The 42,659-nt window shown below is 67.7% G+C and carries 41 protein-coding genes, 1 tRNA gene and 1 pseudogene; 24 read left to right on the plus strand and 19 right to left on the minus strand.

Going from position 1 to position 42,659, the window contains the following annotated elements; genetic code table 11:
• Nucleotides 1-392 precede the first annotated feature (392 nt).
• Entirely contained in the window at nt 393-539 is a 147-nt protein-coding gene (locus tag AAFU51_17685) for a hypothetical protein (protein MEO1573086.1), read from the plus strand.
• A gap of 140 nt (nt 540-679) precedes the next feature.
• Here AAFU51_17685 and AAFU51_17690 read toward each other — a convergent pair whose 3' ends face one another.
• Nucleotides 680-1,699 (minus strand): hypothetical protein, encoded by a 1,020-nt coding sequence (locus AAFU51_17690; GenBank protein ID MEO1573087.1) that lies wholly within the window; start codon nt 1,697-1,699, stop codon nt 680-682.
• Between the two features lie 247 nt (nt 1,700-1,946).
• Nucleotides 1,947-2,630: a TIGR00730 family Rossman fold protein gene (locus tag AAFU51_17695; GenBank protein MEO1573088.1), complete on the minus strand. Its 684-nt coding sequence runs from the start codon at nt 2,628-2,630 to the stop codon at nt 1,947-1,949.
• A gap of 405 nt (nt 2,631-3,035) precedes the next feature.
• On the opposite strand from AAFU51_17695, the gene mgtE reads away from it, so the two are divergent.
• Complete coding sequence (gene mgtE, locus AAFU51_17700) at nt 3,036-4,418, plus strand: magnesium transporter (protein ID MEO1573089.1); 1,383 nt, start codon at nt 3,036-3,038, stop codon at nt 4,416-4,418.
• 52 nt (nt 4,419-4,470) lie between these two features.
• On the opposite strand, the gene AAFU51_17705 is transcribed toward mgtE, so the two are convergent.
• Nucleotides 4,471-4,707, minus strand: coding sequence for a hypothetical protein (locus AAFU51_17705; GenBank protein ID MEO1573090.1), 237 nt, complete (start codon nt 4,705-4,707; stop codon nt 4,471-4,473).
• A gap of 181 nt (nt 4,708-4,888) precedes the next feature.
• Between AAFU51_17705 and AAFU51_17710 the strand changes: the two genes are divergently transcribed.
• From AAFU51_17710 to AAFU51_17730, 5 genes are all read left to right on the plus strand, one after another.
• Nucleotides 4,889-5,731, plus strand: coding sequence for an energy transducer TonB (locus AAFU51_17710; GenBank protein ID MEO1573091.1), 843 nt, complete (start codon nt 4,889-4,891; stop codon nt 5,729-5,731).
• A gap of 48 nt (nt 5,732-5,779) precedes the next feature.
• A complete protein-coding gene (locus tag AAFU51_17715; GenBank protein ID MEO1573092.1) occupies nt 5,780-6,274 on the plus strand; it encodes a Rab family GTPase in 495 nt (164 codons plus the stop codon).
• Nucleotides 6,275-6,323: 49 nt separating this feature from the next.
• Complete coding sequence (locus tag AAFU51_17720; protein ID MEO1573093.1) at nt 6,324-7,532, plus strand: HAMP domain-containing sensor histidine kinase; 1,209 nt, start codon at nt 6,324-6,326, stop codon at nt 7,530-7,532.
• Nucleotides 7,533-7,850: 318 nt separating this feature from the next.
• On the plus strand, nt 7,851-9,395 hold the full coding sequence (locus AAFU51_17725; GenBank protein MEO1573094.1) for a sigma-54 dependent transcriptional regulator: 1,545 nt from the start codon (nt 7,851-7,853) through the stop codon (nt 9,393-9,395).
• Between the two features lie 134 nt (nt 9,396-9,529).
• Nucleotides 9,530-10,264: a hypothetical protein gene (locus AAFU51_17730; GenBank protein ID MEO1573095.1), complete on the plus strand. Its 735-nt coding sequence runs from the start codon at nt 9,530-9,532 to the stop codon at nt 10,262-10,264.
• Nucleotides 10,265-10,301: 37 nt separating this feature from the next.
• On the opposite strand, the gene AAFU51_17735 is transcribed toward AAFU51_17730, so the two are convergent.
• The 4 genes from AAFU51_17735 to AAFU51_17750 form a co-directional block, all read right to left on the minus strand.
• On the minus strand, nt 10,302-12,869 hold the full coding sequence (locus tag AAFU51_17735; GenBank protein ID MEO1573096.1) for a serine/threonine-protein kinase: 2,568 nt from the start codon (nt 12,867-12,869) through the stop codon (nt 10,302-10,304).
• A 104-nt stretch (nt 12,870-12,973) separates the two neighbouring features.
• A tRNA-Glu gene (locus tag AAFU51_17740) sits at nt 12,974-13,046 on the minus strand.
• A 90-nt stretch (nt 13,047-13,136) separates the two neighbouring features.
• Nucleotides 13,137-13,700 carry an isoprenylcysteine carboxylmethyltransferase family protein gene (locus AAFU51_17745; protein ID MEO1573097.1) on the minus strand — a complete coding sequence of 188 codons (564 nt, stop codon included), beginning with the start codon at nt 13,698-13,700 and terminating at the stop codon, nt 13,137-13,139.
• Nucleotides 13,697-14,176: a GNAT family N-acetyltransferase gene (locus AAFU51_17750; GenBank protein ID MEO1573098.1), complete on the minus strand. Its 480-nt coding sequence runs from the start codon at nt 14,174-14,176 to the stop codon at nt 13,697-13,699. Before AAFU51_17750 ends, AAFU51_17745 begins: the two co-directional genes overlap by 4 nt.
• Before the next feature lie 197 nt (nt 14,177-14,373).
• Here AAFU51_17750 and AAFU51_17755 point away from each other — a divergent pair, with 197 nt between their 5' ends.
• The 7 genes from AAFU51_17755 (at nt 14,374) to AAFU51_17785 (ending at nt 21,649) form a co-directional block, all read left to right on the plus strand.
• Complete coding sequence (locus tag AAFU51_17755) at nt 14,374-15,033, plus strand: PhoU domain-containing protein (GenBank protein MEO1573099.1); 660 nt, start codon at nt 14,374-14,376, stop codon at nt 15,031-15,033.
• Nucleotides 15,034-15,154: 121 nt separating this feature from the next.
• Entirely contained in the window at nt 15,155-16,306 is a 1,152-nt protein-coding gene (locus AAFU51_17760; protein MEO1573100.1) for a Na/Pi symporter, read from the plus strand.
• A gap of 203 nt (nt 16,307-16,509) precedes the next feature.
• Entirely contained in the window at nt 16,510-17,964 is a 1,455-nt protein-coding gene (gene ccoG / locus AAFU51_17765; protein MEO1573101.1) for a cytochrome c oxidase accessory protein CcoG, read from the plus strand.
• 92 nt (nt 17,965-18,056) lie between these two features.
• Nucleotides 18,057-18,263, plus strand: coding sequence for a hypothetical protein (locus AAFU51_17770; GenBank protein MEO1573102.1), 207 nt, complete (start codon nt 18,057-18,059; stop codon nt 18,261-18,263).
• Entirely contained in the window at nt 18,260-20,875 is a 2,616-nt protein-coding gene (locus AAFU51_17775; GenBank protein ID MEO1573103.1) for a heavy metal translocating P-type ATPase, read from the plus strand. The genes AAFU51_17770 and AAFU51_17775 overlap by 4 nt, the downstream gene beginning before the upstream one ends.
• Nucleotides 20,872-21,027 (plus strand): cbb3-type cytochrome oxidase assembly protein CcoS, encoded by a 156-nt coding sequence (gene ccoS / locus AAFU51_17780; GenBank protein MEO1573104.1) that lies wholly within the window; start codon nt 20,872-20,874, stop codon nt 21,025-21,027. Before AAFU51_17775 ends, ccoS begins: the two co-directional genes overlap by 4 nt.
• Nucleotides 21,028-21,067: 40 nt before the next feature.
• A complete protein-coding gene (locus AAFU51_17785) occupies nt 21,068-21,649 on the plus strand; it encodes a hypothetical protein (GenBank protein MEO1573105.1) in 582 nt (193 codons plus the stop codon).
• Nucleotides 21,650-21,694: 45 nt separating this feature from the next.
• Here AAFU51_17785 and AAFU51_17790 read toward each other — a convergent pair whose 3' ends face one another.
• Nucleotides 21,695-21,970 (minus strand): polyhydroxyalkanoic acid system family protein, encoded by a 276-nt coding sequence (locus tag AAFU51_17790; protein ID MEO1573106.1) that lies wholly within the window; start codon nt 21,968-21,970, stop codon nt 21,695-21,697.
• 234 nt (nt 21,971-22,204) lie between these two features.
• Here AAFU51_17790 and AAFU51_17795 point away from each other — a divergent pair, with 234 nt between their 5' ends.
• The 4 genes from AAFU51_17795 (at nt 22,205) to AAFU51_17810 (ending at nt 25,499) form a co-directional block, all read left to right on the plus strand.
• The gene (locus AAFU51_17795; protein ID MEO1573107.1) at nt 22,205-22,786 is read left to right on the plus strand and encodes a polyhydroxyalkanoate synthesis regulator DNA-binding domain-containing protein; all 582 of its coding nucleotides are present in this window, start codon (nt 22,205-22,207) and stop codon (nt 22,784-22,786) included.
• Nucleotides 22,787-22,833: 47 nt separating this feature from the next.
• A complete protein-coding gene (locus AAFU51_17800) occupies nt 22,834-23,382 on the plus strand; it encodes a phasin family protein (GenBank protein MEO1573108.1) in 549 nt (182 codons plus the stop codon).
• 116 nt (nt 23,383-23,498) lie between these two features.
• A complete protein-coding gene (locus tag AAFU51_17805; GenBank protein MEO1573109.1) occupies nt 23,499-24,095 on the plus strand; it encodes a phasin family protein in 597 nt (198 codons plus the stop codon).
• Nucleotides 24,096-24,233: 138 nt separating this feature from the next.
• Nucleotides 24,234-25,499, plus strand: a complete 1,266-nt coding sequence (locus tag AAFU51_17810; GenBank protein MEO1573110.1) for a patatin-like phospholipase family protein — start codon at nt 24,234-24,236, stop codon at nt 25,497-25,499.
• A 24-nt stretch (nt 25,500-25,523) separates the two neighbouring features.
• On the opposite strand, the gene AAFU51_17815 is transcribed toward AAFU51_17810, so the two are convergent.
• From AAFU51_17815 to AAFU51_17855, 9 genes are all read right to left on the minus strand, one after another.
• On the minus strand, nt 25,524-25,754 hold the full coding sequence (locus AAFU51_17815; GenBank protein MEO1573111.1) for a hypothetical protein: 231 nt from the start codon (nt 25,752-25,754) through the stop codon (nt 25,524-25,526).
• Between the two features lie 121 nt (nt 25,755-25,875).
• A complete protein-coding gene (locus AAFU51_17820; GenBank protein MEO1573112.1) occupies nt 25,876-26,523 on the minus strand; it encodes a sigma-70 family RNA polymerase sigma factor in 648 nt (215 codons plus the stop codon).
• An 89-nt stretch (nt 26,524-26,612) separates the two neighbouring features.
• Nucleotides 26,613-27,155, minus strand: coding sequence for a spore maturation protein (locus AAFU51_17825; protein ID MEO1573113.1), 543 nt, complete (start codon nt 27,153-27,155; stop codon nt 26,613-26,615).
• Nucleotides 27,156-28,178, minus strand: coding sequence for a nucleoside recognition domain-containing protein (locus AAFU51_17830; protein ID MEO1573114.1), 1,023 nt, complete (start codon nt 28,176-28,178; stop codon nt 27,156-27,158).
• 38 nt (nt 28,179-28,216) lie between these two features.
• The gene (locus tag AAFU51_17835) at nt 28,217-29,158 is read right to left on the minus strand and encodes a fasciclin domain-containing protein (protein ID MEO1573115.1); all 942 of its coding nucleotides are present in this window, start codon (nt 29,156-29,158) and stop codon (nt 28,217-28,219) included.
• A gap of 176 nt (nt 29,159-29,334) precedes the next feature.
• Nucleotides 29,335-31,101, minus strand: a complete 1,767-nt coding sequence (locus AAFU51_17840) for a fasciclin domain-containing protein (protein ID MEO1573116.1) — start codon at nt 31,099-31,101, stop codon at nt 29,335-29,337.
• Nucleotides 31,102-31,278: 177 nt separating this feature from the next.
• Complete coding sequence (locus AAFU51_17845) at nt 31,279-34,107, minus strand: TonB-dependent receptor (GenBank protein MEO1573117.1); 2,829 nt, start codon at nt 34,105-34,107, stop codon at nt 31,279-31,281.
• A gap of 115 nt (nt 34,108-34,222) precedes the next feature.
• Entirely contained in the window at nt 34,223-35,254 is a 1,032-nt protein-coding gene (locus AAFU51_17850; protein MEO1573118.1) for a FecR domain-containing protein, read from the minus strand.
• Complete coding sequence (locus tag AAFU51_17855) at nt 35,251-35,799, minus strand: sigma-70 family RNA polymerase sigma factor (GenBank protein MEO1573119.1); 549 nt, start codon at nt 35,797-35,799, stop codon at nt 35,251-35,253. Before AAFU51_17855 ends, AAFU51_17850 begins: the two co-directional genes overlap by 4 nt.
• A 421-nt stretch (nt 35,800-36,220) precedes the next feature.
• Between AAFU51_17855 and AAFU51_17860 the strand changes: the two genes are divergently transcribed.
• The 3 genes from AAFU51_17860 to AAFU51_17870 all read left to right on the plus strand — a co-directional run bounded on the left by AAFU51_17860 (nt 36,221) and on the right by AAFU51_17870 (nt 37,686).
• Entirely contained in the window at nt 36,221-36,820 is a 600-nt protein-coding gene (locus AAFU51_17860; protein ID MEO1573120.1) for a lysophospholipid acyltransferase family protein, read from the plus strand.
• Nucleotides 36,820-37,338: a GAF domain-containing protein gene (locus AAFU51_17865; protein MEO1573121.1), complete on the plus strand. Its 519-nt coding sequence runs from the start codon at nt 36,820-36,822 to the stop codon at nt 37,336-37,338. The genes AAFU51_17860 and AAFU51_17865 overlap by 1 nt, the downstream gene beginning before the upstream one ends.
• A 102-nt stretch (nt 37,339-37,440) precedes the next feature.
• Complete coding sequence (locus AAFU51_17870; protein ID MEO1573122.1) at nt 37,441-37,686, plus strand: GlsB/YeaQ/YmgE family stress response membrane protein; 246 nt, start codon at nt 37,441-37,443, stop codon at nt 37,684-37,686.
• Between the two features lie 19 nt (nt 37,687-37,705).
• On the opposite strand, the gene hisI is transcribed toward AAFU51_17870, so the two are convergent.
• A complete protein-coding gene (gene hisI / locus AAFU51_17875; protein MEO1573123.1) occupies nt 37,706-38,125 on the minus strand; it encodes a phosphoribosyl-AMP cyclohydrolase in 420 nt (139 codons plus the stop codon).
• Between the two features lie 423 nt (nt 38,126-38,548).
• On the opposite strand from hisI, the gene AAFU51_17880 reads away from it, so the two are divergent.
• The 3 genes from AAFU51_17880 to AAFU51_17890 all read left to right on the plus strand — a co-directional run bounded on the left by AAFU51_17880 (nt 38,549) and on the right by AAFU51_17890 (nt 42,028).
• Nucleotides 38,549-39,085 (plus strand): hypothetical protein, encoded by a 537-nt coding sequence (locus tag AAFU51_17880; GenBank protein MEO1573124.1) that lies wholly within the window; start codon nt 38,549-38,551, stop codon nt 39,083-39,085.
• A 57-nt stretch (nt 39,086-39,142) separates the two neighbouring features.
• Nucleotides 39,143-39,895 carry a hypothetical protein gene (locus AAFU51_17885; GenBank protein ID MEO1573125.1) on the plus strand — a complete coding sequence of 251 codons (753 nt, stop codon included), beginning with the start codon at nt 39,143-39,145 and terminating at the stop codon, nt 39,893-39,895.
• A gap of 66 nt (nt 39,896-39,961) precedes the next feature.
• A complete protein-coding gene (locus AAFU51_17890) occupies nt 39,962-42,028 on the plus strand; it encodes a hypothetical protein (GenBank protein MEO1573126.1) in 2,067 nt (688 codons plus the stop codon).
• Between the two features lie 51 nt (nt 42,029-42,079).
• On the opposite strand, the pseudogene AAFU51_17895 reads toward AAFU51_17890, so the two are convergent.
• A pseudogene (locus AAFU51_17895) lies at nt 42,080-42,218 on the minus strand (acyl-CoA dehydrogenase family protein).
• Nucleotides 42,219-42,659: the final 441 nt, after the last annotated feature.

Here is a 42,659-nt window from a genome sequence, read left to right on the forward strand (position 1 = left end):
TTGCGGGAGACACCTAGTTGCGGGAGACACCTAGTTGCGGGAGACACCTAGTTGCGGGAGACACCTAGTTGCGGGAGGGACTGACTTCACGGACCCGAATGCAGGGGGCGCGCCATTCAACGCGACCGATCAAGGATTTAGCTACCGTGCTTCTCAGCTCTTGAAGTTTCAACGCCTCGTGCTGATTTCCGATGCTGCTATCGACATTGATAATGTCACGAACCGGTAGTTTTTGCAACGGCTACAGCTAAGGAGCTTGGGCCGGCGGAGGCGCATCCGTCTCTCTACCTTCGGCGTGGAGGAGGCGATGCGCGGACCGGATCGGAACCGATTCCTAGGCATGGGCTATGTTCGCGCTGTCCGCCCCCGCCTCACCTCAGCCTGACCATTCCATGATGCTGCTTTCTGTGCTCCTCCTCCTCAAAGACCCGCCCTACCCGACGGGCACCGGCCTTGAATGGCTGCCCATCGCGAGCGTGCTGGTCGCCGTGCTGTTCCTCATTGCCGTGATCTGGATGGGGAGCCGCCACACGGTGTAGGAGTAGTCGCCTTACGGCCGTACGCTCACCGCCGACCGCCGTCGGCACGTGCATAAAGAAACCGCCGCCTCGGGACATCCGAAGGCGGCGGTTTCGCGTTTCAGCGGGTCGCGTCAGCGTCGGGGCCTAAGCATCGGGGCTTAGTTGCCCGAGACCTCGGCGATGTAGTCGAGCTGCTGCTGGGCGGCACCGACGATGCGGTCCATGCCTGCGCGGCGGGCGTAGGCGAGGGCCTGCTCCAAGTTCGACTGAGCGGGGCCGAAGCTCTCGCTCTGCACCTGGGCGGCACCGAGGCGGTAGTAGGCACCAGCGTAGAGCTTGTTGAGCGTTTCGTTGTCCTCGCCGAGCAGCGGGGTGGCCTCGTCGAGGGTGGCGATGCCAGCGCTGTAGTCCTTGTCTTTGATCTGCGCATTGGCCGCGCGGAGGTAGGTCATGCCGAGCATCTGGCCCGCCATGCTGTTCACGCTCGACTCGCCAGCCGCCTCGGTCGTGGCGATGAGTTCGCTGAGCGAGGTCTGCGCGCCTTCCATGTCGCCCGACTTCATCATCACCTGGGCACGGACGAGCTGGAAGTTGTACTCCTCTGGCGCGAGCTCGATGGCCGTGTTGAGCTGGGCCATGCCGTTCTCGAAGTCGCCCCCGTCGGCGTAGGCGTCGCCGGCGAAGTAGCGGAGGGTTGCCTCGTTGCCAGCGTTGTCCAGCCCCGAGGTGAGGTCGGCGGCTAGCACGAACTGCTCGGCAGCGCTCATGTAGGCCGTGGCTGCGGCAGCCTCGTCCTCGCCAGCGGCCTCGGCGGCGGCCTTGTAGGCATCGCCGGCGCTCTTGTAGGAGGCTACCGCGCTCTCCGTGGCGGAAGCCGCGAAGGGAACGAGTTCGTCGTCGCCCGACTCCGCCGCGATGTCGCGCGCTTCCAGGTAGAGGCTGGCGGCCTCAAGGTAGCCTTCGGGCGTGTCTGCCTCAGCGACGGCCTGCGCCTCTTCGAGCTTTTGGGTGTAGGCCGTGCGGGCGTCGGCGGCACCTTCGGCAGGGGCGGCCTCATCGGCCATCTCAGCGGACTCCGTCATCTCGGCCGCGTCGGCCATGGGGGTCTCCTCCGTGGACTGCGCAACGGCAGGCACAGCGACGAGAGCGAACAGGAGCAGGAGAGCTAGTCGGGACATGTAAGGAGCTATTTGTTAGCGATCTGGAGTGAGAAGCGGTGGTCAAACGGAGCGCACCGGGCAGGGATCCGGCCAACGATGTGCCACGTCAGGGGGAAAGGGGGTACCCCGGTGCCCTAAGACGCGATGCGGGGCAGCGAGGTAACACGCACTCCGGGTTCTGAACGGGCCAACGGGACGTATTCGTGCAACCAACCAAAAAGACACCGAGGTCGGATGAAGGTTGCACAAAGAACCGATGCGGCCCTTAAAAATTGGGGGCGACGCCCTCGGCCTGGCAAAACTGAACAATCCGGGCGACAGCTTCGGCGGGATCGTCCGTCAGGGTGAACAGGTCGAGATCCTTGGGCGAAATGTTGCCCGCACCGAGCATGTGGGTGCGCAGCCAGTCGAGGAGGCCCGACCAATAGTCCACGCCCATTAGGATAACCGGGAAGCGGGCCTCCTTGTGCGTCTGGATGAGCGTGAGCGCCTCGAACAACTCGTCCATGGTGCCGAAGCCTCCCGGCATCACCACGATGCCCTGGGCGTACTTCACGAGGAGCGTCTTGCGTACGAAGAAGAAGTCGAAGGAGAGCGTCTTGTCGTGGTCGATGTAAGGATTGGACCCCTGCTCGAACGGGAGGATGATGTTGAGGCCTACCGACACGCCTCCGGCTTCGTGGGCGCCGCGGTTGGCCGCCTCCATGATGCCCGGCCCGCCGCCTGTGACCGTCGCATAGCCCTCGTTGGCTAGCTCGCGCCCGAGCGCCCGTGCCATCTCGTAGTGAGGCTGGCCTTCCTTGGTTCGCGCCGAACCGAAGACGGTCACGCTGGGGCCGGTCTCGGCGAGGGTCGAGAAGCCCTCCACAAACTCGCTCATGATGCGGAAGACGAGCCACGAGTCTCGGTTCTGCGAGCGCGTCCAGTTCTCCTGGTCGCGAGGGGTCATGGGGCGTTGGGCGCGGAAGGGCGTGGGCTGGGGTGATTCCATGGAAAGGTGGGATAGGTTGGGGGGAGATCGGCGCGCGCGAGCGCCCCAGGAAAATACCAGGCACAAAAAACGGAGACCCGAATGGGCCTCCGCTTTGGGGTGGGGCTAGGGGATGCGATCAGAGGGCGACTGGCAAGACGCTGGGAATGGCATCAGTGACGCAACCCCGGCAGGATACAGCCGCGGCCGGACTGTCGCCACGCTTTTCCTCGCGGTTGGCCCCCGGACGGGAAATTTGGAACGAGTCTACATTCACAAGACGGCATTCACGGAGCGGGGCTGCTCGTCACGAACCCATCCTCGTGCCTCGCATTCAATCTGGCTCCCTTCCCGCCTCGTCCGCTGACCGCTCTTCGCCTGCCCATGCCCGATACGGCCGATCTCACCTACGCGCCTCTCGATGTCGACGAGGAACTCGTCGAGAACGTGCGCGCGCTCATCGAGGATGGGCAGGCGGCCATGGTGCGCACACTGGCCGTGGATTTGCACCCGGCTGACCTCGCTCAGCTGATGAGCCACCTGCCACCTGAGCAGAGCCAGACGCTCCTCGGATGGCTCCCCACCGAGCGTGGTGGCCTCGTTCTCCCCGAGTTGGAGTCGGCCTACCGCGCCGACCTTCTCGACGAGGTGTCGCCCGCTGAACTGGTGGCGCTCATCGACGAGATCGATACGGACGATGCGGCGGACGTGATCGCGGACCTGCCCGCCGACGTCTTCGCGCGCGTGCTGCCGCAGCTCGAAGATCGGGCCGAGGTGGAGCACCTCCTCGGCTACGACGAGGAGACGGCCGGTGGCCTCATGGAGGTCGACTATGTGGTCGTCAACGAGGACGCCACGGTCGCCGAGGCCACGGAGGCGGTGCGCGCCTGCGCAGAGGAGGTCGACCAGGTCTACGCCGTCTATGTCGTAGATGCGCGGCGGCGGCTCCAGGGGATCGTCCCGCTCAAGCGGCTCCTGCTCGCCCGCGAGGGGCGGCCGGTGCGCGACCTCATGATCACCGACATCGTCACGACCGAGCCCGACGAAGACCAGGAAGAGGTCGCGCGGCTCATGGAGCGCTACGACCTGATCGCGCTGCCCGTCGTTTCCACAGACGGCGTGCTGCTGGGGCGCATCACCATCGACGATATCGTGGACGTGATCCGCGACGAGGCAGAGGAAGACCTCCAGCGCGCCAGCGGCATCGCGGGCGACGAGGAACTCTCGGCGTCGGTGCTCCAAATCACGCGGGGCCGGCTCGGCTGGCTGCTGCTCGGTCTCGTAGGCGCGTTCCTCTCGGGGCTCGTCATCAAGGGGTTCGAGGGCAGCCTGGAGCGCGCGACCGTGCTTGCGGTGTTCATCCCGGTCGTGATGGCGATGGCGGGCAACGCCGGCATCCAGTCGGCCGCGATCGCCGTGCAGGGCCTCGCCTCGGGCGACCTATGGGGCTCGGACCTGCTCCGCCGCCTCGGCAAAGAACTTGTCGTGGCGACGCTCAACGGGGTCGTGCTGGCTGTCGTGCTCGGGGTTGCCGTGCTGGTGCTGCCGGGCTTCGTCGAAGGGGCAGGGGGGGCGCTCGCCGCGACGGTGTCGCTCTCGCTCTTCCTCGTGGTCATCATCGCCACGTGCATTGGCGCGACGGTGCCGCTCCTGCTGGCGAAGGCGGGCATCGACCCCGCGCTGGCCATGGGGCCGTTCATCACCGTCTCGAACGACATTCTCGGGCTGGCCGTCTACTTCGCCATCGCCTCGGTGCTCTTTCTGTAGGGTCGCTCTTTCTGTAGGGTCGCTCTTTCTGTAGGGTCGCCTCCGGGCCTCCTCAGTTGGGCGAGAGCGACTGCGTGAGCGCGTGCACGTCCGGCCCGATGTGGTAGCGCACGTTGCGGCGCTGCAACTCGCGGTCGATGTCGCGCGGGCGGAGGTCGAGCGGCGGCAGGGGCACGGCTAGCAGGGCGACGAGGCGGCGGCCCGGCCACGCCGCGACCTGCCGCAAGGCCTGGAGCGGATGATGGAGCGGACGGAAGTGGCGAAGCGCCGTAGCGAACCGAGGAAGCATGGTAGGAAGGGTAGAGACCATAATCCAGATAACAGTGTTAAGTCCCGTAGGGTTCTCGAACCTCCTACAAACATCGAGGGTGCTACCTTTTTGCCCCACGACCGCCGTGCCGTTGTCCGTTCTCTCGACGGCACCGTGGTGTCTCGTCTCCTCCTTCGCTCAATCCGCTCGTCCCGTGTCTATGCGTCTCCTGTCTCTGGTTCGTCTTGCCTGCGCGCTCCCTCTCGTGATGGTCGGGTGCGCGTCTACAAACGGTGGCGCGGACACCGAAGACCAAGGCGGGCGCTTCCAGGGCTATCCCGTCTATCTCGAAGCGGTCTACGAGGCCGCGCCGGACGACCTCGCGGAGATGGCGGACGCCGTCCTGTTCAACAAAGCCATCGTCGTGGCTGACACGCTTGCGACCGAGACGCCGAGCGACCGGCTGCTCGTCCAGATCGTGCCCCACGCCGACGGCTCACTCGTGCGCTTCGGCGAGTTTGTCGACCGCCCGTCGTATTTCCATGCGGCCGGCATCGCCGCGCGGCTGGGGAAGGCCTACGCGGACGTGCTCGTTGGGCTAGGCGGGGAGTACCGTGAGGACACGCCGTTCACGGCGTCCGGGCCCGCGCGCATCGTGCCGCAAGCGACAGGACTCGCCTGCCCCGAGGGCGTCCGCGACGAAGGCGGCAGCCTGGCCGACAACGGCAACACGGTCATCGCCGTCCCCGAGACGTCGCCCTCGCTGCTCCCCACGCGCGAGATGGCGATTCAGCAGTTCTACACTGAATTGCTCGACTATCCGCTCGCGCTGCGCGGTGCGAAGGTGCAGGGCACGGTCTTCTCCCGGTTCATCCTCGGCGAGGACGGCGTTCCCACGTGCGGCGAGATCCTGATCGGGCTGCCCGGCGGCCTGAACGAAAACGTGCTGACGGCAATCGGCGCGCTGCGCTTCGAGCCGGGAAAGGTGGCCAACGACACCGTCGAGGTGCTCTACGTGTGGCCGGTCCCCTTCAACGCGGCGCCACCGCAGCAGCGCCGGTAGGAACGCCCGGCGCCACGCGCAGGCCCACGGTGCGGCGTAGCTTGCGGCATGATCCGCAAAAAACTCTGCCTGCTCGGAACGTCAGCGGTTGGCAAGACCAGCCTCGCGCGCCGTTTCGTCCGGGGCATCTTCTCAGACGAGTACCTCACCACGCTGGGTGTCAAGATCGACAAGAAGGCCGTGCTGCTTGGCGAGGTGCGGGTTGAACTCTTGGTGTGGGATCTCAACGGCGAGGACTCCTTCCAGAAGCTGCAAATGTCCTACCTGCGCGGGTCGGCAGGCTACCTGCTGGTGGCGGATGGTACGCGCCCCACCACGCTCGACTATGCCCTCGATCTGCACGAGCGGGCACAGAGGGTCACCGGGGCCGTACCCTACTTGATGCTGCTCAACAAGGCCGACCTCGTCACCGAGTGGTCACTCGACGACGCGCGCATGGCCTCCCTGGAAGCGGCCGGACACGAGGTGCGGCGCACCAGCGCGAAGAGCGCCGAGGGCGTGGAGGCGGCGTTCCACGACCTCGCCGCGCGCATGCTCGGCTAGCACTACCACGCGGGCCCATGCTTGCTGCGACCCCGTGCTCGCTGCGACGATGCGCCCTGTCCTCCTTCAGCCTCGGCGCGTCTACAGCCGCCCCGCCATGTTTCAGGAATCGCTACCCCTCCGACCGCTTCCCCGCGCCCTACCTGCGAGCCTGGACCTGGCGCTTCTGGAGCGGTCCGACGGCCAGTTCATTCGCGTGGGCCTGCCGCCGGAGTGGTTCGATGTCTTCTTCGGCGATCCTGGACGTCCAGACAGCGGCCTCGACTTGGCGTCAAGGTCTTTGTTTCTGGAGAACTTCCTGCTAGACGCCGAGGCGCACTGGGCGGCGGGCTCGGCCCAACCGCTCCGGTCGGGTCCGTGGACGGAGACGGCCCCGGACGGTCGCGAGCGGCCGCTCGAAGCGATGGCGCTCACGCTCGACGGCCGGGCACTGCTGCTGATCGGACCGCCGGCGCTCGACTTCGCGGGCATGCAGCAGGTCTTCCAGTCGGCCCGTCAGGAAGCGCTTGACCGCCAGCGGATCCAGCGGGAGATCGAGCGCCGCGAGGTGCTGCTGCACTGCATCGTCCACGACCTCGGCAACCCGCTCGGGAGCGTGCGCGGCGCGCTCCAGCTCCTCGACGACGACCTCAAGGCCGGCGCGACCGAGGCGGAGGCGACGCAACAACTCCTCACCATCGCGCTGCGGCAGGCCGACCGCATGCGCGAGATGATCCGCTCTATTCTGGACGTGTTCCGCGCGGAGGTGGATGCGTTCAACCCTGCCGCAGACCGCACGGGCCTGGCGTGCGACGCAGCGCTCGTCGTACGTCGCGTCGTCGAGGCGCTGGAGCCACGAGCGCGGACGCGGCAGCAGGCGCTCGCCATGGTGGGAGCAGACGAAGCCTGTCCTGTCGTGGCCGAGGAGAACCGTCTCGAACGGGTCGTCTACAACCTGCTGGACAACGCCCTGCGCTACACGCCCACCGATGCAGGAGTCACCGTGACCCTACGCCGCGACGCCGAGGCCGTGTGGCTCACCGTCGACGATGCGGGTCCGGGTGTGCCAGAGAGCATCCGCCCGTTCCTCTTCCAGGCGTTCAGCCAGGTCGGCGGTCGGCCTGGCAAAGCAGGACTTGGCCTCTACTTTTGTCGCATCGCGGTGAAGGCGTGGGGCGGCGATGTGGGGGTGCTCGACGCTCCGGGTGGCGGCGCGCGGTTCCAAGTGCGGTTGGACAGGCCCGCACAGGCGATCCCTCTCGCTGGATCTAGTCGATAGATCGGAACTACGCTCGGCGAGTGCAAGGCAATGGCTAAAAGCAGAGGGCTCAGTCGTAGATTGGAGGCCCCACCCAGGGACGTCACGCGCAGGCTGGCTCGCTGAGCCACGTCCTTCGTGGCGTCCACCCCGCACACGCACGTGCCGCCGGTTGCGCCTTCTAAGACAGCATGGTCGCCCAAGGAGTTAGATCCGTGGTGCCGAGGTGTCTTGACGAGTCGGGACGGTCTACCTCGACGGTGATCTGCCCCGAGCCGAACTACCACCCTGCGCTCCCGCTCGTCTCATCCTGGCGGTGCGTTCCAGCCACGCCCCCTCATGCCGCTTCGCGTCCTCATCGCCGACGACGATCCCGACTATGCCACCCTGTTTTCCCGTAGAGTCCGCACGGCCATCGACGCGCTCGAAGGGGAGGAGACGCAGGTGGAAACCTTTGGATCGGGCGAGGCCCTGCTCGCCGCCGTCGATGCGGGCGTAGACCCCGCGCTCGTCTTCCTGGACGTGTCGATGCCGGGCCTCGATGGGCTGGAGGTACTTCGGCGGCTGAAGCTCGCCCGCCCTGGGCTGCCCGTAGTGATGGTGTCCGCACAGACGACCATCCGCGTCGCGCTCGATGCCATCGAGCTCGGTGCGCACGACTACCTCACGAAAGCGCAGGACGACATGGTGAAGGCTCCGTTGGTGGTGCGCCAAGTGGCAGACCGTCGACGCACAGCCGCCCGTCTGGAGGCGCTCCGTCGCCGGGTCACGCTCCCGCCTGATGGGCCGCAGCTCATCGGTTCGAGCGAGGCCATGGTGGAGGTCTACCGCACCATCGAGAAGGCCACGCGCGGCGACCTCGCCGTGACCATTCTGGGGGAGAGCGGCACCGGAAAAGAACTCGTCGCCGAGGCGATCCATCACAGCTCGGCCCGGGCCGCGGCGCCGTTCGTGGTGGTCAACAGCGCCGCCATCCCGCGTGAGTTGATGGAGTCGGAGTTCTTCGGCCACGAGAAGGGAGCGTTCACGGGCGCGCTTACCCGCCGCCGCGGGGTCTTCGAGCTCGCCGACGGGGGGACGCTCTTCCTCGACGAGATCGGCGACCTCGCGCCAGACTTGCAGGCGAAGCTGCTGCGCGTCCTGCAGGATGGGTCGCTGCGGCGCGTCGGGGGCTATCAGACGCTGCGCGTTGACGTGCGCGTGATCGCTGCCACCCATCGCGACCTGGAGCAGATGGTCAACGACGGCGCGTTCCGGGAAGACCTGTTCTACCGCCTCTGCCAGTTTCCGGTCGCGCTGCCGCCGATGCGCGAACGCGGTGCCGACATCCTGCTTCTAGCCGAGCACTTCCTGCGCGCCTTTGCGGAGCAGCACCCAGACGTGACTGGGCGCACGTTTTCGCCCGCCACGCGCCGGACGCTCCTCACCTACCGGTGGCCGGGCAACGTGCGGGAGCTCAAGAGCACGGTGGAGCGCGCAGCGCTGTTGACAGACGACCCCGTCATCGAGCCGTCTGACTTGATGCTGCAGGAGGAGCCCGTGCAACTGCACGTAGCGCCCTCGAAGCTCAACGTGGAGGCAGAGCACTCCGTTCAGCGCGCTACGGCAGCCATTCCTGTCGAGCCGCGCCCTTCAGCGGCGGCGCTGCTTCGTGACGGCACAACGGTAGACGAGTTGCCCACGATGGAAGAGGTGCAGCGGACCGCCTTCCTGCACGCCCACGACGTCTGCGAGGGCGTGGTGGAAGACATTGTGCAAGCCCTCGACGTGTCGCGCTCATCGGTCTACCGCATGCTCAAGCGCTACGATCTGATGGGTGGGCGCACCTGGGGCGGACCGCGGCCCAACTCGGGCCCGCGCCGCAGGGGCAAGCACGACGCCTAGCACGACGCCTAGCGAGGGCGACCGCGAGAAAAGTCGGACCAGGCTGATCCCAGACGAGGACGCGTTGCGTGATGGAGGTGGAGAGCGGCTGTGTCCCTGTCCCTTTCGTTTTCGTAGCCTCTCTGGTGGAAGCCATGCCCTCGATTCGTTTCTCCCCCGCCTCGTATGTCTATGCTGCGGCGCTGATGGCTTTAGGCCTCGTAGGCTGCGAGCTAGCACAACTCGACGCGGACGCGGTGCCTGTGGGCCCCGGTGCTGTGACGACGGTGGCCAGCGTAGGCGGCGACCCGCTCGCGGCAACGGCCGACGACCTGAACGGGAGCGCCGAAGCGGAAGCGTTCTACTACGACCTGCAGTACGCAGCGGCAGAGGTGCGCGGCCCGGCACTGCTTGCGCACTTTGTGCCGGGAGCCTACGCCGAGGAGATCGACCTCCAAGCGGCCCGCGAAGCCTTCTGCGCTGACCTCGGCGAGGGGGCCGAAGCGTGCCACGCCCTGTCCGAGCAGGCCGACGCGCTCGCCAGTGAGCACGGCCTCGACCTCGTCGCGCTCGGTATAGCCGCGGTGGAGGCCGACCTCTACGCGAAGGCATCCGACGGCTTTGACTTTGCCCGCCGTTGCCCGCCGCCACCGGAGCCTGGCGCCGCGCAGGTAGCTGTCCCGACCTACTATCCCAACGCCTACTTCGCCGTCGAGTCCTCCGTGACAAACCGCAGGCAGTCGGTGCTGGCCCTACAGTTCGTGACCTGCGAGTCGTGCCGGGGCCCCGCCGCGCGCCTCGACGTCACGCTGCGCACGTTCGGTACCCTCGCAAAGCCGAGGTGCCCGCGCACTGGCTGCAAGTGCGAGCCGCCCCGCGACACCGACTGAGCGACCGAACGACGACCGCCGCTGGCTCGCCGCGTTCCTATTCCGGGAGCGCGGCGAGTCGCGTCTCGATGGCGTCGAGTTGGACTTGGGCCTGAGCGACGGCGGCGGTGTCGGCATCCGATTGGGCGTCCGCGAGTTGTGCGCGGTAGCTGCGTCGGCTGTCGGTGAGTCGGATCCGCGCCTCTCGGTACTGCCCAAGGTCGTGGAGCACGCGTCCCGCTTGCAGGTCGAGCGTGGCCATGCGGCTATCGGGGTGATTGAGGTCGGCGGCTAGGTAGATCGTGCGAGCCTCGTTGAGAGCGGCAAGGGCATCGGCGAGACGGTTCTCGCGCTGGAGGAGCCGGGCGAGGGCGATGAGCGGGTAAGCAGACCAGGGGTGGTCCCGCCCGAGGGTCTCCGCGTAGACGGCTGCGGCCTCCTGGTAGTGGGTCTCTGCGGCTGCCAGGCCGCCGGTGCGTTCCTCGATCCCAGCAAGGCGATAGAGGCTCGTCGCAACGAGGTCGTGAGCGTCGCCGTGGAGGTGGCGATAGAGGTCGAGCGCGCGGCGGTGGGCCCCCAGTGCCTCCAGGTTACGGTCCTGGGCCGCAAGCGCCTCGCCGAGGTTATAGTGCACGTCGGCCACGTCGGGATGGTCGGCCCCGCGCGTCTCGGTGAGCAGCGGGAGCGCGGAGCGGAAAAGTCGCTCCGCGTCGGCGGGGCGCTGCTCGTCGAGCAGGAGCGTCGCGCGGCCCACGAGCGCGCTCAGGCGGGCGGGGTGCCGCTCCCAGGTCGGGCCGTCCCACCGCTCCAGCGCCGCCGTGTAGAGCGAGTCGGCGCGGGCATGGTCGTAGAAGTTGGACGCACTCATAGCGAGGGCGACAATGCTCTCCAACAGGCGCGGGTCCTCCGGCGCAAGCTGCGCGGCACGAAGCGCGTAGGCGCGGCGGTGGAGCGAGTCGGCGGCGCTGAAGTCGCGGAGGATGAACAGCGCGGCGGCCCGGTCGAAGAGGCTCTCGGCCACGTCCGGGTGCTCGGGGCCGAGGAGCCTACGGCGGAGGGCCAGCGCCTCGGTGTGGAGCGAGTCGGCGGCGGCATAGAGGCCGAGGCTCTGGTAGAGGCGGCCCATCACGGCGAGGAGTTCGCCCTGGACGCTGGGCTGCGTGTCGAGCGCATCGATCTGGGCGCGGCCGCGGGCGACGAGGTCGGCGGGCGCCAGCGCGCGCCCCCGCGCCTCCTCGGGCCCGACGCTCTCGAAGAGGCCGGTCATGAACGCCACGGTGGCCTCGGCGCGCCGAGCTTGCTCCCGAGCGATCTCCGCTTCCGACGCGGCGACCTGCGCCTGCCACAGGGCGACGCCCAGCCCGCCCACGAGCGCGAGCACCGCCACGACGGCGAACGACACCGCGAGCGCGTGCCGTCGCACGAAGCGCCCGACTCGGTACGCTGTCGCGCCGTCGCGTGCCGCTACCGGACGGCCGTCCAGCGTCCGCAGCAGGTCGTCGTGAAAGGCCTCGACCGAGGGATAGCGGGCGTTGGGATCGCGGCGGAGCGCCTTCAGACAGATCGCGTCGAGGTCGCCGCGGAGCGCGCGGCGGAGCGGCTGCACGCCGGGAAGGCCGACCTCGGCGAGGCGGGCGTCGGAGCCGGTCGCGGTGACGGTGCTGGGGCGGCGGGCGTCACCCTGCAATTGGGCTACAGCCAGAGCGCTCGGCGTCGCCGCTTCGAAGGGGCGCTGGCCGGTGAGCAGTTCGTAGAGCACCACGCCGAGCGCGTAGACGTCGGTGGCGGTCGAGATCGCGCCGCCGTCGAGTTGCTCGGGGGCAGCGTAGGCGGGCGTCAGGAGGCGTTGCTCGGTCTGCGTGCGCAGTGCCGCGTCGTCGTCGGCGAGGAGCTTGGCGATGCCGAAGTCGAGCAGCTTCACGCGGGCGACAGGGGTACGCGTCGGCGTGTCATTGCCGCTGGATTGGTCGGTGCCCGTCGCCTGGACAAAGATGTTCGACGGCTTGAGGTCGCGGTGGACCACGAGCCGCTGGTGCGCGGCCTGCACCGCTGCGCAGACCTCGGCCATCAGGGCCACGCGCGCCTCGACGCCGAGCCGGTGCGCGGCCGCGTAGTTGGTGATCGGCACGCCGTCCACGTACTCCATCACCAGGTACGGCCGCCCCTCTGCTGTCGCCCCGCCGTCGAGGAGGCGAGCGAGGCCGGGGTGGTCCAGCCGGGCGAGGATCTGCCGCTCCTGCGCGAAGCGGGCTACCACGTCCGGGCGGATCGAGTCGAGCAGCTTCAGCGCGGCGGTCTGCTCCACGACGCCGTCGGCACGCGTGACGCGATAGACGGTGCCCATGCCGCCCTGGCCGAGCGAGGCGTCGACGTGCCAGCGCCCGATCTGGGTGCCTACGAGCGTTTCGGTGAGCGCTGCTTGCATCGCGCCGCCCTCGGCGATGGCGCCACCGAGGTCGGAGAAAAAGCCGCCTGCGCCTTCCTCGGCGGCGAGCAGCGACTCGACCTCGGCGCGTAGCTCTGCATCCGGGCAGGCCGCGTCTAGATACGCCGCCCGCTCCGACGGGCCGAGCGCGGCGGCCTCGTCAAGGAGTCGCTCCAGAAGCTGCCAGCGGTTGTCGGGCATGAGGGCGGTCCGAGCAGGTGAGTCGGCGGGGCGAACTTACCCCGGTGTGCCGCTCACCCCACGAAAAACGCCGCCGCACGAGAGGTGCGACGGCGTTTCGGGAGTACCGCGTACGGGATTTGAACCCGTGTTACCGGCGTGAGAGGCCGGCGTCCTGGACCCCTAGACGAACGCGGCAGGGACTGGAAAATATGACGGGCTCACTACCTTCGTTCCGTCGGGGGCTCGCATTTCATGCGCTCGCCACACTACGACGGGTCAGCGCGGTCAGCTAGGCAGGAACCGGCTCGTCCCGCCGAACGACTCCGTGTACCGGTTGGCGTCCTCCAGCGCGGCTTCTTCGGCGCGGATGCGGACGCGCAGCATCCAGGCGTTGAGCAGGGACCACACGAGCGCGGTCAGCCAGGCCGTGTGCAGCAGCGGCACGGCCACGAGTTCGAGGATTACGCCGAGGTAGTTGGGGTGGCGCACGTAGCGGTAGATGCCGCCCGTCACCGGGGGCGCGTCCGGGAGGACCCAAATCGTCACCGTCCACCGGTCGCCGAGCGTGCGGATCGCTGCATAGCGGAGCGTCTGCCCGAGCAGCGTGACCACGAGCGCGACGCCGAAGAGCCACGGAATGAACGGGCGGTCGAGGAGCCAGACCTCGGCGAGCATCACCACAAACCAGGACGTGTGCAGCGCTTGCATCCAGCGGAAGTGCGCGTGGCCGACCTCGTAGCCGCCCTCGGCGCGCAGCGTCGCCTCGTGGCGCTTGCTCAGCCGCACCTCCGCGATGCGCTGAGCCGCGACGGCGAGCACGAGGAACGTGAACAGTAGCTGGGTGGTCACGGCGAGCGTGGGGGCGTGAGTTCGAGCGCGACAAGGTAGCGCGTGAAGGTGGCGCCGCGCCGCTCAACCACCTCGGTGCCCAAGAGCAGGAAGCCTGCGCGTTCGAAGACCGGGCGGCTGAAGACGCTTGCCTCGGAGTGCAGGCGAGCGACGCCCGCAGCCCGTGCCCGCTCGATCACGGCGACGAGGAGGCGCAGGCCCAGGCCCCGGCGCGTCCGGTCGGGCCGCACGTAGAGCGAGGCGACGTGCCCGTCGGGCCGCCACCCGGCAAACCCCGTCGGCCCCGTCGCGTCCTCAGCGACGAGCGTCTCCGGGCCGAGAAGAAACGCCTCAAACGCTGGCTCGTCGGCAAACGCGGCCCAGGCGGCGACCTGCGCTGGGGCATAGGCAAGCGGTCCAGCAGCGAGCACGGCGTCACGGTAGAGCGTGGCGAGCGCAGGAAGGTCGGCAGCGGTGGCGTGGCGGAACGGGGACACGGCCGGGCGAAGGAACACCGAAAAACGGGGAGAAGAGGAGGCAGGTGGAGCTAGGCCCATGCGACGAGCGGCGATCCAGTGTAAATCGTGCGGTAATTCGCTTCCGTAGTAGGGCCGGTAACACTCGCGTAACGTCTGTGGTTGTCGCGGGCCGTTTACTTGTACGGTTCCGTTCCGCTCCCCCACCTCTGCGCCCGATGGGCTTTTTTGACCTCTTTACCCACCAGCAGCCTGCGCTCGTCACCGAGAGCCTGCGCCATATGGACGCCATGCTGGCCGCGACCGCCCAGATGTTCGAGGCCGCCGCCGGGCACGTCCTCGACGGCGCTCCGCTCACCGACCTCGACGCGGCCGATCAGGCCGTCAACGAGCTCGAACGGCAGGTGCAGCGGGCGGTGCTGAGCCACCTCGCCCTGGGCGGCGAGGCGGAGGTGCCGCTGAGCCTCACCATTGCGTCTGTGGTGCAGGATGCTGAGCGCACCGGCGACCTCGCGAAGTCGCTGGCGAAGGTCGCCGACCTCACCGGCGTGCCGCTCGCAGGTCCGCGCGCCGAGACGCTGCGCAGCATCAGCGCCGACGTGCAGGCGCTCTTCGGCCCCGTCCGCACCGCCTTTGCCGACAGCGACCAGGGCGCGGCCGAGGCTGCGATGCAGACCGCCGCCGAGATCCGGCAGCGCGTGGAGGCGTTCGTGGCCGCCCTCGCCAAAGCCGACGACGTGCAGGTGGCCGACGCGCTCGCCCTGGGCATCGCGGCCCGCCTGCACTTCCGCACAGCCGCGCACCTGGCGGCCATCGCCTCGGCCGTGGTACGTCCCTTCGATCGCCTCCGCGAAGGCCCCGACGGCGACGACGAGTAGCGACTCGGTTTGCTGGGCGCGGGTCTCCGGGCGCTGGCCGGGGCCGTGACCGACTCCGGCCTCACAGACGTGCATCCAGCCAGCACTATCAAAGGACCAAGCCACTAAGGACCAAACCTCGATGGAACCCACGACCCCGCCGGTCTCGCAGGCGCCCGCCCCCAGCAGCGGCGGCGGCGCGTCGACGTGGCTCAACCTGCTCGCCCTCGCCGGGGTGCTGTTTCTGTTCGTCGTCAGTCTGGAGGTCATGGGCGACGGCATCAAGTCGCTCGGCGGCACCTTCGACCTGCGGGGCATGCTCGAGAAGGCGACCAACACGCCCATCCTGGCGCTCATCACGGGCATCCTCGTCACCTCGCTCGTGCAGAGCTCGTCGACGACGACCTCGCTCGTGGTGACGCTCGTGGCCGCGGGCACGCTCTCGATCGAGAACGCCGTGCCGGTCATCATGGGTGCCAACATCGGCACGACCGTCACGAACACGATCGTCTCGATGGGCCACATCACGCGGCCCGACGAGTTCAAGCGCGCCATGGCAGGCGCGACCGTCCACGACTTCTTCAACTGGATGGCCGTGCTCATCCTGCTCCCGCTGGAGGTGCTCTTCGACGTCATCTCGACGCCTGCCAAAGCCCTCGCTGACGCGCTCCCGGGCGTCGACTCGGGTGAGCCGGGCGACACGCCGTTCGAACTCGTGGCGGAGCTGATCGCGTCGGGCCTAGGTGAGATCCCCTGGCTCATGGCGATCGTCGGCTTGGCGGGGCTCTTCCTCTCGCTGCGCTTCCTCGTCAAGATCCTGAAGGCGCTCGTGCTGGGCCGCTCCGAAGGCCTGCTGCACAAGTACATCTTCGGTGCCCCCATCGTGGCGATGCTCTGCGGCGTGGTGATTACGTTCATGGTGCAGAGCTCGTCGGTGTCCACGTCCATCGTGATCCCGCTCGTGGGTGCGGGCATCCTGACGGTCCGGCAGATCTTCCCCTACACGCTCGGTGCAAACATCGGCACGACGGGGACGGCGATGCTGGCCGCGCTCGTGGCCGTGTCGAGCGGAGAGCCAGCGGCGGCCGCCGGGTTGACCATTGCGCTCGCGCACCTGCTGTTCAACATCTTCGGCATCGTGCTCATCTACCCCATCCCGTTCCTCCGCGAGGTGCCAATCCGGATGGCGGAGTTCGTGGGCGAGCTGGCGTTCAAGAACCGGCTCTATGCCATCGCCTACATCGTGGGCCTGTTCTACGCGCTACCGCTCCTGCTGGAGTTTCTCATCTTGTAGAGCCGCGTGGGGAATTCCCCTACGGAGACGAACAGAGGTCCCTCACGGGGCACACGGCAACGGGCCGTCGCGGATGCGGCGGCCCGTGTTGGTTATTGCGTGTGCCACCGTTTCGCGAGCCGGCGCCCTGCGCCTGACATCCTGCGCTATAGGCCCGGCTCCCACCGTTTCGTCGTCCAGCGCCCCCGCGTGGGGCTCGTCTCATGCCCGCAACCCAGTTCGTCGATGCCGGCGAGGTCGGCATCCTCGAGTCGCCTGAGGAGGTGCTCACCACGCTGCGCAGCGACGGCAAGCGCAAGTGGCTCTACCCGACGCCGAGCACAGGCCGCTTCTGGAAGCGCCGACTGGTGCTTGGCTGGGGGCTCATCGCGTTCTTCGTGGCGCTGCCCATCGTCAAGATCAACGGCAAGCCCGCCGTCCTGCTCGACGTGATGGCGCGCGAGTTCACGCTCTTCGGCGCGACGTTCTACCCGACGGACACGTTCTACCTGCTGCTCTTCGGCCTGAGCGCCCTCGTCTCGGTGTTTCTGCTCACGGCACTCCTCGGCCGCGTGTGGTGCGGCTGGGGCTGCCCGCAAACGGTCTACCTGGAGTTTCTCTACCGTCCCATTGAGCGCTGGATCGAGGGCCCGGAGCACGTCCGCAAACGTCGCAACGAGGGACCGCGCACGGCGGACTGGGCCTGGCGGCGCGCGCTCAAGCTCGGCATCTACGGGGTCATCTCGGTCGCTCTCGCCCACGTCTTTGTGTCCTACTTCGTCGGTTGGGATCGGCTGCTCACCTACATGCAGGGCGACCCGCGCGAGCACTGGGGCTACTTCGTGATGATGGCCGGCACGTCGGCGCTCATCCTCTACGACTTTGGCTACTTCCGCGAGCAGATGTGCACCATCGCGTGCCCGTACGCCCGCTTCCAGTCGGTGCTGATGGACGAGGACTCGCTCATCGTGTCCTATGACTTCACCCGCGGCGAGGCGCGCGGCAAGGGCAAGAAGCAGCCGGACGGCACGCGCCTCGACAAGAAGACCGGCGAGGCGCTCGGCGACTGCGTCGACTGCTACGCCTGCGTCCGCACCTGCCCGACGGGCATCGACATCCGCGACGGGCTTCAGATGGAGTGCATCGCCTGCACCCAGTGCATCGACGCCTGCGACAGCATCATGGACAAGATGGACCTGCCGCGCGGGCTCATCCGCTACACCTCGGAGCACGCGCTCGACGGCCAGAAGACGCGCGTCGTGCGGCCGCGCACGGTGCTCTACACGCTCTTCTTCGCCGCGCTTGTGACGGCGCTCTCGGTCGGCGTCGCCACGCGCGGTAGCTACGACGTGAACGTCGGGCGGACCGTCGGCTTGCCGTTCACCGAGCTCCCCGATGGCACCGTCGCCAACCGCCTCCGCTTCCGCGTCCGCAACCAGACCCCGCGCGACGCGGCCTTCGAGATCCGCGCACTCGACCCCGCTAACGCCACGCTCCGCATCGTGGGTGTGCAGCCCGTCTCGCTCGCACCGCAGGAGATGAAGCGCGTCGAGGTGTGGGTCGTCGTCCCCGCCGCCACCTTCGCCACCGACGACGAGCGCACCGCCCGCTTCGCCCTCGACTTCGACGACGGCACCGTCGAGGAGGTCGAGTACGTCCTGCTCGGCCCTTCTGAATGAGTGCGGCGGTGTCGCAGTGAGGCCGTGATGCGGTGACGCTCCATAGGTCCCACGGCCACACCGCTTCACGGCCACACCCCCGCAATCTTTCCATGACAGAGACCATCGTGCAATCCAACGGTCACACTCCCCACGAGGCGCCCCGCCGCGACCTGATCCCGCCGCACATCGCATGGCCGCTCTTCGTGGTGCTGCTGCTCGCGATGAGTGTCACGGCGGCGCTCTACACCGCCTACATGGCAAACGTCGATGGCGGCGTGACGGTGGTCGAGTCCTCCGAGTACGCGCCCGAGCGATGAGCGACGCGCGGACCCATAGCGTACCCATCAGCGCTCCGCTCGCGCCGGAGACGCCGTGCATGCACTGCGGGCTGCCCGTGGGGCCACGCCCGGTGCTCGGGACCGCCGGCGGCGACAGCCTGCCGCAGGCGTTCTGCTGTACGGGCTGCCGCGTCGTCCACGAAGCGCTCGGTGCCGCGGGCTTCGGCGAGACGTACTACCGCCTGCGCGGCGTTGCCGCGTCCACACGAGATGCAAGGCCTACCGAGAGCGATGCGCTCCAACTCGCCGAACTCGATACCGACGCCTTCCTCGCGCAGCATACTACAGATGTCGGCGAAGGCCTGCGCCGGACGCACCTCTTCCTCGACGGCGTGCACTGCGCCGCGTGCGTGTGGCTCGTCGAGCGCCTCCCGTTCGAGATCAGCGGCGTGGCCGAGGCCGTCCTCGACCTTCCGCGCGCTCGGCTGACGCTGACTTTCGACCCGGGCGCGGTGTCGCTTTCGGAGGTCGGGCGCTGGCTTGCACGGTTTGGCTATGCGGCGCGGCCTATGCGGACGCAGGCGGCAGGTCGCCGCACCGAGGCCGAGCGCGCCCTGCTGCTGCGGATGGGCGTGGCGTGGGCGCTCGCGGGCAACGTGATGCTGCTCGCCTTCGCGTTCTACTCCGGCCTCGATGCCGAGGCGGACGCGACGATGGCAGCCTTCGCGCGCTGGGTCAGCCTAGCCCTCGCGGTCCCGGCCGTCGGCTATGGGGGCGCGCCGTTCTTTCAGCGCGCCTGGGCATCGGTGCGCCTCGCCTGGCGCGCCCGCGACCCGCGCCGCCTCCACATCGACACGCCCATCGCGCTCGGCATCGGCGTGGGCACGCTCCACAGCGCGTGGGCGACGGTCACCGGTCAGGGCGAGGTGTGGTTCGACTCGATCACGGTCCTCGTCGCGGCGCTCTTGACGGCGCGGTGGCTCCAACTCCGCAGCCGTCGCCTCGCAGGCGATGCCTCCGAGCGGCTGCTCTCGCTCCTTCCTTCGATGGTCCGCCGCGTGTCAGCCTCCGGCGAAACGGTGGTGGCGCGCCTCGACGAACTGGCGCGCGGCGAGACCGTCGAGGTTCCTGCAGGCGAGGTCATCCCCGTCGATGGCATCGTCACGCAGGGTGCTAGCCAACTCAACAACGCGGTCCTTACCGGCGAGAGCCGCCCGGTGGCCGTCGCCGAGGGCGATGCCGTGGAGGCCGGTGCGACCAACCTAGTCAGCCCGCTTCGCGTCCGGGTAGAGGCTACCGGAGAGGCGACGCGCGTAGGCCGCCTGTTGAAATGGGTCCGCGACGAGGAAGGGCGCAAGGCACGCGTCGTGCTCCTCGCGGACCGGCTGAGCGGGTATTTCTCGCTCAGCGTATTGAGTCTAGCAGCGCTCACGGCGGTGGCCTGGACGTTCTTCGGGACGTTCTCTCTCGCCGCGCATCACGTCGTGGCGCTGTTGGTGATTACCTGCCCCTGCGCCATCGGCATGGCGACGCCGCTTGCCATGGCCGTCGCAGCCGGTCGCGCAGCGCGGCGGGGGATTTTCCTGAAGTCGGACGCCGCCACGCAGCGGCTCACCGAAGCGGACACTGTCGTCCTCGACAAGACCGGCACGCTCACGGAGGGCCGCATGGCGCTCGTAGAGACGGTCGCGGCTGAGGGGGTGGACCTCGACGCCACGCTCGACCTCGCGGCGGTGCTCGAAGCGGACGTGGTCCACCCGGTCGCGACGGCGCTCGTCGCTGCGCGCGGGTGCCCGGTGCTCAAGGCCGAGGCCTTCGAGGCCGAAGCGGGGCAGGGCGTGCGGGGCGTTGTGGACGGACAGGCTGTGATCGTCGGCAAGCCGATGTGGGTGTGGGCGCAGACTGTCAGCGTCTCAGAGGGGCTGACGGATGCCGTCGAGCGGTTCGCCCGCGCAGGGCACACGCCCGTCGCCATCGCCCTCGACGGGCAGCCCGCTGCCGTGTGCGCCATCGGCGACCGCCTCCGCGACGATGCGCCGGCGGTCCTCCGCGCCCTCGAAGCGGCTGGGCTGACGATCCACCTTTGCTCAGGCGACCACCCGGCGGCGGTCGCGGCTGTCGCAAACACCCTCGGCATCCCCACGGAGCGCGCCCACGGCGGCGTCGCGCCCGAAGAGAAGCGGGCCACCGTCGAAGCGCTGCAAGCCCAGGGCCGCGTGGTGGTGATGGTCGGCGACGGCGTCAACGACGCCGCGGCGCTGCGAGCGGCCGACGTGGGCGTGGCCGTCGGCGGGGGCAGCACGGCCAGCCTCGTCGCGGCGGACGTGTTCCTGACGCGCCTAGGCCTTGCGCCGCTCGCCGAAGCCTTCGCCGGGACCGACCATACGCTCGGCGTGGTGCGCCGGAATCTTGGCATCTCGCTCGTCTACAACGTCGGTGGCGCTGCCGCGGCGATGCTCGGCCTCGTGACTCCGCTCGTCGCCGCCGTAGCGATGCCGATCTCGTCGCTGCTTGTGGTGGCGTCGTCCATTCTGCAGCGCTCCTTCCGCGCCGACGGCGCGGTCCCGTCGTCCCTGATCTCTGGTCATTCGACTGGAAGCTCCGGCCACCGTGTCGCAACCGACCCAGGACCCACGACCACCTCGCCATGACCGTCCTCTACGTCCTGATCCCGCTCGCCCTCCTCCTCGCTGGTGCTGGCGTGCTTGCCTTCCGATGGGCCGTGCGCTCCGGGCAGTTCGACGATGTCGAAACGCCAGCGCTCCGCATCCTGATTGAGGATGATCATGTCCCTTCGTCCTGAGAGGGCCATTCCTGACCGCGTTCACCTGACTCAACCCATCATGTCTGCTGCCCTGCTAACTCCAACGACCACGCAAGCCAAGAGCAAGGTCGCGGCCCAAGCCGAGAACGTACCGCGCCCGATCAGCCCACTCGGCGGCGCGCTCGTGGATGCTGGTGCCGCGTCGTTCCAGTGGCACGGCGTACCCAACGCGACCGGCTACGTCGTCCATATCTCTGACGACGAGTCGTTTGCAGGCGACGTGCTAGAACTCGATGCAGGCACCGCGACTGAACTGACGCTCTTCAGCACATTGCCCGTGCGTGCGTCGGACCTGTTTTGGCGCGTGGAAGCCACGACGCCCGAAGGAGTCGTCCAGAGCGGTTATGGCCGGTTTGTGGCCGCTGGCGACGACGCCGTGGACGCGTACCTGGCCGAGCAGGAGGTCAAAAGGGCAGCCCTAGCTAAGGACATCGCGAAGGCCCGCGCCGCCTACGCCTTCGAAAAGGACCTCATCCCTCCCTACGAGCGTCCCGAGAGCGTCACGCACACGGCGTTACTGCTCACGATGAGCTTCTTGCTCTTCTCCTTCTTGCTGATCGTCGGCTTCGTCTGGGCGATCATGAACAATGCCCCGGTCTAGGTAATCGGTAGGCCAATCGGGGAGAGCTGCCAGGCGTCGGGACCGCTATCTCAGCGCCTCGTCGAGCGTGCGCTCGATCTCGCGGGTGAGCGCGCCGCGCAACGGACGCATCATCATGCTCAGCGACGCCTGGACGCGCAACTCCGTGTCGGTGGCGACCACGTCGCCCTTGACGCCGCGACCGGCGATACGCAGCACGTCGCCGTCCCAGCGGGCATCGACGCCGTAGTCGCGTTCGAGGTCGGCGGCTAGCTCCGTGGCGAGGGTTCGGGCTGCCTCGCGGCCAAGGTCGTGACGGCGGCGTACGTCGATGTGCGGCATCGGGGGGCGGGTTGGAGGAGAGGCAAGGATGAGGCTGATAAGATCGGGCTCCCGACGGTAGTGGTGGGGCGAGACGGGCGCAATCGTGAACGGACAGCACGCAGGCCGTGAACCTACCGCGAAATGCCGCGCTGTGGCTATCGTTTGTGCCGCGATGTGTCAATATTGGGAACAGGCGATGCCGCAGCGCGTCAAAGCTGCTGTCAACGCTCTCGCCTCCATCCCCTTGCTCTGATGTCTGACGCCCCCCAGTCCGACGCTGCCGCCGCCGCCCCGCGCCTCATCAAGCGCTATGGCAGCCGCAAGCTCTACGACACCACGCAGAGCCGCTACATCTCGCTCGACGAGATCGCCCGGCACATCCGCGATGGTGCGCAGATCCGCGTTAAAGACAACAAGACGGGCGAAGATGTCACGGCGGCCGTGCTCACCCAGCTCATCGCCGAGGAGAGCCGCCGGGACGGCAACACGCTCCCGAAGGGCTTTCTGCACGACGTGATCCGCATGGGCGAGCGGCTGAGCCTCAACGCCGCCCGCGTCAGTGAGCGCGTCAGCGAAACCGCCGTGCGTGCGGGCGAGCAGGCCGTCCGCGCCAGCAGCGAAGGCGTCCGCCAGGTCCAGCAGCAGGTCGAGGACTTCGTCAAGACCTCCATGGACCGCTTCACCCCCGCCAGCCGCGCGAAGGCCGACGATACGTCGGACGCGCCCGGCCCCGACATCCGCGACGAGATGGCGCGTCTCCGCGCCCGCCTCGAAGCACTCGAGTCGCACCTCGACACGCTCGGGTCGAACCCCAGCGGGCAGGGCGACCGCTAACCGACATCCCCCACCTGTTTCATCCATCCAACCCCGAGGTACCATCCATGGCTACCCAGACCAACAACCCCTACGTCCAGCAGGTCGAAGAGCTCGTCGAACGCGCGATCATCGACCTTCGCCGGACCGCCAAGACCGCTTCGCAGACCGCCCTCGACGCCTCGGAGGCCGTCCGCAAGACCACCCTCGACGTGCTCCGGGCCGGTGTCGGCGCCTACCTGGCCGTGGCCGAGGAGACCACCAAGACGTACACGAACCTCGTCGCTCGCGGCGAGGAGGTCGAGTGGCCGCAGCAACTCGTGGAGCGTCCCCGTGCGTTCGTGCAGGAGCAGTTTACCCGCTTCGAGAAGCAGTCCGAGCAGGCCGTCGAGGCCGTGAAGACGCAGACCGAGGAGCTCACCGGCGCCGTTGAGGCGCAGACCGAGGAGGGCAAGAAGCTCTTCGAGAAAACCGCCAAGGACCTTCAGACGCAGGTCGAGAAGGCCGTTGCCGAAGCCCTCCACCGCATCGGCATGCCGACGCGTCAGGACGTGCAGACCCTCCAGGCAACCGTCGCCAAGCTCAACAAGCAGGTCGACGACCTCCGCAAGGCGTAAGTCCTCTGACCTCTATTCAGGAGGATGGCAAACGACGAGGGCCGGGGCTCTGAGATCCTCGCTCCGGTCCTCGTCCACTGCCACCCCGTTTCTGACTCTCCCAACACCGAACTCCCATGGCTACCCAGAACGAAGCGCCCCTGACCGCGCTTGCCAAGCGTCAGGTCGAAGCCGTACAGACAACCGCTGCCGACGCGCGTGAGCTCGCGCACAAGATCGTCCTCGCGGGTCTCGGCGTCCTCTCCCTCGCTGAGGAGGAGGGCACGAAGCTCTTCAAGCAGATGACCGACAAGGGCGCGTCGTTTGACCTCACCGTCCCCGGCCGCGAGGTTGCGCAGAGCGCCGTGACCACCCTCCAGACGCAGGCGTCGAACCTCGCCACCGCGCTCCTGGAGCGTCGCGACGAGGCCGTCTTCGTGGCGGGCGAGGCCAGCAAGAAGGTCGAGCACAACGTGCAGGACGCCGTCACCACGGCCATGCGGCGTCTCGGCGTCCCGACGCGACGCGAGATCACCGAACTCACCGAGAGCGTCGAGCGCCTCGCCGCCAACATCGAGAAGCTCCGCGCTGACCGCGCCGACGCCGACAGTGGCATCTCGGCCAAGCACCTCGGCGGGGGCTGGTACGAAGTCCGCGTGGGCGGTGCCGTGCTGAAGAAGGTGCAGGGCAAGGACGAAGCGGCCAAGGCCGTCGCCGAGCTCCGCAAGCGCTAAGCGCCCTGGCCACACAGCGTATCCCCAGCGCGTCGACGTCCCCACCCCGTCGGCGCGCTTTTTGTTATTCTGACGCGCCTCTCTCCAACGTCTCGGCTTGAGACGTTGCGCGCTCTGCTCCCCCCACCTCTCGCGCTCATGCCCACGACCTCCAACGGGGCCGCTCCGAACGGCCATGCTACGACTTCGCGCCCTGGCAGCACCATCGCGCTCGCGCTCGCGGGCGGCGGCGGCGAGGGGGCCATCTACGAGATCGGTACCCTCCGCGCCCTCGATGAAGCCATCGAGGGGCTTGACTTCACCCGCGTGCCGATCTACGTCGGCGTCTCGGCGGGCGCGTTCGTGGCGTCGTGCCTCGCCAACGGGCTGACGACCTCGCAGCTCTGCCGCAGCATCGTCACGACGGACCCGGGCGAGCACCCGTTTCAGCCCGAGCGCTTCCTCATGCCCGCGTTCGGCGAGTTCCTCAAGCGCGGCCTCAGCGTCCCCGGCCTGCTCTTCGACGCGTTCAAGGATATGGCGCGCAATCCCACCGACCTGCGCGTCGTCGGCACGTTCATCGACCGGCTCACGCGCGCGGTCCCGGTCGGGTTGTTTGCCAACGACCCGCTCCGGGCGTTCTTGGAGCGCGTCTTCAGGAAAGACGGCCGCACCAACGACTTTCGGCGGCTCCGTCAGCAGCTCTACATCGTCGCGGCCGACCTCGATTCGGGCGAGGCGGTGCGCTTTGGCGAGCGCGGGCTAGACCACATCCCGATCGCCCGCGCGGTGCAGGCCTCGACGGCGTTGCCGGGGCTCTACCCGCCCGTCGAGATCGACGGCAACTACTACGTCGATGGCGTCCTCCTCAAGACGATGCACGCCTCGGTGGCGCTGGAGAAGGGGGCCGACCTCGTGCTCTGCGTCAACCCGATCGTGCCGGTAGACCTAGCTGCGGCGCGGCGCGAGGGCTTCATCCGCCCCGGTCGCCTCGTGGACCTCGGGATGCCAGCGGTGATGTCGCAGACGCTGCGCACGCTCGTCCACTCGCGCCTCAACGTGGGGCTCGCGGCCTACGAGGACCGGTATGCCGGGCAGGATGTGCTCCTCTTCGAGCCGCGCCGCGACGACACGCAGATGTTCTTCACCAACATCTTCTCGTTCAGTCAGCGCCGCACGGTGTGTGAGCACGCCTACCGCTCGACGCTAGCCAACATCCGCGAGCGCCGCGAGGAGATCAGCGCCGCGCTGATCCCGCACGGCCTCCGGCTCCGCGACGAGGTGATCGATGACCTGCACCGCGACCTCTGGGCGAACATCGGCCTCGACCCCAAGCGCCAGGGCGCGCCGACCTCCGAGGTCACGCAGCGCCTCCGCATCGCTCTCCACCGCCTGGACACGCTCATCGGCGACCGGCTGGTCTAGAACCGAGGCAATCGCTGAGCGCGCTCACGAAGCGTTGGCCATGATCGAGTCGATGAGGGCCTGGAACTCCTCCATGCACTCAGGGCAATGGTCTAGGTGCTCCTGGACCAGCGGGAGGACGGATGCGGGGTCCTGCCCACGCTGCACAAGCTCGGCATAGCGCCCGGCCTGGGCATTGCATTCCCCGCAGGTGAGCTCAGGGTCGATCTCGGGTGCGAGGAACGAAGCGAGGTGTTGGAGGGCAGTATCGATCATCACGATAGGCGCGACAGCTGGCGTGGGAGGACCGTCAGACGGCACGAGGCCGCTGGGTCTTACGCCCCAGGAAAAATGGGGCGCCCTGAACGAATTGGGCGATTCCAAGGTACGCCCCGCGCTACGGGTCGCCGAGCTCTTCGAGCGGAATCCCCCGAGCCGCCAGCTCGGTGCGCAGCTTCTTGCGGGCGTCGTGCACCAGCTTGTAGAGCGCGTTCCGGTTGGTGCCGAGTCGTTCGGCAGCCACATCCATCGGGACGCCGTGGAAGACGAGGAGCTGCATCGCCGTCCGCTGCCGCTCCGTCAGGGTCTCGTCAATGGCCGTGACGACGGCGTCCACGAGTTGCTGTTGCTCGGTCGAGCGCTCCGGGTCGGGCGCGTCGTCGGCGAAGGCCCCGAGGCGGTCGTCGGCACGGCTGCCGTCCGGCAGCAGGTCCTCGAACGAGACGTTCTCCCACCGCTTGCGGCGTAGCTCCGAGAGCGCAAGCCGGACGGCGATCTTCTGCGCCCACGTCGTGAAGCGGGCGTCGCCGCGAAACGTGTCGCGCTTGTCGAGGATCTGCAGCAGCGCTTCCTGCGCGAAGTCCTCGGCGAGCGCGTGCGCCTGCGCCGGAACGCGGCGGGCGAGTGCCGCACGGAGGCCCCGGACGAGAATGGGGCGCAGCGCCGCGAGCGCGGCATCACGACGGCGGTCGTCGTCCAGGGCCGCGAGCCACTCCTCGTTGCTCGACGGGAGAGCACGGGCAGAACGGGAACGGCGGGTCAGCATCGGCAGGGCAGTGGGTCCGTCGCCAAAATACGCGACAGACTCCCCGGTAAACCTCACGCGAATCTCACTGCCACAATCGCGCGTGGCTGTCAGCCGAAGAGCCAGCGCACGATGTAGACGGCGGAGATGAGCCCCACGAGGTCAGCCAAGAGTCCCGCGGCGACCGCATGGCGTGTCTTCTTGACGCCGACGGCGCCGAAGTAGACCGCGATCACATAGAACGTTGTCTCGGTCGAGCCGAACATGGTGGCGGCCATCTTCACGAGGATGGAGTCCTCGCCGTAGATGTTGATCATATCCACCACGATGGCCGCCGAGCCGGAGCCGGTGAGCGGCCGGAGGATCGCCATCGGGAGCACTTCTGCCGGGATACCGATGGCACCGAGCACTGGTCGCAGCCCCGCAATCAGGAAGTCCATGGCCCCCGACGCTCGAAACATGGCGATGGCGAACAGGATCGCGACGAGGTAGGGGATGATCCGCACCGCCACGTGGAAGCCCTCCTTGGCACCATCCACGAACGTCTCGTAGACAGGCACGCGCTTGTAGAGCCCGTAGAGCGGGAAGCCCACAAGGATAGCAGGCAGCACGAAGGCCGAGGCGAAGCTGATGATCTCGCGGAACGTTTCCATCTAGCCCTCCGGCGGCGAAGTGGGCGTGTCCGGCCCGGCCGGATCCAGCCGGTTTGGGTCGGAGGCGCGGAACGCGGGGAGGCGCGAAAACAGCTTAGCCGCCGTGATCGCCACCACGAGCGAGATGCCCGTCGCGAGGATGATAGCGAAGATGAGCTGGTTGATCTGCAGGCCCATCAGCGCGAGCAGCAGCACCGGCGGGACGAGTTGCACGCTCGCCGTGTTCATCGCGAGCAGCATCACCATCGGGTTGGTGGCGGTGTCCTCCGTCGGGTTGAGCGTCTGCAGCTCCTCCATTGCCTTGATGCCGAACGGCGTGGCGGCATTGCCCAGCCCGAAGACGTTCGCTGAGAGGTTGAGCACGATCATCGAGAAGGCGGGGTGGCCCTTCGGGATCTCGGGGAAGAGCGGGCGCAGCACCGGCTCGACGACGCGCCCGATGGCCTGGATCACACCCGCGGCCTCGGCGATGCGTAGGAGTCCGAGAAACAGCGCCAGCACGCCGATCAGCCCGAGCGCGATGCTCGCCGCCGTCTCCGCGAAGTCGAGCGCGGCCTGGCTGATCGCGTTGAGCTTGACGAAGCGTACGGGTTCGAATGTGACGAGGGCGTTCGCTACATCGTTGCCGTTGAGCAACGTGTCGGGCGGAGCAACGACTTCGAGGCGTCCTTGCAACTGCCCCGTGCGCGGGTTGGTGACGTCGCGGATCGTGACGAGCGGGTGCGGCAGGTCCGCGCTGGCGTCGAGGCGAAGCTGGACGCCCTCGGCGGTACGGATGAGCGTGGCGTCGTAGGCGTCAGCGGGGCGCGCGTCGGTGTCGTAGAACGCGCCGTAGGCCTCGCCGTCGATGCGTACCGTAGCAGGTTGCCGGCGAGCCTCCGAGTCGTAGGGCGCGTCGAACTCCAGCGTGACGGGCAGCGGGGTGCCGTTGCGGTAGGTGTCGCGCGTGAAGTCCGTCACGTCTGACGCGAGCGCGAACACGAAGCTCGTGACGATCAGCCCGACCCAGATGTAGTTCAGCATGCGCGGCCCCTCGGGCAATCGGTGCGTGCGGCGCGTGCTTATTCAGCAGGAAGGAGCACGCCGCCGATCACGTGGACGATGCCGTTGTCGGCAGCAAAGTCGGTGGCGAGGATGGGGACATCGTTGACAAACACGCTCACGTCGCCGGTCTCCTCGTCCGTTTCGAAGGTGAAGGTGAGAGACTGCCCCTGGAGCGTCATGACGGTGCCGCCGTCCTGCAGCGCGGAGGCATACACTGCGCTGGGGACCACGTGGTAGGTCAGCACCGACGCGAGGGCGTCACCTTCGGGGACCGCGTCCAGCGCGTCGAAGGCGGCGTTGGTGGGCGCGAAGACCGTGAACGGCCCGGCTGCCTGGAGGTCATCGACAAGGCCCGCATCGTCAAGAGCCGTGGCGAGCGTGCTGAGTTCGGGCGAGAGGCTCGCAAAGCCTACGAGGTCAACAGCCCCGGGGAGGACGCTCTCGATCCGGTGTAGGATACCATTCGTCGCAGGCGCGTCCGTGTCTGTGATACGTGCGCCCTCGACGAAGAAGTCGCTGCCTACGCGGCGCACGGTGAGCGTCTTCCCTTCGAGCGTGTTCAGAGTCTGGCCGTCGCTCAGGTCGGCGGCCTCAACCCGGCTGGGCACCACGTGGTAGGTGAGGACCGACGCGAGGGTATCCACGTTGGCCGGAAGCAGAAGCGTGCTCACCAAGCCGTTGATCGGCACGCCCTCCGTAGGCGGTGCGGAGGTCGCGCGATTCAGCGCCGAGAAGGCGTCGTTGTCGGGTGCAAAGAGGGTGAACTCGCCGTCGGCCTGGAGCGCGTCGGTCAGGTCAGCCGCGCCGAGTGCCGCTTCAAGCGTGGAAAGTGCGGAGGTCACCGTCAGCATATCGGCGAGGTTCGTCTGCGCCTGCGGGGCCGGGTCCTCGTCCTCGGTATCACAGCCGACGAAGCCGATGAGGGAGAGAGCAAGGGCGAGGAGCAACAGCCGCGACATGGATACCGAGGGGCTAGAGAGGCGGGACGAGCAATCGGTGCAAGGTACAGCGACGGCTCGAACTCCCACACTCCGCGCCGGAAAAAGTGCAGGTGGAAACGGTACCACATCGCCGCAAAAAAAGCGGGGTGCCCGTCTGGACACCCCGCTTGACCGAGCTGAGAGCTGGACTCACGTCACGGCATCAGTACCTGATTAATGACGTGAACCACACCGTTGGACGTTTCCACATCTGCGATGAGAACCCGTGGGTCATTTTCGTCGTCACCGTCGTCGTCGGCGTTAATCAAGATGACCATATCGCCCGCTACCTCTCCGAACGTGAAGGTGAGCGACTGCCCATCAAGGAGGGTGGGTGATGTAAGGCCGTCTGTAATCTCCGAAGAGAAGATCGGGCTGCCGTCTCCCTGCGCAGGGGCGACGTGGTAGAGCAGCACGTCGCTGGTAGCCCCGCCGCCGTTAAAGGCTGCGTCGTTGGGAGCGAAGACCGTGATGCCCGGCGTGTTGGCCAGCGCGTCAGCAAGCCCAGCATCCACAACGGCACTGACGAGGGCATCCAGGCCCGGAGTCACGATAGCCCGCTCCACGACATTCAACTGGCTGAGCAGTACCTCGTCAATGACGTGGACTACGCCGTTGGACGCACGGAGGTTGGGTGCGGTCACCGAGGCTCCGTTGATGTTAACCGTGCCCGCCTCGATCGTAATCTCAGCCGTCTCACCTGTCAGCGTAGTCACCATCTGACCATTGGAGAGATCGCGCGAGAAAACACGGCCCTCCACCACGTGGTACTGGAGAATCGGGGCGAGCAAACCCGCCTCAGAAGCATCGGCGATCTGCACGCGCTCGGCATCGCCGTTCTCGGTGTCCACGAACGCCGTGTTCGCGGGGGCAAACACCGTGAACTGGTCAGTGCCGTTGAACGTCTCGAACAGGCCAGCCTCAACAAGAGCGTTGCCTAGTGGTGCAAGCGTCGGGTTGATCTCTGCCTGCTGGGCGATGGTCGTCCCACCTAGGAGGACGCCGTCAATAACGTGGAGGATACCGTTGGAGAGCCGGAAGTCAGTCGCAGAAATGGCGATTTCGTCCACAGTAGCTCCGTCGAAGGTGACCTCGACCCCCCGCACGGTGTTGGCCGTCTCAGGAAGCTCGTCCGAGAAGACAACGCCCGGGACAACATGGTACGTGAGAACGTTCGACAGCGTTGGGCGACGAGCGTCCACGAGGAGCGAGTCCGTGGCGAAGGGCAGCGCGCCAAAGGCCGCATTCGACGGCGCGAAGACCGTGAAGGGGCCAGCGCCGGACAGCGTCGTCACGAGGTCGTCATCGCCCGCGTCGTCCGACTCGCCGGTGTTGGCGAGGGCGGTGACGAGCGTGGAGAAGTTCGGGCTGAGCAGTGCGAACTCGACGACGTTGAGCGAGCCGGTGAGCACCTTGCCAATACGGTGCACGACGGCGTCGGGAAGCTCTGCATCGGGGAGCGTGATGGGCGCGCCGTCCACGAAGAAGGAGCCGTTGACCTCGCGAATGGTGAGCTGCTCACCGGCCAGCGTTGTCACGGTCTGGCCGTCCTGGAGGTCGCTGCTGAGGATGCGGCCCTCGACGACGTGGTACTGCAGGATGGACGTGAGGGCGGCCTCGTCAGCGAGGAGGGCATCCACGAAGCCTCCGTCGCCCGCAGCCGTGAGGGCATTCAGCGAGGCGAACGCTGCGTCTTCAGGCGCGAAGACGGTGACGTTGTTCAGCGGCGTCGAGTCGTCGTCGTTGAGCAGGCCGGCCGTGCGCAGCGCGGCTTCCAGCGTGTTGAGACGGACGCTCTCGGCAATGAACTGGCCGAGGGGCTTGATGTCGGCAGGCTCGACTTCTTCATCGGTACCGTCGCACCCGACCCAAGCAACAGCTAGAGCGAGGAGGAGAAACAAGGAGGTGAGGCGAGTCAGCATGGCAGGAAGTGTGGGTGGTCAGAAAGAGACTGGTGTGCAGAGGAGCAAGAGGGGAGGTCGCAACACCAAAGGTACGCCGAGGCGTGGGAGAAGCGCAGAGGATACACCCTACGCGCCAGATTCGAAACCGGTAGACGGCTAGATTCCCGTGAGGAGCAGGGAACGGGGGAAGCGGTGCTAGAGGCGGAGCTGGAGGCTCAGGCGCACGCTACGGCCGGGGAGGTACCGGGTCAATGGCACGTAGGAAGTACCGGTGGAGGTTCCCGCTGCCGCCTCGGAGCCCTGCAGGCTCCAGTCTAGGACGTTGTCTCGGTCGAGCACGTTGAGCACGTCCACGCGGGCGGCGACCGTCGGGGTGCCGAGCCGGACGGCACCGAAGGCGTGCGTGAAGCTGACGCCGAGGTCGAGTTCGTGGTGCGCGGGGACCGTGTCGTCTGACGGGGTGTCGAAGGCAAAGGTCCCGAGCAGGGCGTCCTCGAAGAAGTCGTAGTAGGCTTGGCGGTAGCCCCATGCGCGGCCGAGCACGGTCCGCCAGCGCCCGTGCGCCTGCCACGGGCCTGCCACGCGGAGGTCTGCGCGGGCGGTCAGGCGGTGGGGCTCGTTCCAGGGTGCCTGCACATAGCGCCCATCGAAGCGGCTGGGCAGGCGGCGCTGAGCGACATCGTAGCCGTAGCTCACCGAGGTCGTGCCGCGGTTGTGAGCATGCGTCAGGCGCACAGCAACCCCGTAGGCGTAGCCCTCGCCCTCTTCGAGCAGGTCGGCCTGCGTCATCGTCTCCATCGCGGTGTTCTCAGCGGCGTGCTGCACGAGCGCGTCGTAGTCGAGGGCGTGGAGGAGGGGTTGCCACTTGGCATAGCCCTCGGCCTGCAGGGTCCACGCCGGATGCGGCGTGGCGAGCACATCGAGGGCGGCCTGGTAGGTGCGCGGGGGGGCGATGCCGCGGCCTACGGGGATCCAGAAACGCACAGAGGGGGCCAGCGCGCTCGGACCGAGGTTGCTCAGGTCGTACTGCCCCACAAACTGTCGGTAGAGGCCGCCCGCGAGGCGAACCGCAGTGATCGGGCCTTCGGCGAAATCGTGGCGGATGCTCAGACGCGGTTCGGCATACGCCGTCTGACGATCTGGGACGTAGGTCACGCGGAGGCCGGGCTCGATCACCGTCCGCACGCCGAGGGTCCAGTGGTGCGTGACAAACCCGGCGATGCGCCACTGCGCGTCGTCGAGGCTCAGCGGGTTCAGGCCCAGGCCGTTGCCGCCTCCCAGGCGGAAGCGGTGAGCGATCCGAGCCACCTCCAGGCCACCTTCAAGCAGGTGGGCCGGGGTGAGGCTGTACGTGGCCCGCGCTTCGCCCGCCCACTCGTTGACGAGGTTGGTATCGTCGGCGGTTTCGGTTGCGTTGAGTTGGTTGCGCAGCCGGGACTCGGCCGTCGGCGTGTCCTCGACCTCGGGAAGGGTGGCCGCGCCCATCGCGTAGGCGTGGTGGAGGTCGTGCACACTGACGCGCACGCCCACGTCTAGGGCGGTGCGGGCACCGAGCAGCGCCGTTGCTCGCAGTCGCCCGCCCGCGTTGGTCCAGCGGTAGCGGTCGCGCGTGAGCATGAGCAGCGGGTCGTCGCCGCCAGCCTCTCCGGCGAAGTTGCCTGCGAACAGTTCGGTGCCGATCTCGCTCTGGCCGATGTAGCCTGTGGCGTGGAGCGTGGTAAACGGCGAGACGCGCAGACGGCCCGCCGCGTGAAGGTCGCTGAAGCTGAGGTCGGAGCCGTGGCGGTGGGCCTCGTAGCCGCTGACAGGCGCGACACCACCGAGGAGGTCGCGCGTGAAGACGGGGTCGATGACGTTCCAGTCGCGTAGCGTCTGGTCGAGCATGGGGTCGCGAAAGACGTCCCAGAGGCTCGTCCGGGCCGCTACCATCGCGCGACCGGTCGCCTTGCCGATCCGCACAGGGGCATCGAGCCGGGCGCTCGTGCTGAGCTGGTCGGTAAGAAGCGCCGCGTCCAGACCGGGGCCTGCGTTCACGCCCAGGGCATGTTCGGCCTGGATGACGCCGGCCGTGTAACTGCCATGCGAAGCGCCGAACCCCGCCTTCTGCACGCTCAGGCGCCCAAGGGCAAGCGGGCTGAAGGCACCTAGCATGCGTCCGAGCGCGATCGGGCGAAAGACAGGGATGCCGTCGAGGAGAATCTGATGCTCGCCCGCTTCGCCGCCCTGGATGTGTAGATCGGCGAAGGCGGGCGACTGCGTCACGCCGAGCACGGAGGCTGCCTGGGTGAGCGGGTCCTCGGCTGGAGGCGCGTCTGGCGCGTCGCTCAGGGCAACCTCGCCGCTGCCGAGCAGCGACGACGGGAGGCGCTGTTGGAGGCCATTGACCACCACTGGGGCAGCCTGCGCCGTCGTCCGGCGAAGCGCGAGGCGACGGCGGACCTGGGTGCCTGGCTCCACCAGTACGCTGTCCTCGATGGCCTCGTAGCCAACATAGGAGGCGGCGACGCGGTAGGGACCGGCCACGAGCGAGGCGAGTGCAAAGCGTCCATCCGCATCGGTCGCGGTGCCTGTGGCATCGGCGAGAAGCACTGTGGCATAGGGAAGCGGCGCGCCCGTCTCGGCGTCGACGACTTCCCCGGCGAAGGCTCCGTGGCGGGTCGCCGCCTCCACGCGCTGGGTGAGCACGTAGGTGCCCGAACTGAGGCGGTAGAAGTCGATGTCCATCGCGTCCACGATGCAGCGCAGCATCGTCTCGGCGGGTTGGCTGCGCATCGCGCAGAAGATGGGGTCAGAAGGGACTAGGCCGCTTTCGTAGAGCAGGCTGAGCCCCGTTTCCTCGACCAGCACCTCAAGTGCCTCGTTCGCGGGGACGCCGCGGAGCATCAGGGTGTAACGGGGCTCCGCATCGGCGTCCTGGGCACGTGCAGGACTGAAGAGCGCCATCAGGAGCACCGACACCGCACAGCACCACAGGGACCAGGCGGAGCCAACCACTGGGGAGTGTGTAGGGGTGCGATAGCGCATGGGAACGACGTTAGAGAGGTGGACTTCCCAGGATAGGCAGGGGAGACGGCTGCCTTCAATCAGGCGTTCCCCCAGGGGACGGCCTCCGCCCCTGAGAAGAACGGCCCGCCACCCATCAGTCGGTGGCGGCGAAGAGGTGGTAGCCGTCGCTCGTGGCGCGGTACTGGAAGCCGCGTGCGCGGCCCAGGTCGTCGAGCACGGCCGTGAGCGAGCCGGGCGCGGGCTGGTAGTAGAACAGCGGCGTTTCCGTGGCCACGTTCGGATCGAGGCGGAGCGCGGTTGCATAGCGCCGCTCCAGCTCGGACGCGACGGCGGTGAGCGGGACGCCTCGGAAGGCGAGGCCAGCACGGCGCCAGGCTGTCGCCTGCTCCACCGAGGCGACCTCGGTCTGCACGACGGCACTGCCGCGCCCCACCACCGCTTCGTCGCCCACGGTCAACCGGATGCCATCGGAGGAGGTGGCGTCGGGCGCTGGCGAGGTCGGGGCCACGCTTACGATGCCCTCCTCGACGCTTACCGTGGTCTGTGCGTTCGCTTCAGTGGGCCAGGCGCGCACATTGAACTGCGTGCCTACAACCTCAACCCGGGCGCTGAACGTCTCCACGACGAAGGGACGCCCGTCGGCAGTCGCGGCGTCCGCCACGTCGAAGAAGGCCTCGCCCCGGAGTCGGACGGTGCGGGTGGGAGCCGCCAGGAAGGGGAGGCGGTCGAAGCCGCGGGTGTGCGTCACTTGAGCGCCGCTGTTGAGATGTACCGTCGAGCCGTCGGGCAGCGTGACGGTGTGCTGAGCGCCGAAAGGCGCCACATGCGTGATGGGGCGGGGCCACACGAGCGCGAGCGCCGCGAGCAGGGCTACGGCGGGAACGCCAAGCGCCATGGGCCAACGCGCACGGCGGCGGCGCGCAGACGGGAGAGAGCGTCGAACCGGAGCGGGCTGGGGGGCGGTGTCGCTGGGCAGCGCGAGGCGCCCGGCAAGCGCGTTCCAGGCCGCGTCTGTGTCCGCGGAGGGCGTGTCGCTGGAGGCCCCATTGAGGAGGTCCCAGGTACGGTCCAACGCGGCCTGTTCGTCAGGCGACACGTCGGTCAGGTCGGGGCGGTGCGCGGCGGTTGGGTCGAGGCGGCGCACCGGCGGGGTGGGGCGCGTCATCGGTTCAGGAGATTGGGTGCGAAGTGGTGGAGGCGGTCGCGCAGCGTGCGGAGCGCCTGTACGAGATGGTTGTTGACGGTGCGGGGCGAGACGCCCATCACGTCGGCTATTTCGGCGTGCGAGAGGCCGTCGAAGCGGCTGAGGGTGAGGGCCTCGCGCTGGCGGTCGGGGAGGTCTGCGATCCACGCCTGAAGGCGAGCGTCCAAGGCTTTGGCCTCGGCCTCGGCATCGGGGAGCGGAGATGCGCTCACGCCTGTGGCAAGCGGGGTCCCGGCGGTGTGCTCGGCGAGAAGGTCCGCGCGGGTGCGGCGGTCACGAGCTCGGTTGTACGCGAGGTTGCGCACGGTGCGGTAGACAAGGGCCTTGATCGAGCGAGTCGGGTCGAGGTCGGCGCGGCGTTCCCAGAGTCGGGCGTAGGCCTCCTGCACGAGGTCGGCGGCCACAGCCGAGTCGCGCACAAGGGAGTCAGCGAAGCGGGTGAGGCCGCCGTGGGTCGCGCGAAAGAACGCCTCGAAGGCACGCGGGTCCGCCCTGCGGATAGCCACGCACCAGGTGGCGAGCTGCAGGTCCGGCCCGGACGCTTCGTGCGTCGCAGAGTCCGAACGCGACGCTTCGGCCGAGTTGGGGGACGAAGATGAGCGAGAGCCCGACGAGGACGAACCGCGACGGCGAGAGGACATGGGGAGACGCGCTGGGTCGAAGTGGGGGAGCGGCCCGGCATACCCACGCACAGCCGTCCCTGGGGGCGGCATTGGCGCAACGGCAAGAGCGGAGACGGAGGTAGACACGGGCCAGGGCAAGATCGAGACACGCAGGGTGGGCATGGGGCTGGATGCGCCCATCGGATCGTTGTACCCTTGGAGTTCACCGGATGACTAGGTAAGGGTTTCCGCTAGAGACACATCGGGTCAGCGGAGCGCACCCTGGCGAGGAACCCAACCTGGGAAGTGCTCCGTTCCCCAACCGATGTCTTCCCCCCCTCGCACGATTCCCCCCCTTGGCGATGCCGCCCCCCGACGCGGCAACGCGTACTCGCGGGCCTTCGGGCGGTTCGTGCTGGCCGTCTGCGGCCGGTGGCGCATCGTGGGCGAGCTGCCCAACGAGCCGCGCTTCGTGCTGGTAGTGGCGCCCCACACCTCCAACTGGGACGGGCTGATCGGCCTAGCCGCGGCGGTCGCCATCGGGGTGCGCGTGCGGTTCCTGGCGAAGCACACGCTGTTTCGCGGCCCGCTCGGGTGGCTCCTGCGCCTGCTCGAAGGCATCCCCGTCCGGCGAGGGCGCAGCGGCCACCTCGTCGAAGACGTCGTGGACCTGTTCGAGCGCGAGGAGTTCGTGCTCGCCATCACGCCCGAGGGGACCCGCAAGCACGTCGACCGCTGGCGCACGGGCTTCTACCACATCGCCCACCGGGCGCAGGTGCCGCTCTTCATGATCGCGCTCGACTATCCGACGCGCGAAGTGCGGCTGGGCCCGCTCCTCCGCACCAACGGCGACATGAGAGCGCAGGTCGAACTCATGCGCGATTACTTCGCCACCATCGATGGCAAAAACCCCGAATACGCCTAATGAGCACGCACGCACCCCCCGCTGCCGCCCACACCGCAACCCGCACCGAGCGCTACGCCGAGGTCGCCGCCCGCATCGACGCGCTGCTCGACGGCGAGACGGACTGGACGGCGGCCATGGCGACGGTCGCCTGCGAACTGCACCACGCCTTCGACCACTACCACTGGACCGGCTTCTACCGCGCCGTGTCCGACGACCTACTCACCATCGGGCCGTACCAGGGCGGCCACGGCTGCCTGCGTATCCCGTTCGACCAGGGCGTCTGCGGCGCAGCGGCGCGCACCCAGACCACGCAACTCGTCCCCGATGTGGAGGCGTTCCCCGGCCACATCGCCTGCTCGTCGTCGACGCGCTCGGAGGTCGTTGTGCCGGTGCTCACCCCTGAGGGCACGCTCCTCGCCGTGCTCGATGTCGACTCGGACGACCCCGATGCGTTCACCGCGGCCGAGGACCAGGCCGAGCTGGAGACGCTCTGTGCCCGCCTCGGTGCCCAGTTCGCCCATACGGCGCAGCGCTAGCCGGGACGACGGTGCTTGCTTGGTCGTGCTTGCTTGGTAGAGTCCAAGCAGACGCCTACTTTGGAGGCACCACCGGCCTCACACCACCAACCCTACGCAGTCATGGGCGGCTTGCTTTTCTGGATCATCGTCGGCCTGGTTGCAGGCTTCATCGCGGAGAAGGTGATGAAGCGCTCGATGGGCCTGCTTGGCAACCTCGGCGTTGGCCTCCTCGGCGCCATCCTCGGCGGGTTCGTGTTCGACCTGATCGGCATCGGCGACGACGGCGGACTGATCTTCAGCATCCTCGTTGCCACCGTTGGCGCGATCCTGCTGCTCTTCATCGTCAACAAGGTGCGCGGTCGGTGAACGCCGCGCTGGGCGTCGTTCAGGAGCCGTAGACCTTGGCCGGGTCGAAGAGCAACTCGCCGCGCTCGACGAGACCGTCGTTGGTGGCTTCCAAGTAGAAGCACGTGCGGCGCCCTGTGTGGCACGCAGCCCCGCCAATCTGCTCGATCTTGAAGAGGATGGCGTCCCCGTCGCAATCGACGTGCACACTCACGACGCGCTGCGTGTTGCCCGACGACTCGCCCTTGCGCCACACCTTCTGGCGTGAGCGGCTCCAGTAGACCATCGTGCCGGTCTCCAGCGTCTCGCGCAGCGTGTCGGCGTTCATGTAGGCGAGCATCAGCACGTCGCCTGTGGCATAGTCCTGCGCGATGGCGGTCACAAGGCCGTCGGCGTTGTACGTTGCGGCGTCAAGGACGGGCTGCGGGTCGGCGAGCTTTAGGGGCGTGAAGTCTGACACGGGAGCGGGGTGTTGACGGGAGAACGGGAGAACGGGAGCGGGCGCAAATGGCGAGTCCGGGAGGCAAGTTTCGAAGGCAGAGGCGTCCCCACAGAAAAATCGCGGGAGCCCCGTGCTATGTCGGCCGCTGGAAGCTGTGCAGGTCGCCGGCTCGACTGGAAGACCGCGCTGTGGAAGGACGAGACGGGGGGCGGTACGAAAGGGCATGCGGTGGGTCCTCTGACAGGTCTGTCTACCCGTTTCGAAAGGGGCCCAGTCCTAAAATGGGACGGTAGTTGCTAGAGAGCAATAGAACCAGGTATTACCGCATTCCGATTCCACAACCGGGTCCCATAGTGAGATGCGGCGCCAGAGGAACGCTGTTCTCGGAGGCATAGGGCCCTCGTCAAGTTCCACGCCCTGCGTCTCTCCGCCGACGGCCCCATGACTCAGACCTTCTACTCCCTGATTGCCGTGTTCATGTTCACCATGGTGGGGCTCACCATGCACCGCCACGTCAACAACACCGAACGCAACGCCATTGCCCGCGAGATCGAAAGCGTGGGCCTCAACGTGGCGCTCTACTGGGCCAACCAGGTCAAGAACTACGCCTTCGACGAGGCCGACGTGGGTGTGCTCGGGATGCGCTCCGAAAGCGATGTGGCTGGCCTAGCCGCGCCAGCGGGCCTCGGCCCTGAAGCCGGGGAAACCAGCCCCGACACCTTCGACGACATCGACGACTTCAACGGATACAGCATCACGGTGAGCCAGCCCATCGCGGAGGGCACGCAGGACTACACCGTGTCCTTCGCGGTGCGCTACGTCAGTCCGCTCGACTTCGAAATCGATAGTGCAAGCGAGACCACGGCCAAGAGCGTCTCGGTGGTGACCCGGGCCGTTGAGGTGGCCTCGGACCGCCCGCCGATGGAGATCACGTTGGACGTCCCCCTCACGCCTGCCAAGCTCTTCCTCCACCAGTAGGCCGCCCGCTTCTCCGCCGACCCGCCCGCCTGACCCGCTGCCCCAACGTACCCGTTCATGCACGTCCTCCTCGACCATCTCTCGGCCATCATTGTTGGCACGGTGCTGTTGTTGGCGCTGCTCGTGTTCCAGATGCGCGAGCGCCTCAACAGCGTCGACGAAGCCATGCGTTACGAACTTCAGACGCGGGGCGAGGCCGTGATGACCAGCCTCGGCCAGGATCTCAACAACCTCGTCACCGAGGGCGATGCGGGAGATATGGGCCTGGCCCCGTCCGGCTGCGTCCTCGAACGGCACAGCGATGGGGTCGTGAGGTCCATTCAATGCCCCGGGTTGATTGAAACCGAGCCCGGTAATAAGGAACCCGGCACCGTGCGCTATTGGACGCAGCCAGCTGGGCGCTCCTACACCGTGGGCGACTCGGTCCGAACGGCCTACGTCCTCCATCGGGACATCGACACCTTCATGGGCGCCGACACGCAGCCGGTCGCGGACGCCGTGATTGGCTTCGACGTGACGCTGTTCGGTGCCAGCGGGGCACCGGTCACCGACGGGGCGGCCCCAGCCGACCTCTACGCGCTGCGGCTCAACGTCGAGCTGGCGAGCCAGGGCACCGCGGCGCTCACCAGCGACCAGGCTTCCGAGCGCCAGATCAACGTGGCACGCTTTGGGCACACGGTGCGCCCACCCAACCTCACCTACCTCGAGCGCTCTGCGAGCGGAGGCTTCGTGACCGGGAGCTCCCCTGGATCGTCGCCGACCACAACGTGGGAATCGGGAGATAGCAGCGGCGGCGACTCCGACGACTGACGCACCACGCCTGCTCTTCCTCCCGCTCCGTCCTCCACTTTTCCCCGACCGACCTCGTACCCTCTCATGGGACGCTTCCTCGTACTCATCGTCATGGTTGCCGCTGTCACCACGGCGACGACCCTGCTCCGAGACTCCTCGACGCGGCTCGACGCGCAGCGCAAGCAGTCGGCCACGCACGACCTCGCGCTCGCCCGCGAGGCCGCCGACGCCGCCCACACGGCGGTCCTCACGGCGATGCTGCGCGGCGGTCAGCTCAACAACGACCTCCCGCTCGCAGAGACGTTCGAGATCGACGGGCGCAGCGTTCGCATCGACCGGTTCGAGCCGCGCGGCGACACCGTCTACTTCTCCGTGACGGGCATGAGCGGCGGGAGCCAGCACAGCATCGCGAGCAACTACCTCGTCACCGACGTCGACTTCCCTGGGCCGCTCTGGATCGACGCGCCCTACGCCACGGCCAGCATCGACCCCATGACGACGATCAACGCGGTGGACGATGACGGGCTGCTGCGCGCGAGCTACCTCGACTATAGCAAGCTCTACGACTACCGCCTCGACAACATCCTCAGCGCATCGACGATGGTGAACAACGTCCAGTCGGCGCTCAGCGCGGCGGCTGGAACGCGCCAAGGCCTCGACGCGCGGCAGGATCTGGGGTCGGTGCTGAGCGCGTACAGCACGCCGAGCCTCGTCGAGCTCTACGGGGACATCCTCTCGGGCTTCACCGCGCAAGACGTTCAGCTGACGGCCTCGACCACGCTGTCGAGCAACCAGGCCTACGGGCAGCGCGGGAGCCGCAGCGTGCGTGATGCCCGCTTCGTGCGGGTCGAGGGGGACCTCCGTATCCCGTCCGGGCGAACGCTCGAAGGCAACGGCGTGCTCCTGGTGGAGGGCAACCTCGTCGTGGAGGGCACACTCCGGTGGGACGGCCTCATCTACATCCGCTCCTTCGAGCAGGAGGTGCGGATGGACGTGAGCACGGGGACGGCCGAGATCCGCGGGGCGCTCATCGTGGAGCAGGAGGCGCCGCCGCCGGGAGGGCACATGGACCTCACGATCTACCGCGACATGACCGGCCAGTGGACGCAGCCGAGCGGCGAGATCGACATGTACTCCAACTCGTGGACGCAGCACACCCACCGTAGCGAGCGGTTCATGCCGGACCGGCAGGTGACCCTGCTCGACCGGCCGGGCGGCAACCCCCACGAATCGTACGCCCGCCTCTCAGAGACGCTGGGCAACCTCAGCCCGGCCGATCAGGTCTTCTTCGAGTTCGACAACCTGAGCTACGACGGCCTCGCCAACTTCCGCCTGGCTGCCGAGGACACAACCCGCGTCGGCTCCATCAACGGCGGCTTCGGCGGCTTCTCCGCGAGCGACATCGCGCAGCACCGCACCCGCACCTTCGAGGCGCAGGACATCGACGCGTTCGAGATCGACATCCGGAGCCTCCGCCTCCTCAAGCACCACTTCGACGACGAGCCCACGACCGACCCCGAGGCCGACTGCACGTGGAACACCTACCCGTGGAATACCGGATGCGTCCCGCTCAACTGGCCCTTCAACACGAAGTGGCTCTACGACCGCGGCGGCGCGCTCCGCGTCAAGCTCTTCCACGAGACGCTGCTCGCCGAGAGCCTGATCTACGAGGCCGTCTTTTACTGGCACCGGCGCGGCGCCTGGGACACCGCCGAGCGCGACGCTGAGATCGCGGCCGACCAGCAGTGGCGCACCGACATCGAGAACGGCATGGGCTATGGCTCTGCGGTCAACTTCGGCCCCAACGTCACGCTCGAGTTCGACCAGGCGCGCCTGGAGCCGGCCTTGCGTCGCCTCGGCTACTCTTCGGACAACATCCGGCACCTGGCTTCAGCGGCCCAGAGCTCCACCGCCAGCGAGCGGGCCATGGCGGAGGCCTCGGAGCAGGAGCTTCCGACAGGGGGCCCGCAGGAGCCGAGTGAGGCCGTGATCTGCTACAACGGGCTCACCATGAGCAAGTCCGGGACAGCGCTGGAGTACTATCTCAGCCAGGGCGCCACACAGGGGCCGTGCGCGGACCCGTCGGAGGGCAACGATGCCTACCAGTGGTGGAGCGACCTGTGGGAATGGATGGGAGGCTGGTGGTCGTAGCCGTCGTCCCCCGCGAACGGACCCGGACCGCATCGCCAGCGGAGCGCCCTGCACGAACGCGCTCAGCCCGGTGATGGCGCGGCCGACGATGAGCGTGTTCATCTCGTAGGTGCCCTCGTAGGAGTAGACCGCCTCGGCATCCGCAAACAGCCGCGCCACGTCGTGCTCCAAGTAGGACGCCGTTGCCGCCGAACGCCTTCACGGTACCAGAAGCTCACCGCAATTCGAGCGATGGGCTTCGATGTAAGACTTGAGTCCGTCAACTACTGTAACTCTAGCTACGGTAGCTGGCTTGGACGTGAAGACGATACGTAGTGTCTTGTCGCCATTCGTGGAACCGAGGAGTGAAACCCGAAGCGTCTCAAAGCCTCCATTCGTAATGAAGCGCAGAGCGCACTGCTCGAAACACATGACTTGCTCCTTGAGCATGCCGTTTAATCTCAGGCAAACAGGCTCATCGCGTTGAATTGCTGGGGGCCACCTCTTGTCCTTAGAGACAGGCAGGCACGAGTTAACAGGATCTACCATTGCGAGCAAAACAGCCTCTCCTTCATCTAGGGAGCGTTGACATTTGAGTCGGTCGCGGGCGAGCCGATATGAGTAGCAACCAACCCTCGCTGCTCATGCCCGC

The sequence above is a fragment of the Bacteroidota bacterium genome (genome assembly GCA_039821555.1).
Taxonomy (GTDB): Bacteria; Bacteroidota; Rhodothermia; order Rhodothermales; family Rubricoccaceae; genus JBCBEX01.

Coding starts and splice junctions, on each gene's coding strand:
- AAFU51_17685 (MEO1573086.1), top strand. CDS start 393: ATGATGCTGCTTTCTGTGCTCCTCCTCCTCAAAGACCCGCCCTACCCG.
- AAFU51_17690 (MEO1573087.1), bottom strand. CDS start 1,699: ATGTCCCGACTAGCTCTCCTGCTCCTGTTCGCTCTCGTCGCTGTGCCT.
- AAFU51_17695 (MEO1573088.1), bottom strand. CDS start 2,630: ATGACCCCTCGCGACCAGGAGAACTGGACGCGCTCGCAGAACCGAGAC.
- mgtE (MEO1573089.1), top strand. CDS start 3,036: ATGCCCGATACGGCCGATCTCACCTACGCGCCTCTCGATGTCGACGAG.
- AAFU51_17705 (MEO1573090.1), bottom strand. CDS start 4,707: ATGCTTCCTCGGTTCGCTACGGCGCTTCGCCACTTCCGTCCGCTCCAT.
- AAFU51_17710 (MEO1573091.1), top strand. CDS start 4,889: ATGCGTCTCCTGTCTCTGGTTCGTCTTGCCTGCGCGCTCCCTCTCGTG.
- AAFU51_17715 (MEO1573092.1), top strand. CDS start 5,780: ATGATCCGCAAAAAACTCTGCCTGCTCGGAACGTCAGCGGTTGGCAAG.
- AAFU51_17720 (MEO1573093.1), top strand. CDS start 6,324: ATGCGCCCTGTCCTCCTTCAGCCTCGGCGCGTCTACAGCCGCCCCGCC.
- AAFU51_17725 (MEO1573094.1), top strand. CDS start 7,851: ATGCCGCTTCGCGTCCTCATCGCCGACGACGATCCCGACTATGCCACC.
- AAFU51_17730 (MEO1573095.1), top strand. CDS start 9,530: ATGCCCTCGATTCGTTTCTCCCCCGCCTCGTATGTCTATGCTGCGGCG.
- AAFU51_17735 (MEO1573096.1), bottom strand. CDS start 12,869: ATGCCCGACAACCGCTGGCAGCTTCTGGAGCGACTCCTTGACGAGGCC.
- AAFU51_17755 (MEO1573099.1), top strand. CDS start 14,374: ATGGGCTTTTTTGACCTCTTTACCCACCAGCAGCCTGCGCTCGTCACC.
- AAFU51_17760 (MEO1573100.1), top strand. CDS start 15,155: ATGGAACCCACGACCCCGCCGGTCTCGCAGGCGCCCGCCCCCAGCAGC.
- ccoG (MEO1573101.1), top strand. CDS start 16,510: ATGCCCGCAACCCAGTTCGTCGATGCCGGCGAGGTCGGCATCCTCGAG.
- AAFU51_17770 (MEO1573102.1), top strand. CDS start 18,057: ATGACAGAGACCATCGTGCAATCCAACGGTCACACTCCCCACGAGGCG.
- AAFU51_17775 (MEO1573103.1), top strand. CDS start 18,260: ATGAGCGACGCGCGGACCCATAGCGTACCCATCAGCGCTCCGCTCGCG.
- ccoS (MEO1573104.1), top strand. CDS start 20,872: ATGACCGTCCTCTACGTCCTGATCCCGCTCGCCCTCCTCCTCGCTGGT.
- AAFU51_17785 (MEO1573105.1), top strand. CDS start 21,068: ATGTCTGCTGCCCTGCTAACTCCAACGACCACGCAAGCCAAGAGCAAG.
- AAFU51_17790 (MEO1573106.1), bottom strand. CDS start 21,970: ATGCCGCACATCGACGTACGCCGCCGTCACGACCTTGGCCGCGAGGCA.
- AAFU51_17795 (MEO1573107.1), top strand. CDS start 22,205: ATGTCTGACGCCCCCCAGTCCGACGCTGCCGCCGCCGCCCCGCGCCTC.
- AAFU51_17800 (MEO1573108.1), top strand. CDS start 22,834: ATGGCTACCCAGACCAACAACCCCTACGTCCAGCAGGTCGAAGAGCTC.
- AAFU51_17805 (MEO1573109.1), top strand. CDS start 23,499: ATGGCTACCCAGAACGAAGCGCCCCTGACCGCGCTTGCCAAGCGTCAG.
- AAFU51_17810 (MEO1573110.1), top strand. CDS start 24,234: ATGCCCACGACCTCCAACGGGGCCGCTCCGAACGGCCATGCTACGACT.
- AAFU51_17815 (MEO1573111.1), bottom strand. CDS start 25,754: ATGATCGATACTGCCCTCCAACACCTCGCTTCGTTCCTCGCACCCGAG.
- AAFU51_17820 (MEO1573112.1), bottom strand. CDS start 26,523: ATGCTGACCCGCCGTTCCCGTTCTGCCCGTGCTCTCCCGTCGAGCAAC.
- AAFU51_17825 (MEO1573113.1), bottom strand. CDS start 27,155: ATGGAAACGTTCCGCGAGATCATCAGCTTCGCCTCGGCCTTCGTGCTG.
- AAFU51_17830 (MEO1573114.1), bottom strand. CDS start 28,178: ATGCTGAACTACATCTGGGTCGGGCTGATCGTCACGAGCTTCGTGTTC.
- AAFU51_17835 (MEO1573115.1), bottom strand. CDS start 29,158: ATGTCGCGGCTGTTGCTCCTCGCCCTTGCTCTCTCCCTCATCGGCTTC.
- AAFU51_17840 (MEO1573116.1), bottom strand. CDS start 31,101: ATGCTGACTCGCCTCACCTCCTTGTTTCTCCTCCTCGCTCTAGCTGTT.
- AAFU51_17845 (MEO1573117.1), bottom strand. CDS start 34,107: ATGCGCTATCGCACCCCTACACACTCCCCAGTGGTTGGCTCCGCCTGG.
- AAFU51_17850 (MEO1573118.1), bottom strand. CDS start 35,254: ATGACGCGCCCCACCCCGCCGGTGCGCCGCCTCGACCCAACCGCCGCG.
- AAFU51_17860 (MEO1573120.1), top strand. CDS start 36,221: ATGTCTTCCCCCCCTCGCACGATTCCCCCCCTTGGCGATGCCGCCCCC.
- AAFU51_17865 (MEO1573121.1), top strand. CDS start 36,820: ATGAGCACGCACGCACCCCCCGCTGCCGCCCACACCGCAACCCGCACC.
- AAFU51_17870 (MEO1573122.1), top strand. CDS start 37,441: ATGGGCGGCTTGCTTTTCTGGATCATCGTCGGCCTGGTTGCAGGCTTC.
- AAFU51_17880 (MEO1573124.1), top strand. CDS start 38,549: ATGACTCAGACCTTCTACTCCCTGATTGCCGTGTTCATGTTCACCATG.
- AAFU51_17885 (MEO1573125.1), top strand. CDS start 39,143: ATGCACGTCCTCCTCGACCATCTCTCGGCCATCATTGTTGGCACGGTG.
- AAFU51_17890 (MEO1573126.1), top strand. CDS start 39,962: ATGGGACGCTTCCTCGTACTCATCGTCATGGTTGCCGCTGTCACCACG.